This is a genomic window from Psychrobacter sp. DWR1-2-3 (assembly GCF_049896465.1).
GTDB lineage: Bacteria > Pseudomonadota > Gammaproteobacteria > Pseudomonadales > Moraxellaceae > Psychrobacter > Psychrobacter maritimus.
On the sequence record NZ_JAFCUJ010000001.1, the window covers coordinates 325,857 to 383,527 of the forward strand.

Consider the following 57,671-nt stretch of genomic DNA (forward strand, 5'->3'; position numbering starts at 1 on the left):
AGCCATCAGCGACCCATTCTTACTGCATTTATCGCGTCTATGCTTGATGGTAGGCGATCATAACTACTCTAGCCTTAAACAAAGTGACTCTCGCTGTATAACAGTCGATAGTAGCTTTAAAAATCTAGCCGCTAATACGGACCGAAGCGCTCACACACCGACTGTCAAACAATCTCTTGAAGAACATTTACTAGGTGTAGGAGCTTTTACGGCACATTTTTGTCGTGCGCTTCCTATCATTGCTAGCGAAATGCCAACTCTACGCAACCATGATCCCTTAGCTAAACCCACTGGTATTGAGCGCTTCAAGTGGCAAAACCAAGCTTTTAAAATGAGTCATGGTTTGCAAGAAGCCACGCGTGAGCATGGGTTTTTTGGCGTCAATATGGCATCCACAGGGGCGGGTAAAACTATTGGTAATGCTCGTATCATGTATGCTTTAGCTGATCCTAAAAAGGGTGCTCGTTTTACTATTGCGTTAGGCTTACGCATTCTAACCTTGCAAACAGGCTTAAGTTTTCGAAAAAACCTAAAGTTGGAAGGCGATCAATTAGCCATACTGGTCGGCGGTAGCGCCAACAAAAAACTGTTTGAAATGGCATATGATAATAAAAATGAAGAATTTACCGATATCATTGGTGAGTATAAAAAAGATGATAAACCCGATAATGAGTCTAAAAGTTTTGGCAGTGAATCTAGCGAGGATTTGTTAGATGAGTTTGTCGATAGTGACATTGATTACCAAGACTATGAAGCGCTGAACCTCGATACCGTTATTGCTAGTCCTAAAGCCCGCGACTTAATCTTTGCGCCTATCGTGACCTGCACTGTTGACCATATTATCCAAGCCAGCGAATGTAAACGCGGTGGTAAATATATTGCCCCTATGCTTCGACTATTAAGTAGTGACTTGATACTTGATGAACCTGATGACTTTGATCAAGCGGACTTGCCTGCGCTGACGCGTTTAGTGCATCTAGCAGGACTTTTTGGTACGCGAGTGCTTCTCTCATCGGCAACCTTGACTCCTGATCTAGTAACAGGATTGTTTGAAGCCTATATGGAGGGGCGAAAACTATTTAATCAAAGCCAAAATAAACCAGTGCCAAAAGTAGTGTGCGCATGGTTCGATGAAAATGAGAAATCAATCACTTCAGCGCAGTGTGGCGATACTACTGGTTTTTATGAGTCTCATAACACTTTTAGTAAACAGCGAGCCACTTATTTAGCCAAACAACCTATACGCCGCAAAGCAGAGATTCTACCCCTTAGCTTAATGAGCTATAACAAAAATCAAGACCATGAGTTTTATAGCAAGCTAGCACAAACACTGGTTGATGGTGCAATCAAACTACACCAAAATCATGCTCTCACACATCAGATGACAGATCAAAAAGTGAGTATTGGGCTCATACGTGTCGCTAACGTCAATAATATTACCAGTATCGCCCAACAGCTTTTTACGCCTGATAATGTACAGCTGCCCACAGACACTGTCATTCATGTTGCTTGCTATCACGCCAAGCAGCTTCTACTACTACGCAACGCATTAGAGAATAAGTTGGATAGAGTTTTAGACCGTAGCGACCCAAAAATAAGCATTTTTGCTCATCCCGAAATCGAGCAAGTTATTACTAATGACCCTACCAAAAACCATATATTTATGGTACTTGCCACACCTGTTGCCGAGGTCGGACGTGACCATGATTATGACTGGTCAATAGTAGAACCCTCCTCTATGCGTTCCATCATTCAGTTAGCTGGACGCGTTTGGCGTCACCGTCCCGACAGAGTTGCTGATGAGCCAAATATCTTATTGTTGCAATACAACATTCGCTATTTTAAGAAACGTCACGCAAAAGCGCCTATTTTTACTCATCCTGGGTTTGAGACTATCACTATCAAGCCAAAAAGTTATGACTTAGCTGAATTGATTACTGCAGAGCAATTGGCGCATATCGACGCTCGACCAAGAATCATTAGCTCTATAAGTAACGACGAGCGTAAGCACAAAAAAGCAGAAACCTTGAGTGAGCTTGAACATCAAGTCATGCATGAACTATTAAACAGCAGCAAGCTAAATTATGTGAATGCTTATTGGCACGCTGATGCTACGGCAAACCGTGCCCATACTCATTTGCAGCAGATAACGCCCTTTCGAGCAGGCACGCCGCAAGACGATTGGTTATTGATCCCTAAAATAGTCAATGACGATGAAAGCACCGACACGCCATCACAAGGTTTTGATGCTTATTACAGCGAGGATGTGTTTGAGAAAGGCTTAACTCGCGCAGTCCCGCATAATCAAGAGCTGCAAGTATTAAATTTTGAATTTACGCACCCTTATATTAAACCTTGGCTACTGACAACGACTCAAGCAGCGCTTAAAGATATACAGCGCAAACAACCTGATAAAAGCCTGCGCTCGCTTGCTATTACTTATTCGTCTGTATCACTTGATCGAATAACGCTGAATAACAATAGAGGCTGGAGGTTTCATGAGTTTTTTGGCTTTATGCGCGAGTAAGCTGAGTTTAAGTGTGACAGGCATAAAAAAGCACGGTGTTAACCGCGCTTTGCGATAAGCCACCTATGCGGTGGTAAAAAAAGTTTTTTACTGTAACAGCATTTTCTAAGTCACCTATGTGGTGATATTGCATTATATCAGTTTTAAACCACTCTCTTAAATTAGACTAAGAAAGATGTTTACTATTTATCTTGTTAGTTCTATAGTAATAGAAAGCTTATATTTATAAGTATTTAATTGTAATAGCATGGATAAAAAGGGATTTAATAATGTCAGATATAAACCAAAAACTGGCAAGTGGCGCTATCAAAGCGTTTCTTGCTAGCCAATACGAGAAAAAGACTGAAACCGAGCAAAAGCAGCTCGTTAAAGCCGTTGAGAGTAGCGACTACGAAAAGGTTACAGAGCTAAAAGAGACTTTATTAGATGTTAATGAAAAGTATAGCGTCGCTAATTGGATTCCTGACGCAGCAACTCGTATGGCAAAGCAGCTGAATTTTGGCACTCATATCTCAAAAGGCGTGCATCCTGACGCCAAAGGCGATAATGTCAGTTTTAAATCAATTAATGATTTACCGGAAACCATCGTAGGTACGCATTCAATAGATAGCAACTATATTGATGCTAACGGCAATGCAGCTGCTCTGCCACTTGCTGCTTTTTTTGATTTCGAAATAGGTGAAGGCAATAAAATTCGTGACCTTATCTTAGCTGAGAATACAGATTTCATAGCTTCTCTTGCTAGTGACCAAAAAATAGCAAAGACTTATCAGCAAGCTTTCAAGTCTGCAATCCAAAACCCTATCACTGAACCTGCCACCCATGAGCGTAATAAACAGACGTTATGGGTTACTAACAATTATCAGGGCGAAAGTCTTGAGCAGCTCGATTATATCAATATCGTTCCGCTCTATCCTTCTGTCCTTACTCATGAGGTCTATCAGCGCATAAACCATCTTAAATTTTCTGAGGAAAATAAGACAGCACGCGATAACCGCTTTAGTAAAACATTAGAACAGCAACCCTATGTGAGCTTAAATAACTTAGCAACCGTTCAGCTCGGTGGCACTAAACCACAAAACGTTAGCTTACTAATGAGCAAGCAGGGTGGACGCAACTATCTCCTTCCCTCTCTACCTCCAATATTAAATCTAGCAGATAGCACTTTTAAGCCTTCTAAGTTTGCTAACACTATCTTTGCCAAGTCTTTAGCTAATAAGATCAATCCTATCATTCAAGATATCTTTTATGTGATAAAAAGTGCCAAGAACAATGTCGAGATTCGCGATGCACGTAAAGAGGCGATGGATGAAATTTTGAAGAGCATTTTTGAGTTTGCCAATTATATGCGTAACGATCTGCCTGCTGGCTGGACAAAGGACTCTGAGCTGGATGAGTGTGAGCAGTTTTGGTTAGACCCCAAGCGTGCCGAATTGCCTGACGAAGAGGAATGGAGTACTCGTCGCGTGCAGACAGAGTGGCACAAAGAAATTGTTCATCGCTTTTCTCGTTGGATGAACACTTTATTACAAGAGAAGTTTAAAGATATTCGTACTGATATTGCTGATCCTGAGCACCACCAATGGGAGCAGGAGATTGACGCTATGAAGCGCTTGTATGAACGAGCAGGTAAAGGAGTATTTTTATGAGTGAGTCAGTTATCGGTTATTTACTGTTCAAAAAAGTAGTTATTGAGGGTGCTAATGCTATCTCTAGCCCCCTAACCTATGGTTTCCCTGCTATCACTGGATTTTTGGGTAGCTTTCATGCGATGTCACGTAGACTGGCGGCTCTTAAAGAGTTAGATGATTTGTCTCTAGGCGGTGTATTGCTCGCTTGTCACGAGTGCCATCCACAGATATACCGAGACAAAAGCTATAGCAACTATACGTTCAATCAAACGCGAAATCCAATCAAAAAAGATGGCAAAACCGCTTCTATTATTGAGGAGGGTAAATGCCGATTGGTCATGAGTTTTGCGGTTGAAGTATTAGGCAGTAATAAACCTGATGAAGCGAAAACTGAAATCCTGGTGACCAAAACTAAACAATGGATTCAGCAACAACGCATGGCTGGCGGTAGCGTGCAGGGAATTGATCGTTTCAATCCTGTGCAGTTTATTAGTTATGATGATGTCGATGCTATCACAGCTCATCTATTACCTGCCTTTGTACTAATCGACGCGCAAGAGGAGTTTGCTGAGATTATTGATGAAGTACAAGCCGACAATCCAGACGCTACACCGCTCGATGCATTGATAGAGGTTTGTGTGTTACATCATATCCCTGAAATTCAAAAAAACGGCGATACGAAATGGGCAGCGACTTCTCGTAAAACAGGGCGCGGCTGGTTAGTACCGATGCCGATAGGTTATCAAGGTATCTCTGAGCTTTATGATGCGGGCGTCATGCAAAATGTGCGCAATCCTGAATACCCTAGCCAGTATGTCGAAACCATTTATAGCCTTGGAAAGTGGGTGTATCCACAGCGCTTAGGCGGAGTATATAGCGAATATGATATCGCCAATGCGTTTTGGCGTTACCATTATGATAATGAACAGAATCTGTACCTAGTAACTCAAGAACCTGAATTTTAATAACCCTTTTTATCACACTTCTTTACCTAAATTTTAAACCACTGGAGCACTACTATGAGTAATTTAAAAACTGCTAGCGTATTGGCTTTTGAGCGTAACCTTGATATCTCTGACGCTTTTTTTGCTCAAAAAAACAGTCAAAATAAAGACAGCAAAGCGCAGCCTGTCACTATTAAAGAAAAATCAGTGCGCGGTACTATTAGTAACCGTCTAAAAAACCCTGAAAAAATTGACCCTGCTAAACTAGATGCTGAAATCGAAAAAGCTAACTTACAACGTGTAGATTCTGCCGCGTTAGACGAGGACTGCGATACCTTAGTAGTGACTTGGAGTTGCAAGGTACTACCCTTTTCAGGTAAGCCTAGCGTTTGTAACGATCAAGCTTATCAACAAGCTTTAGTTTCGACTGTACAGAATTATTTAGAAAACCAAGGCGTCAGTGAGTTGGCACGCCGCTACGCTACTAATATCGCTAATGCACGCTGGTTATGGCGTAACCGCGTAGGCGCTGAAAGTATTCAAGTTAATGTTAGTTGTACCGTTGATGGTAATGCGCATAGCTTTGACTTTGATGCTAAATCGATCTCGTTACGTGGCTTCGATGAGGAAGCGACAAAAAACGACGATATCAAGCAACTTGCCAGTCTTATTGAGAAGGGATTAAACGATGACGCCTTTATTATTTTATATATTAGAGCTGCTGCCGTCATGGGCTACGGTCAAGAAGTGTATCCTTCGCAAGAACTAGTACTTGATACTGGCAAAACGAAATCTAAAGAACTCTACCAAATCAATGGTAAAGCAGGCATGCACTCACAAAAAGTCAGTAATGCTATCCGTACTATCGATGACTGGTATCCTGATGCCGAGTTCCCTATCGCGGTTGAGCCATATGGCGCGGTGACCACACTAGGTACGGCGTTTCGTCAGCCTAAAGCTAAGATGGACTTTTATACTCTATTTGACAATTGGGTATTAAAAGGCGATGCACCAGATATTGAGCAACAACATTACGTGATGGGTGTACTTATCCGTGGCGGCGTGTTTGGTGCCAGTGGCAAGGAGTAAGCTATGACTGACTCAACCAACCTGAACTATTTCCAAGAAATAACCATCATCCCTGATCCTGAGATTGCGCCCTACTTTATTTGGAGTAAGCTGTTTACCCAACTGCATATTGCATTAGCGGAGATGAAAAATGAGCACGGCATCAAGTCCATCGGTGTCAGCTTCCCTGATTATCATTATGATGAGAAGGGTAAATCATCCAAGCTTGGTCTAAAGATTCGCGTCTTTGCACCTAGCCAAAAGGATTTGGAAACTTTAAACCTTGATAAGTGGTTAGATAGATTGACTGACTATGTGCATGTTAAAGGCATCAAAAAAGTGCCGACGGATAAAGTAACGAGCTATTTCAGCGTACATCGTTACCGCTTTAAACCTCTAGACGTGCAAGCGCAAACCTTGTCAGATAAGTTGAATATTAGTTATGACGAGGCAATGGCAACAGTCGCCAAACGCAAATCCGAGATGCCATTGCCTTTCATCCAAATGCACAGCCAAACCAATAACAGCAATTACGTATTGAAGGTTCTGCAGCAACCTTGTAGTGAGGCGACCGCAGGTAGCTTTAACAGTTATGGTATGAATGGCATGCGTGATACGGTTACTGTGCCACATTGGTAAGCGAATTAAATGGTAATGATGAATTACCCGAAGATTGGGAGTAAAAACCCTTTTTTGAGCTATTTAAAAACATGCAATGAAATCAAACAGTTACGATAGGGCAAAAAATGGAGGGTAAAATAGGGTATTTTGCCTTCTACGCCTTGTCGTAACTGATTTTTTAGAGGTACAATTCCTCTTCACCACCGCATAGGTGGCTTAGAAAAAGGAGCACAGAGAGCTACTAGCGACCGCTAGCTTCACCACCGCATAGGTGGCTTAGAAACTTCACCGTTTTCAGTATTAGAAATCATCTTGCTTCACCACCGCATAGGTGGCTTAGAAAGCCACGGTCGGGGTGGTGCTTCATGATAAGCGCTTCACCACCGCATAGGTGGCTTAGAAAATATTGACGGTAAGCGCATAAACCAAACCGCCCTTCACCACCGCATAGGTGGCTTAGAAACTATAACGAGCTGTACCGTCTTTAGTTTTACGCTTCACCACCGCATAGGTGGCTTAGAAAATTCGATGCAAATTCTTCCAGTTTTTCTATAGCTTCACCACCGCATAGGTGGCTTAGAAACTCACGGTCAATACGAATGACCGCCCTATAACCTTCACCACCGCATAGGTGGCTTAGAAATTAATTAACAGTTATTTAGGTGAGCTATTAGCCTTCACCACCGCATAGGTGGCTTAGAAAGTCATTAATGCTCATGCGGTCAGCGCCTCACCCTTCACCACCGCATAGGTGGCTTAGAAATGCCTAAATTTTGGACAGCCATTAATTATATGCTTCACCACCGCATAGGTGGCTTAGAAATGCGCCCTCACCTCCTTGTTTGATTAGGGTTACTTCACCACCGCATAGGTGGCTTAGAAATCACCGATGTTTCTATCATCGGCAAAGACCGCCTTCACCACCGCATAGGTGGCTTAGAAATGTGCTTGACTGGTACAACCAAACGCTGACAACTTCACCACCGCATAGGTGGCTTAGAAAGTCATGGCATCAAGCTCACTTGGCACATTAACCTTCACCACCGCATAGGTGGCTTAGAAATTTATGCAGATTTTGCATAGTGCTAATAAACGCTTCACCACCGCATAGGTGGCTTAGAAATTTGACCATGCAGGGTGTGAAATCTCAACACACTTCACCACCGCATAGGTGGCTTAGAAAATGTGCGAACTAACCAACGAGCAAGTCTTTAGCTTCACCACCGCATAGGTGGCTTAGAAAAGTTTTAAATGCTCAGTCTTATTCAATGGCGTCTTCACCACCGCATAGGTGGCTTAGAAAATTGGCATGCCTTTTTTCGTATTGCTGTAGTTCTTCACCACCGCATAGGTGGCTTAGAAATCACGCCTGCCTTTATCACGTTCAAAAGCCTGCTTCACCACCGCATAGGTGGCTTAGAAAAAACGGCGGCATCATTCAAAGCCTTGCTGATACTTCACCACCGCATAGGTGGCTTAGAAAGTGCTGAACCTTGCTGAACGTGTCGTCTTTATCTTCACCACCGCATAGGTGGCTTAGAAACCATGTTGATGTTGTTCTTGCGAGCAAACTTACTTCACCACCGCATAGGTGGCTTAGAAATGATAGATTCTATGCAGAAAAACATTGACCCTCTTCACCACCGCATAGGTGGCTTAGAAAATTAATAGATATATTCTGCTGACCTCCCTCACCTTCACCACCGCATAGGTGGCTTAGAAAATTTGCTCTAAGTCGATATCCGCAGTGCTTAGCTTCACCACCGCATAGGTGGCTTAGAAAACTATGCGGTAAGGTACTGATACGCTGAGCAGCTTCACCACCGCATAGGTGGCTTAGAAAGACAAAACATCAACCTATTAAGCGTAGGCGATCTTCACCACCGCATAGGTGGCTTAGAAACGTGATCAGTAAAGACCAAATCTACACAAACACTTCACCACCGCATAGGTGGCTTAGAAATACTTACCCACAGATTAGGGATATCTTTTACCCTTCACCACCGCATAGGTGGCTTAGAAAGCCGACAGAATGAAAGCACTTGATAACGTGGCCTTCACCACCGCATAGGTGGCTTAGAAAATAGCGCCGCCGCCGACGTTCGTTTTTGCGTCCTTCACCACCGCATAGGTGGCTTAGAAAAATGACGAAACTTCTTAGCCTCAGTGGTGCGACTTCACCACCGCATAGGTGGCTTAGAAATTTGATATTCGAGCCGATAGATTCAGTATATCCTTCACCACCGCATAGGTGGCTTAGAAATACACCGTTAAGGACAACGACAATGAAATCAACTTCACCACCGCATAGGTGGCTTAGAAAATTGACTAGCGACGGTTATATCGATGACTACGCTTCACCACCGCATAGGTGGCTTAGAAAGTGCTATCAGTGCGTTTGATGTGCAGTCTAACCTTCACCACCGCATAGGTGGCTTAGAAAGTCTAATGGTGTTTTAAAGTTAATGTTATCTACTTCACCACCGCATAGGTGGCTTAGAAAGACACGCTTGCCAGCATTGGCAGTGATAATGCCTTCACCACCGCATAGGTGGCTTAGAAAAGTACGCAGTCAGGAGCACCGCGAGCAGTTATCTTCACCACCGCATAGGTGGCTTAGAAAACGACCCAGTATCACGTACTACATAAGATAAACTTCACCACCGCATAGGTGGCTTAGAAAACTTCACTAGATAACCAACAAAAAAGGCTGCCCTTCACCACCGCATAGGTGGCTTAGAAAAACCATGCAAACAACCAATCAGCTAACAGCCACTTCACCACCGCATAGGTGGCTTAGAAAAATGAGTTTATGCGCGGTGTGACCGATGAAGGCTTCACCACCGCATAGGTGGCTTAGAAACAAACGTGTTCAGCCTCAGCACTTGTAAATGGCTTCACCACCGCATAGGTGGCTTAGAAACGTACGTGGTAGCTTAATCCATGTGCCGTCATCTTCACCACCGCATAGGTGGCTTAGAAAGTGCTATCAGTGCGTTTGATGTGCAGTCTAACCTTCACCACCGCATAGGTGGCTTAGAAAGTCTAATGGTGTTTTAAAGTTAATGTTATCTACTTCACCACCGCATAGGTGGCTTAGAAAGACACGCTTGCCAGCATTGGCAGTGATAATGCCTTCACCACCGCATAGGTGGCTTAGAAAAGTACGCAGTCAGGAGCACCGCGAGCAGTTATCTTCACCACCGCATAGGTGGCTTAGAAAACGACCCAGTATCACGTACTACATAAGATAAACTTCACCACCGCATAGGTGGCTTAGAAAACTTCACTAGATAACCAACAAAAAAGGCTGCCCTTCACCACCGCATAGGTGGCTTAGAAAAACCATGCAAACAACCAATCAGCTAACAGCCACTTCACCACCGCATAGGTGGCTTAGAAATGCACGATGTAATCATAAACATCAAGCGGCTGCTTCACCACCGCATAGGTGGCTTAGAAATTGTACGTGATTGATGACCTTGCTGATAAGCTCTTCACCACCGCATAGGTGGCTTAGAAATCTATTGTTGTTAATTCTTTTCCATTGTTGAACTTCACCACCGCATAGGTGGCTTAGAAACATTTCAGCGCCAACCAATCGGCTAAACTTCTCTTCACCACCGCATAGGTGGCTTAGAAAGGTATCAACGCCGTTAATAATGTCGCAAAGCGCTTCACCACCGCATAGGTGGCTTAGAAAAATAATAATTACCTTGTTTACGCCTCTCATAACTTCACCACCGCATAGGTGGCTTAGAAAACCTACACCATCAGGTTCAGTACCTAACTTTATCTTCACCACCGCATAGGTGGCTTAGAAATGACTTTAATCATGATGCTTCTAAACTGCTAACTTCACCACCGCATAGGTGGCTTAGAAAATTTATTAACGATAAAGATGAAGTGGGTATAGCTTCACCACCGCATAGGTGGCTTAGAAATATGTCATAGCGCACATATTGACTTGGGTGTACTTCACCACCGCATAGGTGGCTTAGAAATGAAAATGGCTGGGGTGATGTTGACGGATTGACTTCACCACCGCATAGGTGGCTTAGAAAGTCTGCGCTGATGCCTAATACATCAAAATCCACTTCACCACCGCATAGGTGGCTTAGAAATAGAATACACCTAGGGGATAAAATAGAAAATCCTTCACCACCGCATAGGTGGCTTAGAAAGCGAGCAGGATAACGTTGAGTTTTTATGCACCCTTCACCACCGCATAGGTGGCTTAGAAAAAACTACGGAGAATGAGCATGAGCAACCTAGACTTCACCACCGCATAGGTGGCTTAGAAAATAACGGACGCTTAGAGCTTGCACAGCAACACCTTCACCACCGCATAGGTGGCTTAGAAAATTGACCGTGCCCTGCTTTACATTTAGAGCCTCTTCACCACCGCATAGGTGGCTTAGAAAACCCAAACATTGCGCCAAAAGCGTTCGTTCAACTTCATCACCGCATAGGTGACTTAGAAAATTGGCAAGCTAAGGTCAGACAGATTTTACAACTTCACCACCGCATAGGTGGCTTAGAAAACGTTATTGCACAGCATTGCTAACAGTAACGGCTTCACCACCGCATAGGTGGCTTAGAAAGCCTGATGGACACCCCGGTCAAGCCATTCAGTCTTCACCACCGCATAGGTGGCTTAGAAATTAGATATGCCAGTCAAGGGTTGGACTGAATTCTTCACCACCGCATAGGTGGCTTAGAAATGAGCATTCAAGTTATGCGCGTGTCAGCAAAGCTTCACCACCGCATAGGTGACTTAGAAAACCTCTGCGTGTTGTTCTGCATCTAGTGCAAACTTCATCACCGCATAAGTGACTTAGAAATGACTGATAGCCGATAAGCTCAATATCATCAACTTCATCACCGCATAGGTGACTTAGAAAAGATACCTAGATAGGTCGTGCATGGTCAATATCTTCATCACCGCATAGGTGACTTAGAAAAATCCTCGGTAAAATCAGCCCTATTCGCTGCCCTTCATCACCGCATAGGTGACTTAGAAAACTCTTGCGGTTCAAGTTCTGGCATTGCATTGCTTCATCACCGCATAGGTGACTTAGAAAAGATACCTAGATAGGTCGTGCATGGTCAATATCTTCATCACCGCATAGGTGGCTTAGAAAATTAGCGCCTAAGTAAACACTGCAAGGCTCGTCTTCATCACCGCATAGGTGACTTAGAAATTATACATTCTGCTATTTTCACCTGCAAAACCCTTCACCACCGCATAGGTGCTTAGAAAGACTGGCTCGGTCTCCACCTTGGCGACCTTATCTTCACCACCGCATAGGTGGCTTATAATTCTTGAAAATAGACTGATTAAGCACTACGCTTTTTACATAGAAGAAAATAATCAACATAAAAAAAACCAGACAGCCTAGGCCATCTGGTTATCAAATACTCTTAAATATCTATCTACTAACCGTAAGCTGTCCCCCAGAAAAACTGATGCATCCATCACAAAACCAAGATTTATGTTGTCTTGCATGGGGAATATCTGCTGGCACATCTAGTTGATAGGGACGACCGCAATACTCGCAATGTATGTCATCTAAATAAACCTGGCATTTTGCAAGCGTAGCAAACAACTCCTCAGACCTTATATTGTAATCGTAGCAAAGTATCTTTAGGTGATTGATATAGTCATTGGGTGATAAATACGACCAATATTCATAGCACAAACGCTTTGCTACATCATCTAGGCTTGAGTTGAACACAAAGTTAACACTCATGATATTCTCCTCGTTAGTAGCCATAACCAGACAGTGGTAGTAGCTCGTAAAGCTCGCTCTGTAGCTGAATACACATATCTTCAACCACATATCCAAGACTCACATCCAAGCGCTTCTGTACCCATATACGCATCGCCATATGATTGTCAAAGCAAGGCTTAACTCCTAAAAAGCGCGCTAGATTAGAGCCAGATTGAATACATAGATCATAAATCAGCATATTGGCGATAGTATTTGCATCCTCACTGACATAGCCATTAGGTTTAAACTCGGCAAATAGCTTGTTGTAATCAATAATTTTCATTTTGACGTCTCCTTGTCAGTAGATGCTTGAGTAATCTGGCTTCGATTTACGAGCGCCTCAAAAGCACTACCATCTTGGCGTGTCATATTTGGTACATAGCGACTATAAGTATTAAATAACATCTTAGTCGTCGAATGGCCCATTTGACTGGCTATCCACTCAGGACTCTCACCTGCCGCCAACCATAAAGTCGCTGCAGTATGGCGTGTTTGATAGGCGTTGCGCTTCTTCAACCGTAAAACTTTAAGTGTAGGATGCCAAATACGCTTATTCACATTGTTATAATCCAATGGCTCACCCGTATGTGAGCAAAACACATAATCCGAACGCCTATAAGAGATTTCTTGTTGCTCTTTCAGCGCCTCATAAACCCATGGAGACATTTGAATGGCGCGATAAGACTCCTGTGTTTTAGGAGGGACAATCTTGCCTTTGACTAACGCCTGCTTAATGACAATCTCACGACGATTGAAATCAACGTTATCCCATGTCAGCCCATCAATCTCACTGGTACGCATACCTGTAAAAAACCGCACCAGATAATAATGGCGATAATCCTCCCTCACGCCATTAATAAACGTCCAAACCTCCTCCAATGTGAGAGGCTGAATATCAGTTTTAGGCTGTTTGAGTGCCTTGATATCATAATAAGGATTATCAAACTTATAGCGTTTAGCGGCTTCTTTTAGTATCATACCCAGAGGTACCATTATCGAATTGATGCGTGCCGCTGACAGATGTTTGTTAGCTTTTCCGTACGTTACTTTGGCGAGCGATGAACGGAAGGCTAATACATCTGTCTTTTTTATGACATGAATGGCTTTAGTACCAAACTCAGGAAGCAAATACATATCAATAATCTCCTGTATTTTGCGCTTGTAAGTATCGCGCCACTCAATTTCCTTTTCAGAAAACCACAGTGTTGCGAACTGCTTGAAGGAAGGAACGTTGGTATTAATGCATTCCTTACGATCGTTCAAAGCCACCATTTCTGCAGCCTTATCACTTTTCGGAAAGTATTTAGCATAATTAAAAATACCTAACCTAATTTCGGCTTCCATATTCAAAATAATACTTTCAAGCTTTTTACGATTTGCCGGAGTATCTATCAGGTTTGTCGTCTCCCGACAGCGTTTGCCCATATAATAAAAATCAACAAATAGCATGTTGCTACCTTTACGTGCTCTAATGCTAGCCATCATATTTCTCCTTATTGCAGTGCCATGGCATTGATGCTACCGGTGATACCAGTGCGCATGTCTTTTTCAATTTCTTCCCAAACGTATAAAATCTTGCGACCACCAAAAGGACGTATGTAATGAATGCCCTCAATAAGTACGCTATCCTTAAGCTCATTACGGATCGTGCGCGGATTGTATTTGATACGCTCAGAAAGCTCTTGGGTTGTCAGGTAAGTGTGTGACATAATACATTCCTTATATAAAGTTTAATTATAATGGTACTTTTGAATACCATAGTTGTAATTTAACATATTTTTATAACTATGCAAGTACTTTTTACAACTAAGATTGGAGTTTCGATGTGATAGTTAATCATTTACCGACTTTGTTAGCCGAAAGAAGACTAAAGGTAGCGGATGCCGTACGCGCGACAGGAATCAGCAAAACGACGTTACATAAAATATATAACGACCAATCATCAAGAATTGATTTTGATACTATTGATAAGCTGTGTGAGTTCTTAGAAGTTGAGGTTGGAGATATCTTTGAATATGTTGCTAGCTCCGATGCGGAGAATGTACAAGCGCTAGACTCTAAGAAAAATTAGTCATAAGCTTAGGCTGTATAGTTAACTGCAGATTTAGATACGATTTGGCATATGTGTTAGACATTAAAAAGCCCAAATCACGTGATGATTTGGGCTTTCGCTAATATGGGCTTTTGAAGCATGTAAACTGCAAACATTGATAGTATTTAAGGTTGAGGTCAAAAAGCTCCATTATTTAACGAGCCGAAAATACGTTAGGCACGCCTTGGGCACATTTTAGGCACACAGAATTTTTAATAGAGTTTACTTGCGTATAGAAAAACAGAATTTTTAACTGATGTATAATTTCGATTTGCGCTACAGCCTTTATAAAACGGGCATAAAAAAAGCCCCAATCATAAAGATTGGGGCTTTCGAATCTGGTAGGCGTAACTAGATTCGAACTAGCGACCTCTACCATGTCAAGGTAGCGCTCTAACCAACTGAGCTATACGCCTATTTAGGTCATGCATTTTAGCAAGTTTTTAAAACTTTGCAAGCCTTTTCTATCACAATATTGACTTATTATGAGAATACCTAATTTTAAGCTTTATAATGAAGCACTTAAGAAAATACGGCGTTTCTAAATAGTTTCCGCTATCTAAGATAGCTCATACCTTGTAGACTTTTAATATCATAAAAACATAACTTCCTAATAGAGGCCATCACATGACTTTACGCATTCATGCCTTATTTCATACAGATTACGAAGACCTCAGCTTTATTAAGCACTGGGCAGTTAATCATCAGCACACCATTACCTACACCCGCTCTTATAATAAAGACGCCTTGCCAGTGCTCACCAGTTTTGATTGGTTAATCATAATGGGCGGGCCGATGAGCGTCCATTATGAGGACGACCATCCTTGGTTAAAAGAGGAAAAACGTCTGATTAAGCAAAGTATGGATAGCGGAAAAACAGTAATCGGTGTGTGTTTGGGTGCCCAGCTTATTGCGCATTGTTTGGGGGCGAGCGTAGAGCCAGCGGGCGTAAAAGAAATCGGTTGGCTACCTATTCAGTTAACCACAGACGCTCAAGCGCATCCTTTATTACAAGAATTGCCAAAACAGCCCTTTACCGTTTTTCATTGGCATGGCGATGGGTTTGAATATCCACAAGGAGCGATTCCGTTAGCGACATCAGCAGCATGGCCCAATCAAGGCTTCCTTTATCAAACGCCGCAGCATAAAGCGCTCGGTACTTGGGTAATGGCTTGGCAGTGTCATTTTGAAGTGACCGAAGAAAGTATCGTTAAAATGGTAGCAAATGGCAACCATGCTATTCAAAAAGGGCGGGTCGACTATCCTAAAACGGTACAATCAGCGGCTGAAATAATAGCGCTTGGCGATAAATATATCGCCGATAACAACGCGCGCTTAGCAGCCATGCTCAATCGCATAGCAAAGACTACTGACATTTAAACCTAACCTTTCAATCCTAAAAAAACTTAAAGGTTTAGCTGCTTTTTGCGCTTTTTAGCCGCAAGTTCACTTTGCTCAATCTCTAGCGGCGTTAAACCATTTTTCTTAGCTTTAAGATAACTAAGATAAGCGGGAATATGGGTCTTGCCCAAGTATTTATCCAAGTAAGGTAAAAACCCTGCATAATTGCCTTTAAATTTGGCATGATGAAAGTCATGATAGACAGGGCCTTCGTACACCGGTAATAAATGCGCGGGATTCCACGGGATATCGTAGCCGATATGCCCATCCGCGCCTTCGATTTGACGTAGAATTACCCACATCCATACCACATAAATGTGCGCCCCTAGAATGATTGGGCCTACTAACGTCAGCGACGCCGTCAATGAATACTCGACCCAGTGCATATAATTGCCATTGATACCGCAGGTATTACGAATGCGGTGGTGCACACTATGGATATTTCTTAGCAGCCACTTATTTTCGTACATATAACGGTGCATACAATAGTATAAAAAGTCATCAAGCAGCACGAAAAAAATCAACTGGGCGATGATAATATACCAAACTGGCATCTCACCATTATGCACGCCGGTCAGCTTTAACAGCGGCCAAGCCAGCACCAATAGCGCAGCTAAAATAATATTATTAATAATGATGCGGCCGATAGACGGTAATAAAAACTGTTTCATCTCAAACGGTTTTTGTTGAATTTTATATTTACGCAAGGATACCGGATCGCGCCAAGCAACTATCGTCCATGGAATGGCAACTGCCAGAAAGGCGGCCGTACTAATAGCAAGGGTCGCCATGGGGAACTGCCAAAACCAAGGGTCGTTATAAAACCCTTGCCAATACGAAAACACATCCATATGTCACCTATTGAACATTACGTTTGCAGATAAAAAACTTTGAAAGCAAATAAAGATATTAAGAACCTTTATAAGCGCTTAATAATACCAACATAAGTTAATTAATATATCACTATCTTATCCCTTATCTGGTATAGATGTCGCCATTTTTACCCCGCCATAGGTCACTAAGACGACACCCAGCGCTATCAATGACGCACCTAAAAACAGCCCTTCTGGCGGACTTTCCCCCTGTAAAAATATAGCGACAGGCACACCGACGACCGCCCCGACCGAGCCTAATAAGCTTAGTAATACTGGGCCGCCCGTTTTTTGTAGTAAAAATAACAGTAAAAACTGACCAGCGAAAACGAACGCCTGCACCACAATCAATCCTAACGGCAATATCTCTGTCATCGGCACCGCTAGTGAAAAGTGCGGCATAAGACTGACTAAACCAAGTAACACAGAGGCTGCTATCAGCATACCGGGTACAAGTGCGCTTGGAGACAGATTATCTGGCCAGTATAAGCTGCGATAAATATTGCCAATTGCTAATAACACCGGCCCGCAAAGCGCAAGCCCAATCCAAAACACACTGGCATCGGGTGCGGCAAATTTACGGGCGGCGAGCACCCCTGCTCCGGCAAGTGCAGCGACCACGCCAAGTGCACGCAGCTTAGTGAAGCGCTCTATTTTTAAGATGATTGCGGCCAGATAAGTTAGGAGCGGCGGCAGAGAGATAATTAATGCGACAAAACCTGCACCGACATGCGGAATAGCAGAGAAGAAAATGAGATTGGAGCCTGCCACACTCACTAACGCAGCCACTAGATAATAGCTCAAGGTTGGTTTGCTTAACGGCGGCAGTTCATGGCGAAAAAGCGCATAACTGAATAGAATTAACGCCGCGCCAGTGATAGACCAAAACAGAAATGCCAGCGGCGTCAGACCGACCTCGCCTGCAAATTTCGCCAAATTGGTCGAAATACCGGTTAATCCACCACCAACGATAAGACACAGCACAGGAATGAGCCACGCTTTTTTACCTTTAGCCATACCTTGCTGCGTTGACCCACTCATAAACTACCTTAATGTTAAAACGGCTATTATATTAGGTCCAGTTTTACTTATGAAGTTTAACCTTATTAGGCTTTGTTGATGCGCTCTAGAAAATTTTAATTTGAGGTAAGGACTGTTAAACCGGAGCCTTGTGGTCCACAAAAAGTATCGAATAAAGCAAAGAATACATCGGGATCAATGATTTCTTCTGGCGCAAAGACACCGCTTTGCTTTAAATGACCTTGATGTAGCAGCGGTAAAAATAGCGCTTGCGGGATTCCAGTGACCGTTGCCATTCCACCTGTGGGCGTATTGCGAATAAAAGCGCCAGCGCTGGCAGGTTGACCATTTTTGCGGCCTTGCGCATAGGCTACTAAGCCTGGAATCTCTTTTTCCTCGCTTTCGGCTAAATGGGTTTGGCGTGCTTTGCGACTATCTTTATCAGTCAATAACCGTGCTGCATCCTCAACAGCCATTTGCCCCGCCGCTACTGCCGACGCAATTTGGCGCAAATTATCAACGATATCATCGATACCAAGCATACCGTTATAGCAGTTTTTTAGCCGTGGAAAGCGCCTATTTAAAGTGACCGCTTCAGGATGCCCAAGTGACCACACATCAAGCTGACCAAGCCTTGGGAAGTCGATTTTTGAATGGGCTAATGGTTTCTTATCGACCATCTTTCCAGCTGCTAACACGCGGATATCTTCAGATAAGCAATGTATAAGATGTACCGCCGCTGCGTCAACTTGACCCTCATTGGCCGGTCTACTAAATCCATCATCGGCATTCACAGCGCCCGATAGCTTCCATGCCGACACGATAGTATCCACTTCATCCAACGCCGTTGCCGCTTTCACACACAGTAAATTAGAAATACCGGGGCTCGCGCCTAAACCAATAACGGCGGTGACATTATTTTGTTTTGCACGCGCACTTAATTTAAGCATCTCGACGGTCGGTTGCCAATCATCGCAAATGTCACAGTAGTGCTTACCTTCCTCTATGGCCGCCGTTAAAATCGGTACACCAAAGCGAAAAAAAGGCCCTGCTGAATTGAGTACCACATCGACGTCGCGAATCGCTTGGCGTAGGCTATTGTTATCTGTTACGTCCAAGTAAAGCGCGCGGACAGGTTTTTTAAGAGCTTCTGTATTTCCTCTATTTAGCGATTTGCTATTTAACTCGGCAACAAAACGCTCCGCCAGTTCACTGTCAATACCAGCGACGATAATCTCGCTAACAAAATCAAAGCTCATCGCCGCACGCACCGCAGCACGCCCCATGCCGCCACTACCACCTATGGCCAATACTTTCATAAAAACGTCCTTGTTCAGTTTTACATTTACTAAAAGTCGGCTTAAAAAAATTCAGCTAACTATTGCTTAGCACCAAGATAGATTAGCGCTCACGCCAATGCAACCACAAACGGGTATCGAGCTCATACTGATGATAATCCGGTTCCATATGGCAGCAGAGCTGATAAAAAGCCTTGTTATGCTCTTGCTCCTTAAAATGTGCCAGCTCATGCACCACAATCATACGCAAAAACTCAGGCGGCGCTTCCTTAAATAGGCTTGCCACCGTGATGCTATTATGTGATTTCAGCTTACTGCCTTGCACGCGCGATTGATACGTATGAATGCCAAGCGCCTGTTTTAGCACGGCAAGTTTACTATTATAAGTCACTTGCGACAGCGGGCTGCTTTTGCGCATATACTGATTTTTGATGTCATTGATATATTGATATAAGGCTTTATCGCTTTGTATTTGGTGGCGATTGGGGTAATTTTTATCCAAATAATCGCCCAATCTGCCCGTGCTAATCAGCGTCGCCGCTTGACTTTGAATCTGCTCAGAATAATGAGCGATATACTTTAATGTGGTCAATATGGTCACCGTTTTTATCTTTGACGTTTTATCTTTAGCGTTGTGCGATAGACATTTTTTATTCTAAATTTGCTCTAAATATACTTTATATTAGCCATGCACCTTCTACCAATATATCAATGTAACGCTTCATGGCTAAAAACTCATAATTGCTGGTATATGATTAATAGTTGCTTAATGCGCCACTGAGTTAGACAGCAAGTTCATCACCACGACACCGCCAACAATCATCGCAATACCAATCACAGCAGCAGTATCAAGCGTTTGCTTAAAGAAGAACAGCCCTACCAAAGAAGTCAGCACGATACCAAGCCCGCCCCATAGTGCATAAGCAATACCGATAGGGATGGTTTTTATGGTTTGGGTTAATAAGTAGAACGAAATCGCATAAAGCACCGCCATAATTAGCGTGGGTATAAAGCGTGTAAACTGCTCTGATTTGACTAAAAAGGTAGTGCCAATCACTTCACAAACAATAGCGATGGCAAGGTAACCGTAAGCAATCATGGTTGGACTCATATTTTAGGCACCTGTATTGGGTAGAACGTGGTTTTTTAGGAAGTGAGTGGTTAGAAAATAGCTTGTTAGAAAATGATTGTTTAGAAAGTGCTTGGTTAAAACGTGTCGCATGGTCGCGGATAAAGTTAAAAAGCTTTAAAGTAAAGCAAATTACAGCCAAAACGCTAAAGAAACGCTCGGGTGGCTATTTTATAGGTTTATAGCAGCGCTTGAAATAGAGATTTGAAGGTTTACAGTAATGCAGGCTTTTACTTTACTTTCAAATAGATAGTCTGATTAATCTGACTAATAAAGTGAAATTTATAACCTTTCTTGCAAGTCAGTTTTATATATAGGTTCGATAGACTGTATCAGGGTCACTTATTAAAACAGTCAATAATTCAGCCACTTTAAAAGCAAAAAAGCTCAATTTCATACGGATTGCAATTATATTTATAATTAATCGCCTAATAAGGTTGACAGCCCATAACTACTTGGCTAAAATGTGCCCCACATAACGCAAACAAGATAAGCAATCGCACCTACCAAAGCCTTTGTAAAACTTGTGATAGTAACCGTTATAAACAACTTATTCTCCAATAGCTCAGTTGGTAGAGCAACGGACTGTTAATCCGTGTGTCCCTGGTTCGAGCCCAGGTTGGAGAGCCATATTTGAAAAAACCTTCATCACTTATTTGATGGAGGTTTTTTTATGCTCGCCGATTTTAGCTGCTAATCGCATCGGCATAAGCCCACACAATATTAATACAGCGACAGTGTTCTTTTAGCAACTTTTGTTGTATGGTAAGGTTAGCAGTGACTGAGTCAGTTTTTGTCTGAGTGCTTTACTCCTACTCATTAAAAGTAATGGTTTATTATGATACCTGTACGTGTAAAAAATAAATTCTCTGACTATCCGCAAAAAATCATGCGCCCGGTCAGTATTCGTTTGTCTGAAGAGATGATTTCGCTATTAGAAGCCACATCAAAAGAGTTGGGCTTTAAGCGCATTCAAGGACTTATTCGTCTTTATATTCGCCAAGGTCTTGATCGCGATCATCAAGATTACACCCTAGCCCATGATGAAGTTTTTATCGAAAGTTTGCGTAAGCGCGGCGTCAGCCAACGCATCATTGATGAGGCGATTGTGGTGACTCATAATAACAATATCACCCATCCGCTGTCTGAGCTGCAAGATAAAGATAAAAAATAACGCCAGCCGTGAGCTAGTAATACATACAAAATGAGAAGACTAAGTTTGCTTAATAGCGCTTAGTCTTTTTTTTATCACTTAATTTGTCACTTAACTTGTCAATTAAAACAAGCCCTCCTCGATAAATCTAATAACGTCAAATGGCTATTAGCGATAAATAAACATACAAAATTATCATAGGCGCTATATTAGTATAAGAGTCATTACCATTTATATGGGTTGAGAAGGAGGCATAAGATGATTGGTTCATATAAACCTGTAAGCAGTGCACGCCATGTAGGCCATGCAAGCTATGTAAGAAAGGCCATGTTATTGGCATTTACCTTGGCGATGCTGCCTGTTATTAATGGCTGTTCACAGCCGCCCGCCGATCCCAGTAAGCAGACCATACCGACCAACTCTGACCAGTGGCAAAAAAAGCTGGGCGACACCTTTGAGCGTTTGCCTGAAGGTGATAGGCAGCTGCTAAGCCGCTATATGCTGCGTATGAAGCTCAGTGGTGCTTATGAATCTGGGGCGATGCCTCGTATCACCATTAAGCAAGCACTCGTCCAACAGCGTGAATATGAGCGCCTGCATCCAAATAACCCAACCGGTAAGAAAAGCCCGATTGTGACCAGTCCGCAAGTCGGTACTGCCAAAGCGCAAAACTACCCTGTTGCCTTACTGCCAGTTAAGACCAGTGATAGCGATAGCTTAAACCAAGTGAAGCTACAGTTTATGCTCTCAAACCACGGCAAGGTGGCGATTAAAAGCTTTAAAGGTAAGCTCACCATGAAAGAGAAGCATTTAACCAAAAGTAAAACCTTTAATGTGCCGTTAACGCAGTTCAAACCACCAATCGAGCCGGAGCAATCTGGCAAAATAATTATTGAAAGCAGCATTGAAGACATCAATGTCATGCGGGCGATTAAAAATAATACAGGGATAAGCATCGAAATTAGCAAAGGTAAGCTGGTGTTAGTGGATGGACAGGAAATTGAGTTTGATGAATTGCTAGAAAAATAAGACGATATTTATAAAACTTGTAAAAATATCACATAAAAAAAGCCCCAATCAGTAATTGATTGGGGCTTTTTTCGAATTTGGCGGAGACGGAGAGATTCGAACTCTCGAAGGGCTATGAACCCTTGTCGGTTTTCAAGACCGGTGCATTCAACCGCTCTGCCACGTCTCCATTGGTGCATCATTATATAGATATCATTAGATAATGCAAGCGGTTCATATTAAAAAAATGAAATTAATTTGCAGCTGGTTTTAAATCAATGACTTACCGTTTGCTCGCAACTATTTATTCAGCTCTTTAGCTTAAACTATTTACTTTAAGCTATTTTATTTACTTGAAGCTAAGTGCAAGCACATATCAAGCAACCTGTTGGCATAGCCCCATTCGTTATCATACCACGCAAAAACCTTATACTGGTCGCCTACGTGCATAAGCTGTTGCCCATCAATAATCAGTGACTCCGTTTGATGAATAAAGTCACTTGAGACCAATGGCTCATCGGTATAGGCCATGATATCAAGTAAGCAACCTATGCTAGCGGTTTTAAGCACATCACGAATCGCGTCTATATTGACATCTGGGGTATCAAAGACAAAGGTGACATCAATAGCGGCAACATCAATGGTTGGCACTCTGATTGAATGGCCGTTTATTTTGCCGACCATCGCTGGCAACACACGCTCAGTGGCCGCGATACTGCTGGAGGTCGTAGGAATAATATTGTGGCCAGATGCCCGAGCCCGCCTTGGGTCACGATGCGCTTGATCGAGCACGGTCTGATCAGCAGTGACGGCATGTATCTCAGTCATCATCGCTGACTTGACGCCAAACACTTTATCAAGGGTAGCAATCAGCGGCACCAATGCCTGCGTGGTACAAGAAACGCTCGATATAATCGGCAGCTCACGCGTGAGCTCATCGGTATTGACGCCCATAACGATACAGGCATCGACATCATCAAAGGGTGCGGCACCGATGATGACTTGCTGAGCGCCCGCTGCTATATGCAATTGCGCTTGCTCATAAGAGCGAAAGTGCCCCGTACACTCTAGCACCACATCGACGCCCAGTTCCTGCCATGGTAGGTTTTTTGGGTCGGGCTCTGAGAGCATCTTAATACAATAGGTTAAATTGTTTTTAGTTAGACACAGCTGAGTGTCTGTATTAACAGTCGTATCACTATCACCTTTACCAGCATCGACGTCACTCATTACAATATCAGCGCTGACACCCAGTCGAGTTAAGCGTCCGTGGGTACTGTCAAATTTTAGCAAATGCAGCAGAATGTCAGCCGGTGCCAAATCATTAATCGCCACCACATGAATGGCACGACCTAACACCTCAAAGCGCTCTAACAAGGCGCGCAATACATTGCGCCCTATGCGACCAAAGCCATTAATAGCGACTCTCAGAGGCTGTGTGTGCTCGCCAGTGGTAGGATATGCGACTACCGCTGGGTCAGACGTCAATTGATAAGTGGCGCTAGAAAAATCAGGCATAACATCAGACATAAAAAGGTATCGCTATAAAGGGATATAAAAAATTGAGCGCTGCAAGCTCAAGGCTCTCATGAAAAAACCAACATGCTACTATGACCGACTTCTTATCTTTGGCTTTTATACAAATGGTTTTTATACAAATAGCTTAACCATTGGCAGTTGGCTCAGTTGGCTTACTAAGGCGTGATAAAGATCAAAGCCAAACGAATAGTGTTGTAATCGATGCTTTGCTTAAGATGGTCAAAGATTGGGCGCAGCTTAATACTACCATCATCATTAAAGTCATTTGGATTGTTGGCGACTTTAATCGCCACATAAGCGTTACCCACTGCCGTCATCACTTCATCGTCTGGGCGCAAATGATCACAAGCAAGGCTTGGGTCTTGAGATTTTAGCTCGCCAATATGACGCATAATGGTCGATTGTGATAGCTGACGCGCTTGCGAAATCTCCGCAATAGATAAGCTTTCTTCTAATAGTATTCGGGTGGCGAGCAAGGTACTGTCCGACTTATCAGATACTTGATTGCCCAGTTTCTGTTTTTTGTCTATTTGCGCCTGCTGTTGCTCGCGGCGTTTTTTCTGCAAATTGGCATAAGCATCAATCACTGATTTGTTAAGCGTTCCACCTGACTTTAAGATAAACTTCTCATGTGCCTGCGTCATACTTTCTTCATCGAGCATCGCATAATTGGCATCAGCCTCATCAGACAATGCTAAAAAGCGTTTATCCGCGCCGCGTGCCAGCGGATCAAGCTGCAAGCTCATGTCATTCATACCAAGCAGTTGTAAACCTGCCAATGACTTTAGCCGTGATAATGCCACATAACCTTGCCCTAGCTCAAAGGTGCGCGATAAATCAATCTCTGCTGCATCAAGGGTCATACCTTGTGATTTATGAATGGTAATCGCCCACGCCAGACATAAGGGTACTTGCTCGTAGCTTGCCAGCACATCGCCGGTCTCATCTTCGATAATCCATTCTTCCGGCTCAGCGATGACTTCACGACCAGAATTCAGCCGAACCACGGGCATTTTTTGCGTCGTTGGTTTTTTAACTTTTGGTTTATTTTTATCCTTGGTGGCCTTTTTACCTTTGCCTTTTATACTCTTATCAGTATCACTTTCAATGCTTTCACTATCGTCTTCTATCAAATCATCATTATTGTCTTTATCATCGTTAATTTTTACCGCGGCAAAGCCTATCAGCTCACCCATGGTGCCGTTAGAGACGCCAAGCTCGGTATTGTTTTTAATAAACATCACCTTAGCCCCGACTTTTAATACCAAATCATCTTGGGTACGGACGGTCTTTTTAAGGGTCTCAACCAGTTTACTATCACCCGTAGAGGTGGCGGTAAAACGCATCATCTCGCCATCTAATGCGGCAAGTTCTTTATCATTGATACTATTAACGTTGAGATTATGGGTATACAGACGGGTACGTTTGATATCGACGTTTTGATCAAAGGTGGCCTCTAAAGCAGCAATCGCCTCAAAGGTCACTTCTTGACGGCGAATTTGATTGAGGATATCGTCCAAATCAAGTCCGCCATTCGCCGCTTCGCTCACCTGACGATGTTGCTCAGACAAGTAGCAAATATGGAACTTAGCATCAAGCCATGCTTCCGACATAAAGGCAAACTTTTCACGGTTGGTCTCGCCCTTACTACCAATCGGCGGCAGCTGGAAAAAGTCGCCTGCAACGACGACTTGAATACCACCAAACGCTGCATCATTTTTGCGTACATGCTTAAGCACTTGGCTGACCAAATTAATCTGCTTGGCGTGCAGCATCGATATCTCATCGATAATCAATACCGCAGTATCTTTTAATCTATCTGCCAAGAACTGCTTACGTGATAAATTGGTTAGATCACGATCAGTCAGCTCATCCTTGATACCAATGCCCGACCAACTATGAATGGTCGTACCGTTCATGTGCGTGGCGGCAATACCCGTACTCGCGGTCACAGCCACAGGGACACGGCGCGCGCGCAGATAGTCAATATATTGGTTGAGAGTATAAGTCTTACCTGAACCTGCTGAGCCCGTCAAAAATACATTTTGACCCGTTTTTAAGATATCAAGAGCAGAAGATTGACGCATATATCTAAACCAATTTAGTTAATAGTAATAAGAAAAAGAGCTTAAGAACAAATCATGAGGGACAAGCTGCCCACAATTATAACAGCTACGCCAGTTTTGCGAACTACTTTAACCCGTCAAGCTTACATAACCTAAAGTTATATGATACGAAATATATCATTATAAAAAGTCATTATCGCTCAAAGCCAAAGCTCAGTACGATAGAGTCATAGCTTGGTCAGGAAGGCCAGGTATGTTTATCTATATAACCATAGTACACAACAAGGAATCGTTCATGTTATACGCCTATCCCAATACTGAAAAAAGCCCCGTTCAATTCCGCAAAAAATATGACAACTTTATCAATGGTGAGTGGGTCGCGCCAGTCGATGGCGAATACTTTGATAACTCAAGTCCAATCGACGGTAAAGTTTTTTGTCAGGTCGCACGCTCAAAAGAAGCCGATGTTGAAGTGGCGCTAGATGCCGCTCATGCTGCAAAAGAGGCATGGGGCAAAACCAGTGTCACTGAACGCTCTAATATGTTGCTCAAACTTGCCGACGGTATCGAAGCCAATTTAGAGGCAATCGCTATCGCCGAAAGTTATGAAAACGGTAAACCCGTACGTGAAACCCTCGCTGCTGATATTCCAATCGCCATCGACCATTTGCGTTACTTCGCTGGCGTTATTCGTGCACAAGAAGGCGGCATTAGCCAAATTGATGAAGACACGGTCGCCTATCATTTCCATGAGCCGCTTGGCGTCGTCGGTCAAATCATTCCTTGGAACTTCCCTATTCTAATGGCGATTTGGAAAATTGCCCCAGCCCTTGCCGCTGGTAACTGTATCGTCCTCAAGCCTGCCGAGCAAACCCCAGCTTCTGTTTTGTACATGCTTGACGTCATAGGCGCGGCGGACATTTTACCGAAAGGCGTACTAAACGTCATTAATGGCTTTGGCGTTGAAGCTGGTAAGCCAATCGCTTCTAACCCCCGTATTGATAAAGTGTCCTTTACGGGTGAAACCACCACTGGTCGCTTAATCATGCAATACGCCAGTGAAAACATCATTCCAGTCACGCTAGAGCTGGGTGGCAAAAGCCCAAACATCTTCTTTGCCGATATCATGGATGAAGACGATGACTTCTTAGACAAAGCGGTTGAAGGCTTGGTCATGTTTGCGCTCAATCAAGGTGAGGTCTGTACTTGCCCTTCACGCGCATTGGTACATGAGAGCATCTATGATGAATTTATGAAACGCTGTGTCGCCCGCGTTAAAGCGATCAAAATGGGCAACCCACTTGATACCGATACCATGATTGGCGCGCAAGCCAGCTCAGATCAGTTAGAAAAAATTCTGTCTTATCTCGATATTGGTAAAAAAGAAGGCGCAAAAGTCTTGGTCGGCGGCGAACTCGCCAAACACGATGGCGACATGGCAAACGGTTATTATGTACAGCCAACCATCTTTGAGGGCACCAATGATATGCGCGTGTTCCAAGAAGAAATCTTTGGTCCTGTGCTAGCTGTCACCACCTTTAAAGACGATGAAGAAGCGCTGGCGCTTGCCAATGATACCTTGTACGGTCTTGGTGCTGGCGTCTGGACACGTAATGGTACGCGCGCTTATCGTTTCGGTCGCGGCATTAAAGCTGGTCGCGTTTGGACCAATTGCTATCACCTTTATCCTGCGCATTCAGCGTTTGGCGGTTACAAACAATCTGGTATCGGCCGCGAAAACCATTTAATGATGCTCGATCACTATCAGCAAACCAAAAACATGCTGGTATCTTATAGTCCTAAAGCGATGGGCTTCTTTTAAATCAGTCTTTCAATTCAGTTTTTTAAAGGCACTTTATAAATAATTATAAAGTGCCTAGTTGGTGCTCTCTGAGCATATCGACTTAAAAGGCAGTAATAAGGAGAAAGTAACGTGACTAATAAGATGAAAGCAGCCGTTTTACATGAATTCGGACAACCATTACAGATTGAAGAAGTAGATATTCCGACCCCCGGTGCTGGTCAGATTGTGGTTAAAATGCAGGCTTCAGGTGTTTGTCATACTGACCTGCACGCTGTCGAAGGTGATTGGCCTGTAAAACCAAGCCCACCATTTATCCCGGGACACGAAGGCGTAGGTCTTATTACTGCTGTGGGTGACAACGTTCATCATGTCAAAGAGGGCGATAGAGTTGGTGTGCCTTGGCTCTACTCTGCCTGTGGTCACTGTACCCATTGTTTAGGTGGCTGGGAAACCTTGTGCCTAAGTCAAAAGAACTCTGGCTACTCAGTAAATGGTAGTTTTGCAGAATACGTCCTAGCAGATGCAAACTATGTCGGCATTATCCCTGAGAACGTTGACTCTGTTGAGATTGCACCAGTTTTATGTGCAGGAGTCACTGTTTATAAAGGTCTGAAAATGACTGACACCAAACCAGGTGATTGGGTCGTTATTTCAGGAATCGGCGGACTTGGTCACATGGCGGTACAGTACGCTATTGCTATGGGACTGAACGTTGCTGCTGTTGATATAGATGATGAAAAGCTCGATTTTGCTAAAAGACTGGGCGCAAAAGTCACGGTCAACGCAAAAAACACCGACCCTGCCGAATATCTACAAACAGAAATCGGCGGTGCTCATGGTGCGCTCGTGACAGCAGTATCGTCTAAAGCATTTGACCAAGCCTTAGGCATGTTACGACGCGGTGGTACTTTGGTCTGTAATGGTCTACCAACGGGTGACTTCCCTGTCTCTATCTTTGATACCGTTCTAAACGGTATTACCATTCGTGGCTCAATCGTTGGTACCCGTCTCGACTTACAAGAATCACTCGACATGGCAGCTGCAGGTCAAGTAAAAGCGACTGTCGCCGCTGAGCCACTTGAAAACATCAATGACATTCTTGATCGTATGCGTGATGGTAAGATTGAGGGTCGCATCGTCATTGATTACTCTATGTAGACATGTCAATTATTTGAGACATTTTTATTTTTTAGAAATTATCTCGATAATTACGACGTTTGGTCACAAATAACAGGTCGTATCGTTTTCAGCCACATGCTATTAATGATGTGAGTGATGATGATGCGGCCTTTTATATTCGCCCTCAGCTTATATTCGTAATCAGCATGACAGTAATTCCGTGATAATTTTGAAGATAAGGAGCATGACATGAAACTTGAAGCGACAGAGTCCTGCAAAGCATTAATCGAATTACTTAAGTCTAAACATGGCGAATTGATGTTTCATCAATCAGGCGGCTGCTGCGATGGTAGCTCACCGATGTGTTATCCATTGGGCGAGTTTAAAGTGGGCGGCCAAGACGTGCTCATCGGCGAGCTCGCTGGCTGTCCTTTTTATATGGGTAAAGCGCAGCATAAACTTTGGCAACATACCGATTTGACCATCGATGTGGTCGATGGACGCGGGGCCAGTTTTTCATTAGAGATACCTGAAGGTAAGCGCTTTATTGTGCGCTCAGAAGTATGTGCGCTATAAAATGCGATGTTATTCACAATAAGCTATAAGTCTCATATCAGCGCATTTTATGTCTTATCGGATGCTAATTTTTTCATAACACTGTGAGCAATACAACTTTGCCAAATACCACTTGGTCATTTTTATTGCATTATTTGAGCAAAATAATAGATACTGTAAGGCGGAAGCGATTTTAGAGACTCGCTTTAATGAGCGCGTTTTAATAAGCATGGATGCTATAAGGAAGATAACATGGAAGTTGATCCAAAGTTTGATTACGTCATCGTGGGTGGCGGTTCTGCAGGCTGCGTGCTTGCCAGCCGGCTGACAGAAAATCCAGACCTCAGTGTCTGCTTATTAGAATACGGCGGTGAAGGCAAAGACCTTGCAGTTCGTGTCCCTGCAGGTTTGATTCTCCTAGTTCCAGGCAAGCCGCTGAAATTGAACAATTGGTGCTTTCATACTACCCCGCAAGCGCATCTGAATAACCGGCGCGGCTTCCAACCACGTGGTCAATGCTTGGGTGGTTCATCAGCAATTAATGCTATGATTTATACTCGTGGCAGTGCCTTAGACTATGAGCGCTGGGTTGAGCAAGGCTGCGAAGGTTGGGGGTTTGACGATGTACTGCCCTACTTTATTAAAGCAGAAAATAATATCCATGGCGCAGATGAACTGCATGGCGATAGTGGACCTTTGCATGTCAGTGATTTATTAAGCCCGCGTGATATCTCAAAAGCATTTGTAGAAGCTGCCGTTGCCAATGGTTTAGATCAAAATGATGACTTTAATGGCAAGAAACAAGACGGCGCTGGGCTATATCAAGTCACCCATTTTCATGGCGAAAAACAAGGTCAACGCTGCTCTGCGGCGGCCGCTTATTTGCATCCAGTTCAAAGCCGACCCAATCTGACCGTCATTACCCACGCCCAAGCCAACCGAGTTATTTTTGAAGACAAACGAGCCGTTGGCGTCGCTTATGAAAAAGATGGCGTCGAGCATACGGTGCTGGCAAACCATGAAGTGATTTTATCTGGTGGCGCTTTTGGCTCACCCAAAGTCCTGATGTTATCGGGTATTGGTCCTGCTGAGCATTTGCAGTCACATGATATCGAAGTCTTAGTCGATGCGCCCGAGGTTGGCGGTAACCTGCAAGACCATTTAGACGTCGTCTTTGATTATAAGGTTAATACCACTGATGTCATCGGTATTGGCATGGCAAGCATTTCAACCTTAACCAAAAGCATTCGCCAGTGGAGAAAGGATGGCACGGGCCTCTTGTCTACCAACTATGCTGAAGCGGGCGCGTTTTTTAGTGTCGGTGATGACCCAAAAGACTGGCCAAATACCCAACTGCATTTTGTCATATCGCGCGTGATTGAGCATGGTCGTGATCTTAGACGCGGCTTTGCCGTCTCTTGTCATAGCTGCTATCTGCGCCCTGAAAGCCGCGGCACCGTCAGGCTTGATTCAGCTGACCCATCAGCTGCGGTATTGATTGATCCAAACTATCTCTCGCATCCCAAAGATGTAGAGTATATGGTGGCCGGTGCTGAGCGTACGCGCGCTATTATGCAAGAATCGCCCATCGCCAAATATATCACCGAAGATTACCCTGCTCCTTATATTGAAAAAGACGGTATGCTCGGCTATATCCGCAATAAGTCAGATACCATCTATCATCCGGTCGGCACTTGTCGTATGGGTTCAGATGACAAATCCGTGGTCGACTTAGAATTAAAAGTACGCGGCGTCAGCGGATTACGGGTTATTGATGCGTCCGTAATGCCGACATTAATTAGCGCCAATACCAATGCGCCAACGATTATGATTGCTGAAAAATTGGCTGATCTTATTAAAGCCAACCATCATCATATTGAGCTAGCCGCGTCATAAAATACGTTAGGATGGAATGGGATAAGCAGCTTATTGTGGCTGTTTTTCTTTAACAAGCTTATCTATTCAAAACTTGATATTCAATAAAATGAGAATAAGCTAATGGTATAAAAATATGGCTCATATTTTTTCGTTGCTATCTTTAGAACTTATTTAGGCAATTTTATATTAGCAGTCTATGTTCTGGTTTTTAGAATACCGAAAAAATCGATAAGCTGTACTAACTTACTGAACTCAATGGCAAATAATAAATTCGGCAATAAAGATATTAAAACGAAACGTTTTCTATCGAAATTAGTTTATAGATGCCTTGCATTAGCAGTGTTTAACAGAGTATATTTAAACGACTTATTTATATCAGTATTCTTTGCAAACCTGACTGACGGTTTATAGAACCTGACGCATTTTTTATTTACTTATCAACAATACGATATAAACAATTGCTTTAAAGGGAATTAAAAGGACGTCAAGCATATTTATGGTTCGCAAACGAACTTATAAAGATGTTTGGCAACTAATTATAATTACATAGGATGTAATAATGCAAAAATCACTTTTCAAATTGACCCTGTTGGCGACGGTTATCTTAGGTATCAGCGCCTGTAGCGGCGACAACAAAACCACTGACGGAACTGCTGCCAGCTCAGACGCCAAAGCCGCGAAAACCCTACTTTATTGCTCAGAAGGCAGCCCTGCTGGCTTCGATCCCGCACAGTATACGGCAGGTACGGATTTCGATGCGAGCGCCTATCCTATCTACAACGGCTTGGTAGAATTCAAAAGAGATGGCACTGAGATTCAGCCAGCCTTAGCCGAAAGCTGGGTTATTAGCGAAGACGGCAAAACCTATACCTTTAATCTACGTAAAGGTGTCAAATTTGGTAAAACCGATTACTTTACCCCAACCCGCGATTTTAATGCGGACGACGTAGTCTTTACGCTAGAACGTATCACCAATCCTGATTTTGAATTCAATAAAGCTTATCCTGCTGAGTTCCCGTATTCAGTCGGGATGGGGCTACCTGATCTTATCTCTACTATCGAAAAAGTCGATGAAAATACCGTAAAAATCACCCTAAGTGAAACTAACGCGCCGTTTTTACAAAACCTAGCGATGGCCTTTGCTTACATCGATTCTGCTGAATATGCAGACAAGTTAATGGCTGCTGGTAATGCTGCTGATATCAACACCAAACCAGTTGGTACCGGGCCTTTCGTCTTTACCTCCTACCAAAAAGACGCGCAAATTCGTTATACCAAAAATCCAGATTATTGGAACAAAGACGATATTCATATCGATAATCTTGTATTTGTTATCACTAAAGACTCGGCGGTTCGTGCGCAAAAAGTGCAGGCTGGCGAATGTCATGTATCTGCTTATCCAAAACCTGCCGAAATTGAGTCTGTTAAAAAATCGGGTAAGGCCACTGTGCTTGACCAACCCGGCTTCAACATCGGTTATGTCGGCTACAACGTTGAAAAGCCAAAGCTTAGCGACCTTAAAGTTCGTCAAGCATTAGATATGGCCATCAATAAAGACGCTATTATCAACGCCGTTTATCAGAGCGAAGGGCTTAAAGCGACTAATCCTATGCCACCAACGCAATGGGGTTACGATAAATCGATTAAAGATGCGCCTTATGATGTGGAAAAAGCCAAAGCGCTTATGAAAGACGCAGGTGCGGAAAAACTTGCCATCAATCTCTGGTATATGCCAGTTCAGCGCCCCTACAACCCGAATGCCAAGCTCATGGCTGAAATGTTGCAAGCAGATTGGGCGAAGATTGGTGTTAATACCAAGCTGGTCACTTATGAGTGGGGCGAGTATCTAAAACGCGCCGCTAAAGGTGAACCTGATGTTATCTTAGCAGGTTGGACGGGTGACAATGGCGATCCAGATAACTGGCTTGGTTCGCTATTATCTTGTGATGCGGTCGGTGGCAATAACTACTCACGCTGGTGTAATAAAGACTTTGACAGTTTAGTAACCAACGCCCGTCAGATTACCAATCAAGAAGATCGCGTCAATGACTATGTAAAAGCTCAGCAGATATTTAAAGAGCAACTGCCATGGACCACGATGGCGCATTCGGTGGTAACGGTATTCACCGCACCAAACGTCGTCGATTATAAAATCAGTCCACTTGGCTCAATACGCTTCGATGGTGTCAAGGTTGAATAATCTTAACTGATGAAGTCCGGTAAAACATGCATGATTGTTTAATTGCTATTCGGCTGGGTCAGATACTCTGCTCCAGCCGTATTTATATGAATTAAGCAGCCTGTTAAGCAAGCGCTTTGTTAAGCATTCTGTCACCGATATTCTCATCATTATCAACATTCTAGTCATCAACTTAGAATTATTAAACCACAACTATTGAACCATAACTATTGAGCAGCCCATGCTACTTTATATTTTGCGTCGTATTGCCATTCTCATTCCTGTCTATCTTGGCTTAACGCTATCGACATTTACCCTGATTCGGCTCGTCCCTGGAGATGCCGTCGAGATTATGATGGGTGAGCGTATGGTCGATCCAGAGCTCCATGCTCGTGCCTTAGAAAGACTAGGATTAGACAAACCTCTCGTTATCCAATATTGGGATTATTTAACCGGTATATTGACTGGAGATTTTGGGGTGTCTTTTCGTACCCGTACCCCCGTATTACCAGACTTCTTTGCCCATTTTGTACCAACCTTAGAGCTAGCTGTGTGCGCCATTGTCATTGCCAGTATCATTGGGGTGAGCTTAGGTATTTTTGCCGCGCTGCGCCGTGGTACATGGATTGATTACACCTTGATGTCAGGGGCGCTGGCTGGCTACTCTATGCCCATTTATTTATTAGGACCTATCTTAACCGGTATATTTGCCCATTATCTAGGCCTATTACCCGTCGCCGGTGTGATATCTGTCGCGCAGTTTTTAGACGTCAAACCTTTATATGGCTCATGGTTATTAGGTTCCTTGACCTCAGGTGAACCGGGCGCATTTTGGGATGTGGTAAAACACTTTATCTTACCTTCTATTGCTTTATCGACCATACCACTCGCGATGATTGCACGCATGACGCGCTCGGCGATGCTGGAGGTATTGGATGAAGACTATGTGCGTACCGCGCGCGCCAAAGGTTTATCGCCGCGCCGCGTGATATTGGTACACGTCATGCGCAATGCCTTGATTACTGTAGTGACGGTGATTGGCTTACAAATGGCAACCTTGCTTGCTGGCGCTATTATCACTGAGACTATCTTTAGTTGGCCGGGTGTTGGTAATTGGCTACTCGATGGCTTCTTTACCCGTGATTATCCTATTGTGCAAAACGGTATCTTATTGGTCGCCACCGCCTTGATTTTGGTTAGCTTATTTATTGATATTTTGTATGGTCTGATCAATCCGCGCATCAGACATACTTCTTAATTTAACATTGATAAATACTCATATTATAAATAGTGGCTATTGGTGTTTGCATGGTTTTGAGTGATTTTTTAGCAAATGCTTAATACTTATTAAGGCTAAAACTCTAAAAATTTAAATATTAGCAAAGCACTAGCCACTGTAGGAAATGCTCATGAAGCCTTCTGTTCTTCCCTCTGATCTTAAGCTGATGGCAGCGACACCGCCGTCATCTTGGCAGCTATTTTTATCGACATTTTGCCGCAATAAAGGCGCGGTGCTTGGTTTTATTGTATTGGCCTTGATGGTGATTATCGCCATACTTGCGCCCGCCCTTGCGCCGCATGACCCTTATGAATTATTTACCGGTCAAGAGCAATTACCGCCCGCCTTTTTAAGTGGCGGCGATACGATGTTTTGGCTTGGGACTGATGATGCCGGTCGAGATACCTTATCTCGGGTGATGTATGGCGCACGTTACTCGTTGTTTATCGGTCTAAGTGCGACGACCCTTGCTATGTTGGTTGGCGTCTCGTTAGGGCTTAGCGCCGCGTTTTGGCCAAAGGTTTGGGGCAAAGCGGTGATGCTGGTCAATGATATTTTGATGTCTTATCCAAGCTTACTATTGGCGATTATTATTGCGGCTATCCTAGGGCCGTCTATGACCAACACCATTATTACCATTGCCTTGGTTTGTACGCCGCCTTTTATTCGTCTGACACGCGCTACCGCCATGGTAGAGCTACAACGTGAGTACTTTGTTGCTTCGCAAGTCATGGGGGCTGGCGTGCTACGCTTGTTGTTTATCACCATTTTACCTAACTGTATGGCACCGCTCATCGTCCAAGCGACAATGATTTTTTCCTCTGCTATTTTAGAAGCAGGTGCGATTGGTTTCTTAGGCTTTGGCGTGCAACCACCAGATGCAGAATGGGGCGCGATGCTAGGAACAGCACGGCAATATATTCAAAGTAATGTTTGGCTCGCTATTTGGCCGGGTGTCGCCATCTTCTTAGCTGCCTTGTCGATTAACCTGACGGGTGATGGCTTACGCGATGCGCTAGATCCCAAATTAAAGCAGGTGACCTAAGATGACTGATACCTTAGATAAAACAACGCTTACCAATACTTCTATGAATGGCTCGTTAATAAAAGAAGCGCCACTGTTGTTAGATATTGAAAATCTTTCGGTCACTTTTGGTCAAGGTGCGCGTGCTTTTCGCGCCGTCGATGATGTGTCATTAAAAATCACCCAAGGCGAAGTCATCGCCGTCGTCGGTGAATCAGGCTCAGGTAAGTCGGTCACTATGATGGCGCTCATGGGACTATTGCCGCCCTCTGCGACAGTTCGTGCCAAGCGGGTGATGTTTGATAATAAAGATATGCTGAGTATGTCAGCCAAAGAAAAACGCGGCATCATTGGCAAAGACATTTCTATGATTTTTCAAAATGCCATGTCTTGCCTAAATCCAAGCTTCACCATTGAGATGCAATTGGGTGAAGTACTACGTAAGCATCTTGGACTGCGCGGTGCAGCAGTACAGGCGCGTATCTTAGAGCTGCTCGAACTGGTTGAGATGCCGGATGCCAAAAATCGACTTAAGGTTTATCCGCATCAATTATCAGGCGGTATGAGTCAGCGGGTCATGATTGCGATGGCGATTGCTTGCGAGCCAAAACTGCTTATTGCCGATGAGCCAACCACGGCGCTTGACGTCACGGTGCAAGCGCAGATTATGGATTTGCTCGGGCGCTTACAACGCGAAAAACAAATGGCAATGGTATTAATTACCCATGACTTGGGTTTGGTCGCGCAAAACTCACGCGATGTCGCCGTCATGTATGCCGGACAAGTGGTTGAAACCAGTACAGTGCCGGAGATTTTTCAACATCCTGCCCATCCTTATACCGAAGCGTTGCTACAAGCCATCCCTGAGCTGGCAATCGGTCAAGACAGGCTCAATAGTTTGCCGGGTGTCGTACCCAGTCAATATGATCGCCCAAGCGGTTGCTTATTATCTCCCCGCTGTCCGTATAAAGAACCTGCTTGCGAAGTGCCGCCGCCCATTTTAGATACGCCCAATGGCAAAGTGCGCTGTATTCACTCTGAATTGCCTAATCTACCTTCTCGCACCTCCACCCCTCACCCTGCTACTTTGGAGTCACAGCATGAGTCATAAAGTGGTCTTAAAAGCAGACAACCTACACAAGCATTACCCGGTATCACAAGGATTGGGCAAGCCTAAAGCTTATGTTAAAGCACTAAATGGCATCTCGTTTGAGCTTGAAGCGGGCAAAACGCTAGCGGTCGTTGGTGAGTCAGGCTGCGGTAAATCGACGCTCGCCCGCCAGTTAACCCTCATTGAAGAGCCCACTGACGGCGAGCTGTTTATCAACGATGAGGCAACGACCGGTTATAGTAGAAAAGCATTAAAAGAGTTGCGTACCGAAATTCAGATGGTATTCCAAAACCCTTATGGCAGCCTAAACCCGCGTCATACGATTGGCTATCAACTGACTGAACCATTAGATATTCATACCAAACTATCTAAAGAAGAAAAGCGTGACAAAATAAACGAGATGATGAGGCATGTCGGTCTACGTCCCGAACATGCGGGCCGTTATCCACATATGTTTTCGGGTGGTCAGCGCCAACGCATTGCTCTTGCCCGCGCGATGATGCTCAACCCAAAGATTGTGGTCGCTGATGAACCTACCTCAGCGCTCGATGTCTCGATTCAAGCGCAAGTGTTAAACTTGTTTATGGATTTACAGGACGAATATCACACTGCTTATGTCTTTATCTCTCACAATCTATCAGTAGTGCGCCATGTTGCTGATGATGTGATGGTGATGTACTTAGGTCAAGCCGTCGAGCATGGGTCTAAAGAAGCGATTTATAATGCGCCAAAGCACCCTTATACCATTGCTCTATTGGCGGCGGCACCGACTGTAACTGGCCATAAAAATGATTTAACCCTACATGGTGAGCTGCCAAGTCCGCTTAATCCGCCAAGTGGCTGCGCCCTGCACAAACGCTGTCCTTATGCCAAACAACAATGCAGTGAAATAGAGCCAAAACTGCGAGAGTGGGACGGTCGATTGGTTGCGTGTTTACGTTTGGAGGAAATATATGGATAAGCGACATTTTGTGTTTAGCGGTACATTAGCTTGTGCTGTGCTGATAGCGATGACTGCTGCCCAAGCCAATGACTCTACCGGCTATGTCGGTGCAGGCGGTGTTGAGTATATTAAAAATAAAGATATCAGCATGCATAGCGAAGATTTATACATCTCAAAAGATGAAGTGCGCGTCAATTATGAGTTTAAAAACCTAAGCAATAAAGACATTACCGAGACGGTTCTTTTTCCTATGCCAGCTGTGCCCAGTTTTACAGACTCAGATTACGCTGATACTAGTGCCACTTATAATAATTTTAAACTTTGGGTCAATGGTAAGCCTATCATTCCTGATCAGCATGTCCGTACTTTTATGCGTCCAATTGTTGTCAAAGATGGCGATAGAACCTATGCAGACATCTCTCTTGATACGACTGAAATATTCAAGTCGTGTGGTCTTAACGAGGCTGATATGATGGGACCTTGGACGTATCAAGTTGATACTGACTACGTCAATCAACAGCTTTTAGATTGTAATAATAAAGCATTAGATAAATTCATATATGATAGAGAAAGTCTTTATATGACTTGGGATTCGCAGGTGATTTATAGTTGGGAGCAAACTTTTAAAGCCAATACTATCACCAAGGTCAAACACACGTATAAACCGTTAGTAGGTGGCTCAGTTCATTTAGGCGAGGAAGAATTTCCAAATTTTTGCGTAGATGCTTCAACTCAGAGAGGATTTCACAAGAGTGGTGGTCGTCCCTATCACGCCTTAAGCTATATCCTAACTACGGGAGCAAACTGGGCCAAACCGATTCCTCATTTCAAACTGACCGTCAAACGCGACCTTAACGAACTAGTCTCGTTCTGCTGGAAAGGTAAAGGTAAAATCAAAAAGATTGGACCAACGACGTTTGAGATAAAAGAAAGTAATTTTGTGCCAACCCATGATTTTGACGTCGCTTTTATTATGAAGTAGCCGTTATTTTTTAGAGTACGTCTAGCGCGTCGATAAAACTTGATTCGACAGTCGTCTTGTATCTAGGTTTTAGTGAACAAAAACAAGCAAGAAAATAAAATTATTAGCCTCAGCATCCAATGCTTTAAAATTGGGAAAATATGCGAGGCATGGGACGGTTTGCTTTACTAACTGTACTCGGCCTATACCTGCTAATAGCTAATCAACATTCACCACACCGCGACACTTAGGAAATTGACGACAACCAAAAAAGGTCTGACCTTGGCGAGCGCCTTTTTTGGCAACGCGTTTAATCATCTCACTATTGCACTTAGGGCAATTAGGTATTTGAGCTAAAATAGTTGTTTGGTTTATTGGCTCAATGGCCACCGTTTTATTTGTTTTTGGCTCTGACTCTATAACCTCAAACGGGGTGATAAAAAACTCATCATTATTAAGCAGTTTATTGTTAGTCTGTTCATCGATAAGCTGAGTATTGATAGACGGCGTAATAGCGATATCAGCAGCCTGCCCCACTTCCGTTTGACCAGACCATCGCAGCACCTCTCTACTTTGAAGAGTGGTCTTTTTAGGAGATTCTTTTACTATTGGCTCAGACGCAGGATGATTAGCTGATTTAGTCACTGCTTTAGCATTTGGCTTATCACTAGCTTGCTTATTTGAAGAGCTATGCTTGTCTTTTAGATAGGCTTTATGCTGTCTATTGGTTTTCCAGGATTTACTAAATCTGTTGCTTTCAATCTGCTTAACGATAGCTTTAACTTCATCTTCGCTCAATAACTTATCTTGTTTTTTCTTCACATAAGATGCCATGCCGCTCGTTAATACATGCTCTGGTAACTCATCACGAGTTTTAAGCTCACACTCGCCAATGAACGCAATCATCGAATGAAAATAATTCAAATCCAGCGCTAACAAATCTGCTAATGTCTTGATATGTAGATAATTCTGCCTGAGCGGGTTTTGAAATTTATACTTACGACCCATGATGACCTGCGTCCACTGCCTTTGCGCCTCATTACCGAATATCCAACCTTTATAGTTTTTGGTTTCGATGACAAAGACGCCATACACAGAAACGATGACATGGTCGATTTGGGTACTGCCACCGTTGGCTAATGGCAAAGTGATATTATTCAGGCGATGATAGACGTCTTTTTCAAGTTTGAGCCACATGGCAATGTTGATGACGGTTTCGCCTAAAACACCTTTAAAGCTGGACATTAGCGACATGATTGTTTCTACTATATAGAGAAATAAATTACTTATTTTAAGCGATACGCCCTTACTAATGCTTACTTTTATAACAACCCATAACTTTAATAATACATTGAAACAGCACAGTTGTAGTACGCTATCGCATTATTATTTAAGCTATAAAGCTCAGTACTACTTTAAAACCACTTTAAAAGTACTTTCAATACTGACGACTTTATTATTACCCTTTGGATCATACGTATGAATACACGCGCCGCTTCTTGGCTTAAAATCACGTTAAGCACCTCTTTATTATTCTCCTTACCGGTAATGGGACTGGCCGCTAATACGATGCCACAAAAGTGGAAGCTGGACGTACCTAAGACCAGCGCAGATTTTGAGGTCAAATACTTAGGCAAGGCGACCACTGACGGTAAGTTTCGTAAGGTAAATGGGGCGATCAATTATGACGTCAAAAAGCCTGAGAGTACGACCATTAATTTTACCGTGCATACCAATAGTATCGATACCGAGCGCAGGCTACGTGACTCTTTTTTACGCCGTAAGGAGCTGCTCAACACACAGCAATATCCGACGATGACGTTTGTCTCAAAAAAAATCAAGATGATTACGCCTAAAGAAGCCAATGTCACGGGCGACTTTACCGCTTTAGGTCAAACCAAACCATTGACAGTAAGAGTGACTTTATCTGATGTAGAGATTGACCCTGTCACCGCACAACCGACATTAAAGTTTCGCGCGACGGGCATGGTAGATCGCTATAACTATGGAGTGACGGCTTTCCCGAAAATTATTAGCAATATCATCCCGCTTGAGATATCAGGAAAGCTGATTGCTGCTAATTAATTGAGTGACAAAAAAACCCAACTTAAAAGTTCTAAGTTGGGTAGATAACACAATAGATTTTAAGATACTCTTTACAGAAACACCCCATTATTTAGAAAAACTATGACCTGAAAAATCACTCGAAAATCGATTAAATTTTAAAACCATATTTTCTAAAGTTTTTAATACTGCCATATTTGGTCTTCTGCTATGCCAGCTTTGTCTATTTTATTTCTTCTTTTCTGAATTTTGGTATCTATCTTTTCTTGCTTTTTCATCGCCTTTTGGTTGATATCGTCTATCATTCTTTGAATCTTCTTATCTACTTTGTCTTGTTCTTTTTTACGCTGCTTATCTAACTTGGCAAGCTCTTTTTGACGTACCTTGTCTATTTTATCTTGCTCTTTTTGACGCTGCAGATTCAGCTTACTTAGCTTTTTTTGAACCTTTTTACTTAACGTAATCTCATCTTTCGCTTGTTTTTTAACAGATTTATTCGACATGATAACTCTCCTGAATCATATTATATAAAACACTTAGATACTTGATGGTAAGTCAATCCTCATGTCTAATCAATGTGCCAGTACAAAACAGGTACACGTCCTTAAACACCCTTTAGATTAGCAAACTAGATATAACACTAATAACGGCTCAATATATAGTCAGTTCAAAATAAAAGCGATACGTTATAGCTATGTGCGACTGGTATAAATTTTCCTTGCTTGCTGTTATCACAGAGGCTACGAAAAATTCATCCCAGTCGCACTGTATCGATTTTAAAGTAATTCTACTATAGAACATTACATTAAGCTTGGTTAAAACCGAGAAGTAGTTAATATCAATTATTTCGGAATTGAAAGTATATTTATAATTAGATTCGCGTGGGGTCATTCGCGTAAATAAATACATTAATTTTATTTTTTCATATTTATGCGTTGGTGCGCGGGTCGCACCCTACGTTAAAATTTAACAATTCATTGCGTATCGTGCCTCGACACTAAACGAACCATCAATCCATTTAGAATGATTCAAAAGCAAAAATAAAACCATAAAAAAGAGCTGCCAGATTACTCTAGCAGCTCTTATATAAACTCAAAAACTCAGTCTAAGCTTTGATGAATCAGACCAAACTATTCACCGCATCAACCACTGCTTCAGCGGTGATACCAAACTCTTTATAGAGCTGATCTGCTGGCGCTGATTCACCATACGTCGTCATGCCGATGACTTTGCCATCAAGACCGACGAACTTATACCAGTAATCTACATGCGCGGCTTCTACGGCGACGCGTGCACGGATATTAGCTGGCAATACCGCTTCACGGTAGCTGGCGTCTTGCTCCATAAAGATTTCAGCACATGGCATAGAGACCACACGGACGCCAACGCCATTTTCGCTAAGCGTCTCGTACGCTTCCATCGCTAAGCCAACTTCTGAACCCGTTGCAATGATGATGGCTTTTAGCTCGCCCTGCTCTTGCGCTAGCACATAGCCGCCTTTAGTGATATTAGCGACTTGCTCACTATCACGTGCTTGATGCGGTAAGCTTTGACGGCTGAAAATCAATGCAGATGGATTGTTTTCTGATTTAATCGCTTCGACCCAAGCAGTAGCTGATTCAGTCGCATCACACGGACGCCATGTACGTAGGTTTGGCGTGGTACGTAGGCTGGTCAATTGCTCAACAGGCTGATGCGTTGGGCCATCTTCACCCAGACCAATAGAGTCATGTGTATAAACGTGGATGATACGTTGCTTCATCAATGCGCCCATACGCACCGCATTACGCGCGTATTCCATAAACATTAGGAAGGTTGCCACGTAAGGGATAAAGCCGCCATGCAACGCGATACCATTGGCAATCGCCGTCATACCAAACTCGCGCACGCCATAATAGATATAGTTGCCATCAGCATCTTTCTCGATGCCTTTGGCGCCTTTAAATAGCGTGAGGTTCGAGCCTGCTAGATCCGCTGAACCGCCTAACAGCTCTGGCAATAATGGCTGCAAAGTATTGATGGCATTTTGACTGGCTTTACGACTGGCGACATCGCCGCCCTGCTCTTGGGTTTGCTGAATATAGGCTTGTGCTTGGCTATCAAAGTCAGCAGGCAATTCGCCATTTAAACGGCGTAGTAACTCAGCGGCTAGTTCTGGGTAAGCCTTTTTATAAGCTTCAAAGTCCGCATCCCAGTTCTTTTGTTGTACATCGCCTTTGGCTTTGCCGTCCCACGCTTCATAGATTTCGTCATCTAATTCAAATGGTGCATGCTTCCAAGATAGCGCATCGCGGGTTAAGACAATTTCGTCATCACCAAGTGGCGCACCATGACTGGCTGCTAAGCCTTGCTTGTTTGGACTACCCGCGCCAATCGTGGTTTTACAGATGATTAAGCTTGGCTTAGTGGTCTCAGCAATCGCTTGCTCAGTGGCTTGGGTAATTTCATCGGTATCATGACCGTCAACTTTAATCACTTGCCAGCCATAGGCTTCGAAACGCGCTTGCGTATCGTCAGTAAACCAGCCTTCGACATTACCATCAATTGAGATGCCATTGTCATCATAAAAGAATACCAACTTGCCAAGACCTAATGTGCCAGCCAATGAGCAAACTTCATGACTAATACCTTCCATCAAGCAGCCATCACCCAAGAACGCATAAGTATGATGGTCGACGATGTTATGACCGTCACGGTTGAACTGTGCGGCAAGCGTCTTTTCTGCAATCGCAAAACCAACGGCGTTCGCGATACCCTGACCTAGTGGACCCGTCGTGGTTTCAATACCTGGGGTATAGCCAAGCTCAGGATGACCTGGGGTTTTTGAATGCAGCTGACGGAAGCCTTTTAGGTCGTCAACGCTGACATCATAACCCGTTAAATGCAGCAATGAGTAAATAAGCATCGAGCCATGACCGTTTGATAATACAAAGCGGTCACGGTTATGCCATTCTGGGTCAGCTGGGTTGTGCTTTAAAAACTTACGCCACAAAACTTCAGCAATATCAGCCATGCCCATCGGCGCGCCCGGATGTCCAGAGTTGGCTTTTTGAACCGCATCAAACGACAACACACGGATGGCATTGGCTAATTTACGTTCGCTAATTGGAGCTGGCATAGAGTGTCCTAATATTCAAATGAGAAGTATGGATGACAAGCAAAAAATCGGTGGAACAATAGACATGAAACAATAGAATAAGAGTGCGATAAACGCTCTTAAGAATTAGGTGTCTAATTAAACGACAATATTAAATGACAATTTTAACATATTTGCCATAAGCCAAACTAAAAATGCGCTGATAGAAGCGTTTGCATTTAGCAATCACTCCTATCAGTTTTGTTAAACGATAAACAATATTAGATTCCTAACCACAAACTGCGGTCAATGTAGCCACTCGATAGCCACTCGCAGCTCATAACCATTCATAACAACATTGAATTACTTAAGCTGATATGGTTTCAACACCGCCCATAAAGGGACGCAACACTTCTGGAATGGTGATGCTACCATCGGCGTTTTGGTGATTTTCCATCACTGCCAATAAGGTACGACCAACAGCCAAACCTGAACCATTTAGCGTATGCGCTAGGCTCGTCTGCTTGCCGTCTTTAACGCGCGTGCCCATACGGCGTGCTTGGAAATCACCGCAGTTTGAGCAGCTTGAGATTTCACGATAGGTATCTTGGCTCGGTAGCCAAACTTCGATATCATAAGTTTTTTGTGCGGCAAAGCCCATATCACCGGTACATAATTTGACCACGCGGTACGGCAGATTAAGCTGCTGTAAGATGTATTCGGCTTGTCCCGTCATTGCCTCAAGTAAGTCATCTGATTGCTCGCTAGTGGCGATATTAACCATCTCAACTTTCTCAAACTGATGCTGACGAATCAGACCACGGGTATCACGGCCATGCGAGCCGGCTTCACTACGGAAACAGGGTGTATGGGCAGTGAATTTTAATGGCAACTCTTTGATATCCAAACGCTCACCACGTACCAAGTTGGTCATGGGTACTTCAGCCGTTGGAATCAGATAAAAGTCAGTACCTTCGTTATTGGTATGATTGGTCAATTTAAACAAATCATCTTCAAACTTCGGCAATTGACCCGTACCTTTTAGACTTTCAGAGTTCACAATATAAGGCACATAGGTTTCAGTATAGCCGTACTTGATGGTATGGGTATTGAGCATAAACTGAATCAAAGCGCGATGCATCTGCGCAAGCTGACCTTTTAACACATTAAAACGGCTACCTGTTAATTTTGCAGCGGCTTCAAAGTCGAGCATACCCAGCGTTTCGCCAATATAAGTATGGTCTTGAATCTCAAAATCAAACGCGCGCGGCGTACCCCATTTGCGTACTTCGACGTTATCATCTTCTGACGTACCAACTGGCACATCGGCTGCTGGAATATTTGGAATTTGCATGGCTGCTTGGCTAATGCGCTCTTGCAAGGTACGCAGCTCGTCTTCAGCGGTCTTAATCTCACCGCTGACACTTTGCATTTCTGCTAATAATTCGCTGGCATCTTCGCCCGATTTTTTTAGCGCACCCACTTGTTTAGCGCCCGCATTACGGCGCGATTGCAGCTCTTCCGTTTTGACTTGTAAAGACTTACGTTCGTTTTCAATATTTTGCCAAAACGCCATATCAAGCGTATAACCACGCGTGGCCAGCTGCTGTTGTAAATCCGTTAAATCACCGCGTAAGAGTTTTGGGTCAATCATAATAGTTGCCTGTAGCGCTAAAAGTGAGTAAGAAATTAAAAGGGGAAATAGTAGTTAAGTATAAGTAGCCAAGTAATGGGGTAATGAGGTAAAACAAAAAATGGCGCGCAGAGCCTTATAATATCGTTATAAAGCTTCGCAATGACGCCATGTCAATCATAAGAATAAATGATAGCCACTATCATACCAAGACCCAGCAGATTTGACCATATTTTGGCTATATTTTGCCACAATCTAGCCTGTTTTTTTGCGCCAGCTTTACGGAGTAAATAAGCAATAATATGAGCCGCACAATTCTCTTATGAATCAACTTCTATCATTGACGCTATTATAAATAACGATGCTATCTGAGAAATAACCGGGCTATCCATGAACATAGCCGCTTATATGTTTCATTTAAGAGCAGTTTTCGGTAAGATAAGCGCATATCTTTATTCTACTTCCAGCCAAGCCCAGCCAAGCATAGTATTACAGCTTCGCTTTGGCGCTTTTCATCCCACGCTTTTAACATACGTATCTGAGAAACCTTTATGGCCCTGTACCCCTACACGCTACAACCTGTCGCCTTAAACTTAACCGAGGCTGAATTTCACCAAGCACAGTATGAGCTATTTGCCAGTGCCAGCCCATCTTTTGGTCTGTCGAGCATTAAGATGAAAGAGTGGATTATTATGGCAGTGGTTGTCATTTTAGCCCTTGCTGGTTTGGTTTTTTTGACCGGTTACTCGACCATCATTTTTTGGCTCATGCTAGCGTCTGTGGTTATTTATCTATTGGTGCGTACCCTTGGCTTTAAATGGTATGTCAAAAGAGAGTTTGAAAAACAAGTCGCTGACCAAGAGATGCCCGATGAGATGCGTCAGATGAAATTGGGCGTACAAAAGCACGGTCTTGTGATGGCAATGCCAGTCAATCAACCTGACATGTTTAATAGCAATCAGATGCGCGGCATGCAAATGCGTCCCGGTAGCACTCAGCAAGCAGTTATCCCTTGGACGTCGATTAAAAGTTGGGATGAGACCGATGACTATATCTTTATGATGTTTGAGATGAAAGGTCAGCAAGGCAGCCAAATCGTTCCGAAGCGCTTACAAGCACAGAAGTTTCCAATCGATACGGTACGTCAGCATTTATTAGAAGTCATTCCTGCTAAAGGCTTAAATCCTGAAAACTTGCAACCACCTGCAAAAGTATAAATCAGCTGCTAGGTGGTTGGCATGAAGTATTAGCCTTATAGAATAGAATAGATTGGATAGCTTAAATTGTATAATGTAGACTTAATAGCAAAGACTAAATAGTAAAGACACCGTGGTTTAGGTAAATCAATTACAGACTTCGATTAATTGAATTTAACTTGTCATGGTTTCTTTGCTATTATAATAAGCATCAACAGACAAGGTGTAGAAGAGATAAAAATATAGCAGACATATAACGAGCATAGCAATGCAGGAGATGACTTGCTACACTCTTAGGCTTCTATATTTAACTTAGTGCTCCTATACTCACATGAGTATGTCGAATACTAAGTCTATAACAATAACCAATCTATTAAATCAACACTCAAACTATAAGGATAATATTATGAGTAATACTAATAATGCGACCAACCAAATCGGTCTAGAAAAATCAGATATGAGCGAAGTGATTGCTAAGCTTAACAGCCTACTATCAAGCTACCATATGTTTTATATTAACGTGCGTGGTTATCATTGGAACGTAAAAGGTGAGCACTTCTTCACATTGCATCCAAAATTTGAAGAGTTATATACCAGCTTACAAATAGAAATCGATGAAATCGCTGAGCGTATTTTAACCTTAGGTGGCACGCCGTTACATGCATATAGCGACTTTAGCCAACATACCAGCATTCAAGAAGATAAAAACGTGAAAGATGGTAATGCTTGCGTGAAAGGTGTGGTGACTGGTCTACAATCGCTTATCGCTGAGCAGCGTGAGGTTTCAGCACTGGCAGTAGAAAGCGAAGACCAAGGTACAGCAGACTTAGTAGATGATTATGTACAGCAGCAAGAAAAGCTTATTTGGATGTACAACGCTTTTTTAGGCTAATAACTACTGAAGAATAATTCATCACTAAACTAGCTATTCGTAAAACAGTTTATTATTAAAATAGTCAGTAAGAAAAAAGCACCTAATTAGATTAGGTGCTTTTTTTATGCTTTTTTACCAATCGCTACTTACTGCTCAATCATTTTACTTCTGAATCCACTGACGCATTTTTTCACGCTCTGCTGGAGTCGCTTGTAGCCAAATCTGCATAAACTGATCTAGAGTACTGGTAGATGAAGCAGCGCTTGTCGTTTGCTTAACGGTAGTAACTGCGCCTGTGCTGACATTGCTTTGAGTGCTGATAGCAGGCTTATCTAAAGCCGCAATCGCACGTTGGTTTTGTAGCTCGGCATCATCAGCACCACCAAACACGCCACCTAAGGCTTTGCCCAAACCTGATAGCAAACCACCTTGATTGCCGCCCAGACTCTGCTGGCTAGCTACTACTGTGTTGTTCTGCTGCACTGCCAGTGTTGGACGCTTAGCATACTCTTTCGCCGCTGCATATTTTTCTGGCTGATTTGGCATGGTAAGACGATAGGTTTGATTGTCCACCAGTTCTGCCGTCACACTCACGTTGCCCGAGCGCAAATAATCGTGCTCATCACGCGGTAAATTGTATAAGCGGTCATACTTAGCGGTAATCGCATGCTGACCTGGCTCTAAGGTAAAAGATTTCTTTAATGGCTGAAACGCACTTTGCTGGATTTCCTGCCCGTTAATAGCGGTTACTTTGATATGGTCATCAACCAGCAAGGTTACTGCCGCATGCGATAGCATAGAGACTGAGCCAGCAGTAATTAGTAATGTGCCCATCGTCAGTTTTTTTAGCAAAGAAGCGTTTGTTTTCATAAGTTATTCCATGAATAGTAAAGGTAATTTCTAAAATTTCTACAGAAAGATAGCGGTTTATGTTAAAAATCAAGCGGCATGGTATGTTGGTCTTGGTTGGCGACCTCATTATCTACTTGCGTCTCCTGCGCGATATCAGCAAGCTCTGCAGCAAGCGTCTGCTCATCAATCGTGCGCAGCGCATCGCTGATGACCGCCTTGGATATATTACTGCGGCCAAGATTGGAGAACATCGGCTGAATGTAGTTCAGCACCTCCATCATAGAGCCGATACGATGCGGCCCTTCGGTCAGTAGATGATTAATAATACGCTCATCAAACTGCCAACCACGCCGACGTAGGATAGACTGCAACAAAGCTTGACGGTCAGCCAAATCATGACCATTTGGCACTTTAAAGCTTGGCGATTGTGCCAAACGGGTGAGCAAGTCTGTTAGCTGAAACGGCAATTCGGTCGCCGGTTTATTGGAAGCAAACAACAGCTGACGCTGCCCTTCGCGGCTACGATTAATCAGATGAAATAGAGCCTCTTGCCATTGGCTGCTTTGTTCAAGCACCTCTAAATCATCAATCGCAATCAGGGAAAAGTTCTCTAAAGAGGATAGGACATTGACATCGGTATGAATCAGTTCATTCAATGATAGACAAATCGCTGATTTATCCATCTCAATAAATGACTCACAAACGGCGGATAATAAGTGCGACTTGCCCGTCTCTGGGCTGCCAAATAGGTACAGCTGGCCAATCAGGCCGACATGTAGCTGCCGCACTGCATCGATAATAGACATCCAACCCGGACCGGCAAAGTCGCTGAGACTCGCATCATGCTTAATGTCCAGATTGAGACTTAGCTGTGCTTCTGCCATGAATCATCAACTCGGTTTGCGTAGCGCAATCACTAAAAAGGCTAAACGACTAATATTCTTTAAACTGGCTTTGCTAACTTTTACATTTATCAAAGCCAACCTAGTAACGGTCAATACCGTTAATACTGCGCCTATATATAACATATTTGCAAAATGACTGACAAGTCTTTTACCCATTAAGCTCAATCAATCCCTATTTATCCACTTTATAAGTGAATACCGACTCCTAATCGCGCTATAAAATTATTAGGCAATTGATGTGACTAGAGCCATAAAATGCTTATTTCTCGCAAAGTTATTTTTTAACCTATTCTTTATCATTTTACTTTTTATCAAATAAGGCCAATTGTTTACGACCTTTATAAAAGTCAGTCGATTGGTAATAAGCATACAGATGGCGGAATAAAACGTTAAGGACAGCGGACACTGGCAGCGCAATAAGCATACCAACAAAGCCCAATAAGCTTGCCCCTGCCAATACCGCAAAGATAACCCATAACGGTGACAGACCAATTTTATCGCCTAGCAATAATGGCTGCAAGATATAGCCTTCAGCGGCCTGCCCGACTAAGAAAGCACCAACGATTAAAGACAAATACGTCCAGTTCAAGCCAAACTGAAACAGGCAAGCGATAATCGCCGCAATAAAGCCAATACCAAAGCCCAAGTACGGCACAAAGCTGGCAATACCGGCAACCATACCGATAATCAAGCCAAGCTCAAGCCCGATAAGCTGCAACTGTACTGCATAAATAGCGCCTAGCAGCACCATCACCAACAGCTGACCTTTGATAAAGGCCATCAGCGCCCGATCACACTCTTGAGCAATGCCGATTACTTTTTTGCAATAAGGGGCTGGAATCGCCATCTTCCAAGTTTGCAGGCGCTGATCCCAATTAAACAAGAAATAAAAGGTCAAAATCGGTACCAATACAATCAGCCCAGCGTTATTGATAAAATTCATACTAGACGTCAATATTTGGCTCATCATGCTGCTGGCATCAGCGAACTTATAATTGGTCTGCATATAATCGACCAAGGTATCAGAAAAACCTTTGGCTTCTAGTTCTGGCAGACGAATACGGCTGTTATTAATAAACCATTCACGCACCACTTGGTTATACCAGTTTAGCACCTTGGGCAAATATTCCCACGCTGCTTGCAGCTGATGCCATAAGGTCGGTATCAACCACCAAAGTAGTAACACCATGCCAAGCGTAATCGTCGAATAAACGATGATAATGGCTATCCAACGCTTGATATATTTTGATAAGCGCTTAACCAGCGGATTGAATAGATAAGCCAATACAAAAGCCACGACAAATGGCACGATGACCGGCGTCATCAAATACAATAAAAATACCGCCACAACAATAGCAACGACGATGAATAGGCGTCGAAAAAAGGGATCTATTGGTTGGTTTATCATGAAGGGTAACCCTACGATTAAGTCAATGTAAAATGCTGGCTTATGATGGTTTTTTAGCTGAAATAGGTAGCCGATAGCTTTATATTTATAATGATATTTATCATTGTCATGACAGTAAGTTTTGCCGACAACTTTGGCGTTCTATTATCGCAGAGTACAACAAAAAATCAGTCATTTTTTGTTTCTTAAATTTTTATTGCGCTCTATTTAGCCTTTATTACCACTCTTCGTTAAATATCGGCCAAATATTGGTAAGTTGCTTTGCGAGAGGGGGTCGTTTTTGGGTATAATGCGCGCACTATCTGCAAAATTAACACGACCGATCCGCTTTTCTACTGACAGACCTTCATTCCCTATAAAATTTGTGAGATGACCATGAGTAACAAGCCTTCTTTAAGCTACAAAGATGCTGGCGTTGATATTGATGCTGGCGATGCGTTGGTACAACGTATTAAATCAGTGGCAAAAGCCACCTCTCGTCCTGAGGTTGTGGGCGGACTTGGCGGTTTTGGGGCGCTTTGTCGTATTCCGACTGGTTACACCTCACCGTTATTGGTTTCGGGCACTGACGGTGTCGGCACCAAGCTTAAACTGGCATTACAACTAAACCGCCATGACACCATCGGTATCGACTTGGTTGCCATGTGCGTTAATGATTTATTGGTGTGCGGTGCTGAGCCATTATTTTTCTTAGACTATTATGCAACTGGAAAGCTTGATGTAGACGTAGCAGCGACTGTTGTTACTGGTATTGGCGAAGGCTGTAAACTGTCAAACTGTGCACTTATCGGCGGCGAAACGGCTGAGATGCCAGGCATGTATCAAGACGACGATTACGACCTAGCGGGATTCTGCGTCGGTGTGGTTGAAGAAGCGGAAGTCATCACTGGCGAAAACGTCGCTGAAGGCGATGTATTAATCGCTCTTGCTTCAAGTGGCGCGCATTCTAATGGTTACTCACTGGTGCGTAAAGTCATCGAAGTCAGCGGTATTGATGTGACTACTAGTGATGAGCAATTAGACGGTCAGCCTATTCAAGATGCGCTGATGGCACCTACCCGCATTTATGTTAAAGCCATTAAAGCGTTGCAAGATACCCTTGGTAGCTCAGCCTTACATGCGATGTCACATATCACTGGTGGCGGCTTAACAGATAACTTACCCCGCGTACTACCGGATAACTTGGCCGCTAGCATTGATACCAGCAGCTGGCAGTTCTCAGAGCTATTCACTTGGTTACAAACCCAAGGTAATATCGAGCAAAGTGAGATGTACCGCACCTTTAACTGCGGCGTTGGTTTTGTCATCGTGGTGCCTAAAGATAAAGCAGAAGCTGCTATCAAAACGTTAAATGATGCGGGCGAAAACGCTTGGAAATTGGGTGAAATGGTTAGCCGTGAAGCGGACGCCGTGGTGTACCGTTAATGCCAGATGACAATCTAAAAAGTATTGCAAAAAAATCAGCTAAGCCGTTACGCGTCGCTGTTTTGGTATCTGGTAGTGGTAGCAACCTGCAAGTTTTGATTAATGCCATGCAAGCTGGTGCGCTACCGATTGAGATTGTTGGCGTCATCAGTAACCGTGAAGATGCTTATGCCATCACACGTGCCAATGACGCCGCTATTCCCGTTGCTGTCTTATCTCACGTTGCTAGCGGCAAACGTATGGGTATCAAAACCTTTGAAACTCATGCCAGCGCGCAGCTGAGCGCTTGGCAGCCTGATTTGATTGTCTTAGCAGGATTTATGCGGGTTTTAAGTAGCGCATTTATCGATAATGCGCCTGCGCCAATGATTAACCTGCACCCTGCTCTACTGCCCGCTTATAAGGGCCTAGATACCCATCAGCGCGCCATACAAGCGGGTGAACGCCATCATGGCTGTAGTATCCATGTGGTTACTGCTGAGCTTGATGCGGGCGCTGTTTTGACCCAGGCGCTGCTTGAAGTCAATCAAAAAGACACTGCTGATAGCCTGCAAGCACGCGTACAAAAAGGTGAACATCAACTGCTACCGTGGACGATATTACTAATTGCTAACGGTATTATTGACTTAAATAATCCGCATGATGATGCTGAATTATCTTGCTTACCAGCTTTACCTTTAAAGCTATGGTTAAATGACTAAGGCTTGAAGTTTATTTATATATTTTAAAAAGCAGAATCCGTAATTGGTTCTGCTTTTTTTATGCGCTTAAATAACAAAGTATTTATAGCAAATTGCTAGCAAAAAAATGCCCCGTTACGGAATAACGAGGTATTTAGAAAACTAGGCTTTTAAAAAACTAAGCATTTAAAATTAGAAGCCTAAAACATTCTAATAATTAAACAGGTTTTTTACCAACCACATGAACTGCTTTGATATTCACAAACTCTTTGATACCAAAGCCACCATGTTCACGACCATAACCTGAATCCTTAACACCACCAAATGGCAAGCCTGGATTGACTAAGTTATAACCATTGATATAAACCATACCCGTGTCAAAATGCTGCTGGGCTAAATTAATCGCCTTCTCTTCATCTTTTGAGAAGATAGCACCGCCCAGTCCATAACGACTGTCATTGGCAATTCGGAACGCATCATCTTGGTCTTTGGCACGAATAAGCGCTGCCACAGGACCAAATAGCTCGTCTTTATAAGCAGGCTGGTCTGGTTTGATATTTTCCAGAATTGTTGGTGGATAAAAAGAACCCGGCTTATCAGGTACTTCACCGCCCAAGGTAATGGTTGCGCCTTTGCTGACACTTTCTTGCACTTGTTTATGCAACTCATCACGCTGCTTGCTGCTTGACATCGGACCTACGTCAGTCGATTCGTCCATTGGATCGCCGATTTTATAGCCTTTAAACTTCTCAATAACCAAATCACGGAATTTGTCATAAACACTATCGACGACCACAAAACGCTTAGCCGCGATGCAAGTCTCACCATTGTTATATAAACGTGCATGGGCACAAGTAGTAGCTGCTAAGTCTAAGTCGGCGTCTTCTAATACGATAAAGGCATCGTTTGAACCAAGTTCCATAACGGTCTTTTTCAGCACTTTTGCCGCTTGCTGCGCTACCACTCGACCAGCGACATCACTACCCGTTAAGGTGACACCACGTACTTTTTCGTGCTCGATGACTTTTTCGGACTGATCATGGTTAATGATGAGCGTACGGAATAAATCGTTTGGCAAATCAGACTCATGCATGATTTTTTCAATCAACAAACCTGAGCCTGTTACGTTTGAAGCATGCTTAAGCAAGATACTATTACCAGCCATTAAGTTGGCAATGGTATAGCGGAATACTTGATACGCGGGAAAGTTCCATGGCTGGATACCATAGATAATACCGATAGGATTGTAGCTGATTAAACCTTTTTTAATGCCTTCGATATCGCGCTCATCATCCGCTAGCGCGGCAATTCCTTCACCAGCGGTGAAATCACAAATCGCTTTACATAGATCTACTTCACCTAAGCTCGCCTCCAAGGTCTTACCGCGCTCCTCGGTCATCAATTTTGCCAATTCTTCTTTATATTTCATCAGCGTCTCGCCAATGGAGTTAATCACTTTGGCGCGCTCATCGGCACTGACCAAGCGCCATTCTGAAAAGGCTTTATGCGAAGCATCGATAATTTTATTGACTTCATCGCTGCTCATATAAGTATAGTTTTTAATGTCTTTACCCGTCGCTGGGTTCACAGTGGTAATATCTGCCATGATAATTATCCTTATTTATTTGATTATTATGTAATAAATGATTGATTAATAAAGATTCTTTTTAAGAAGCTTTTATCAATAAATGACTCAATATGATTACTGTATATAACTACTATCTAAGTCTTTATGCTAGATAAATAATAATATTGAGAGATGAGCAAGCCACTTCATATTGAGATAGCTGTATTAAGAGATTTATAGTTAAAGGCACTAACGATTAGCTACTATTCCTTAACAATGCTTGTGGCAATTGTCTTTTTACTTAATGTCCATCTAGCATAACAAAAGGATTTGACCATAGTTTTACAAGTTATAAAGAAGTGTGGATGAGATGTTAACAGTGTGTCATTGATGAATATCATGCAAACTTTGCTGTAAATAAATAGCTTGAATCAAATCAATAAAGCCTGAGTGTCTAATGGGCATAAAAAAACCAGCACATAAGAGATGGGCTGGTTTTATTCATTTATTAAATGCTCATTTTATTATTAGCGTATTAGAATAAATGGTTAATAATCGGTATTTCTTGCGGTGGATTGTCTTCTTCATCGACGATTTGACGGGCCACATGCATGATAAGTTGGCGTAACCAGCGATGGGCTGGATGATGTTGCAATAAGGGCGACCACGCCATGGTCAGCTCAAACTCAGGGATAAAAAATGGTGGCTCTTCCATTTTAATACTGTCATTATTGGCCTGCATTTTTGCCACCCGCGTCGGCAAAGTCGCAATCAGATCTTTATTGGCTGCGAGCATGGCGGGCATTTGATAATGACGGGTAAAAACACTGATTTGGCGCTTTTGACCTAAGCGTTGTAGCGCCTGATCGATAGAACCAAGTCCGCCAGATTTTTCTGGATTGACGCCAAAGCCCACACCCATACCCGTTTTAGATACCCAAACGTGCTGCGCTTTTAGATAATTTTTTAGGTTAAAGCGGTTGGCATAAGGGCTTTCTGACGACAATAAACAGCTAAAGGTATCGCGCCAAACCAAGACTTGATGGAAGCTTTGTGGAATCTCGTTAAAACGGTTAATCGCCAGATCAACCCGACCCTGTTCCATATCACGATATGAGACGTCAGATGGCGTCAAGAAATCCAAAATAACATTGGGCGCTTCAGAACGCAGCGCTTTAACCAGTTTTGGCACCAAAGTCGCCTCAGCATAGTCTGAGGTCATAATACGGAAAACGCGCGAGGTACTATAAGGACGAAACTCGGTACGCGGCTCGAGGACTTGGGTCAAATCTGCAAGTATCTCACGAATACGCGGCTGTAGCTCAAGTGCGCGCTCAGTTGGTGTCATGCCCTCTGAGGAACGTACCAACAATGGATCATTAAACAATTTGCGTAAGCGCCTTAGAATATTACTCATCGCAGGCTGGGTAATGCCAAGCTGCTCAGCAGCACGTGTGACGTTTTTTTCACGAAGCAGCACATCTAAATGCACCAATAAATTCAAATCAACCCGCTGCAAATTCATATGTTTTTCTCTTTGCCTTAGAATAAATACCACAATAAGCTTGAGCAAGCTTGGCATTTTTCGCGCTGTTATTTTAACTAAAGCTGCCATAACAGCATAATATAACTATATTTTTTATTAAACTTTTCTAGAATATGCTTATTATAACTCAATTTAACCAGCATAAGCCATTGTTTTATATATACTATAAGCACATAAAATACCCAAGATAACAATCATAAATTAGATAAATCTTGGTAAGGCAGTTATAGTGATTGCCGTAGACCAAATACAGTGAAGACCACAAAAATCCGCTCTGAGCGTTAAATGTAGTGAGTCTAACCGCTTAATAATAAAAGTATTTTGAAGATGAGTCGTGATAGTAGAATACGATTAAATGGGCAATGAGCCATCATAAATTATCGTGTCATCGCCTGTCTTAGAGACAGCATCGATTATTGTAACATCTCTTATCACCAAATATGACACTGCTAACCCATAATTGCTCAAACATTATATTGCTTAAACATCATATAGAAGCTTTTTAAGCATAGAATATTTTCAATTACTACCGCTATCATTTAGCCATCGTCACTTAACTATAATCATTTGATAGTCAGCACATATTTTTACCCACTAGCTTTTAACTGAATAATTTTTAACTGACAAGTTCAGCAATCGCCTTGTATTAATAGGCAGGTTTGTTTAGGGTAAGTAAGGCTGGCTGGATAATTAAGCGGCAACCCAGTTTTAACGATATTAAATTGGCTATATCACGCAAACTGTCATATTTGATGTCATACAAGCTTGATATAATGACGATAAGAATTAGGTTTAGGTTTTAGTAAAATACAAAGTTAGTAAGATACTTATTTATTAAGATAAAAAGTTAGTTGCCCCATCTTTAATTGTTTTGACAATTAAATTTTCGTTTTTTACACCCCACCAAGGAGACTATAGATGTCAACTGCATATAAATCAGCGATCGATTTAGTACGTGAATTAAAGCAAAAGCACGGTAACTGGCAGAACATTAGCGAGACTGATGCGGCACGTATGATGTCACAAAACCGTTTTAAAACCGGTTTGGATATCGCAAAATATACTGCAAAAATCATGCGTCAAGATATGGAAGACTATGACAATGATACGTCTCAGTACACGCAGTCTTTAGGTGCATGGCATGGTTTTGTTGCCCAGCAAACTATGTACGCTAAGAAAAAATACTTTGGTACGACGTCAAAAACTTACATCTACCTATCAGGTTGGATGGTTGCAGCCCTTCGTTCTGAGTTTGGTCCTCTTCCTGACCAATCTATGCACGAAAAAACCTCTGTACCTAAGCTAATCGAAGAAATCTACACCTTCTTACGTCAAGCTGATGCTAAAGTACTAAACGACTACTTCCGTGAGCTAAACGCTGCAGAAGAAGCCGGTCAAGACACTTCAGCTATCCTAGAAAAAATCGAAAACTTTGATTCACACGTTGTG

Annotated in this window: 44 protein-coding genes, 3 tRNA genes and 1 CRISPR repeat array (2 of these 48 cut by a window edge); of the genes, 26 read left to right on the forward strand and 21 right to left on the reverse strand. The window is 43.1% G+C overall.

Annotation, left to right across the window (positions count from 1 at the left end):
• The 5 genes from cas3f to cas6f form a co-directional block, all read left to right on the forward strand.
• Window positions 1–2,527: the 3' portion of a type I-F CRISPR-associated helicase Cas3f gene (cas3f, locus tag ACP7AA_RS01270; protein WP_068406871.1), read on the forward strand. 977 nt of this gene lie to the left of the window's left edge; 2,527 of the gene's 3,504 nt are visible here — the last part of the coding sequence; its start codon lies beyond the left edge, outside the window; its stop codon occupies window positions 2,525–2,527.
• 269 nt (window positions 2,528–2,796) lie between these two features.
• Entirely contained in the window at window positions 2,797–4,176 is a 1,380-nt protein-coding gene (csy1, locus tag ACP7AA_RS01275) for a type I-F CRISPR-associated protein Csy1 (RefSeq protein WP_426222406.1), read from the forward strand.
• Window positions 4,173–5,123 carry a type I-F CRISPR-associated protein Csy2 gene (gene csy2 / locus ACP7AA_RS01280; protein ID WP_426222407.1) on the forward strand — a complete coding sequence of 317 codons (951 nt, stop codon included), beginning with the start codon at window positions 4,173–4,175 and terminating at the stop codon, window positions 5,121–5,123. The genes csy1 and csy2 overlap by 4 nt, the downstream gene beginning before the upstream one ends.
• A gap of 54 nt (window positions 5,124–5,177) precedes the next feature.
• A complete protein-coding gene (gene csy3 / locus ACP7AA_RS01285; RefSeq protein WP_426222408.1) occupies window positions 5,178–6,191 on the forward strand; it encodes a type I-F CRISPR-associated protein Csy3 in 1,014 nt (337 codons plus the stop codon).
• Window positions 6,192–6,194: 3 nt separating this feature from the next.
• Window positions 6,195–6,809, forward strand: coding sequence for a type I-F CRISPR-associated endoribonuclease Cas6/Csy4 (cas6f, locus tag ACP7AA_RS01290; RefSeq protein WP_227514975.1), 615 nt, complete (start codon window positions 6,195–6,197; stop codon window positions 6,807–6,809).
• Window positions 6,810–6,986: 177 nt separating this feature from the next.
• Window positions 6,987–11,995: a CRISPR direct-repeat array (repeat unit 28 nt; unit sequence CTTCACCACCGCATAGGTGGCTTAGAAA).
• Between the two features lie 562 nt (window positions 11,996–12,557).
• On the opposite strand, the gene ACP7AA_RS01295 is transcribed toward cas6f, so the two are convergent.
• From ACP7AA_RS01295 to ACP7AA_RS01305, 3 genes are read right to left on the reverse strand one after another with little or no spacing between them, the layout of a single operon-like run.
• Window positions 12,558–12,848 carry a hypothetical protein gene (locus ACP7AA_RS01295; protein ID WP_426222409.1) on the reverse strand — a complete coding sequence of 97 codons (291 nt, stop codon included), beginning with the start codon at window positions 12,846–12,848 and terminating at the stop codon, window positions 12,558–12,560.
• Complete coding sequence (locus ACP7AA_RS01300; protein ID WP_289050843.1) at window positions 12,845–14,047, reverse strand: site-specific integrase; 1,203 nt, start codon at window positions 14,045–14,047, stop codon at window positions 12,845–12,847. Before ACP7AA_RS01300 ends, ACP7AA_RS01295 begins: the two co-directional genes overlap by 4 nt.
• A gap of 11 nt (window positions 14,048–14,058) precedes the next feature.
• The gene (locus tag ACP7AA_RS01305) at window positions 14,059–14,274 is read right to left on the reverse strand and encodes a hypothetical protein (RefSeq protein WP_011959964.1); all 216 of its coding nucleotides are present in this window, start codon (window positions 14,272–14,274) and stop codon (window positions 14,059–14,061) included.
• 116 nt (window positions 14,275–14,390) lie between these two features.
• Here ACP7AA_RS01305 and ACP7AA_RS01310 point away from each other — a divergent pair, with 116 nt between their 5' ends.
• A complete protein-coding gene (locus tag ACP7AA_RS01310; RefSeq protein ID WP_426222410.1) occupies window positions 14,391–14,636 on the forward strand; it encodes a helix-turn-helix domain-containing protein in 246 nt (81 codons plus the stop codon).
• Window positions 14,637–14,996: 360 nt separating this feature from the next.
• On the opposite strand, the gene ACP7AA_RS01315 is transcribed toward ACP7AA_RS01310, so the two are convergent.
• Window positions 14,997–15,073: transfer RNA gene (locus ACP7AA_RS01315), tRNA-Val, on the reverse strand.
• 211 nt (window positions 15,074–15,284) lie between these two features.
• On the opposite strand from ACP7AA_RS01315, the gene ACP7AA_RS01320 reads away from it, so the two are divergent.
• Window positions 15,285–16,037, forward strand: a complete 753-nt coding sequence (locus ACP7AA_RS01320; protein WP_426222411.1) for a type 1 glutamine amidotransferase — start codon at window positions 15,285–15,287, stop codon at window positions 16,035–16,037.
• Between the two features lie 26 nt (window positions 16,038–16,063).
• Here ACP7AA_RS01320 and ACP7AA_RS01325 read toward each other — a convergent pair whose 3' ends face one another.
• The 5 genes from ACP7AA_RS01325 to ACP7AA_RS01345 form a co-directional block, all read right to left on the reverse strand.
• A complete protein-coding gene (locus ACP7AA_RS01325) occupies window positions 16,064–16,909 on the reverse strand; it encodes a sterol desaturase family protein (RefSeq protein ID WP_426222412.1) in 846 nt (281 codons plus the stop codon).
• Between the two features lie 117 nt (window positions 16,910–17,026).
• Complete coding sequence (locus ACP7AA_RS01330) at window positions 17,027–17,971, reverse strand: DMT family transporter (protein ID WP_426222413.1); 945 nt, start codon at window positions 17,969–17,971, stop codon at window positions 17,027–17,029.
• A gap of 95 nt (window positions 17,972–18,066) precedes the next feature.
• Window positions 18,067–19,269 carry a saccharopine dehydrogenase family protein gene (locus ACP7AA_RS01335; protein ID WP_426222414.1) on the reverse strand — a complete coding sequence of 401 codons (1,203 nt, stop codon included), beginning with the start codon at window positions 19,267–19,269 and terminating at the stop codon, window positions 18,067–18,069.
• Window positions 19,270–19,351: 82 nt separating this feature from the next.
• Entirely contained in the window at window positions 19,352–19,849 is a 498-nt protein-coding gene (locus tag ACP7AA_RS01340; RefSeq protein WP_426222415.1) for a M48 family metallopeptidase, read from the reverse strand.
• Window positions 19,850–20,014: 165 nt separating this feature from the next.
• The gene (locus ACP7AA_RS01345) at window positions 20,015–20,359 is read right to left on the reverse strand and encodes a DMT family transporter (RefSeq protein ID WP_271134609.1); all 345 of its coding nucleotides are present in this window, start codon (window positions 20,357–20,359) and stop codon (window positions 20,015–20,017) included.
• 572 nt (window positions 20,360–20,931) lie between these two features.
• Between ACP7AA_RS01345 and ACP7AA_RS01350 the strand changes: the two genes are divergently transcribed.
• The 3 genes from ACP7AA_RS01350 to ACP7AA_RS01360 all read left to right on the forward strand — a co-directional run bounded on the left by ACP7AA_RS01350 (window position 20,932) and on the right by ACP7AA_RS01360 (window position 22,559).
• Window positions 20,932–21,007 (forward strand) — tRNA-Asn (locus tag ACP7AA_RS01350).
• Between the two features lie 208 nt (window positions 21,008–21,215).
• Window positions 21,216–21,551, forward strand: coding sequence for a CopG family transcriptional regulator (locus ACP7AA_RS01355; protein WP_201565211.1), 336 nt, complete (start codon window positions 21,216–21,218; stop codon window positions 21,549–21,551).
• 237 nt (window positions 21,552–21,788) lie between these two features.
• The gene (locus tag ACP7AA_RS01360) at window positions 21,789–22,559 is read left to right on the forward strand and encodes a hypothetical protein (protein ID WP_298909144.1); all 771 of its coding nucleotides are present in this window, start codon (window positions 21,789–21,791) and stop codon (window positions 22,557–22,559) included.
• A 78-nt stretch (window positions 22,560–22,637) separates the two neighbouring features.
• Here ACP7AA_RS01360 and ACP7AA_RS01365 read toward each other — a convergent pair.
• The 3 genes from ACP7AA_RS01365 to ACP7AA_RS01375 form a co-directional block, all read right to left on the reverse strand.
• Window positions 22,638–22,728, reverse strand: a tRNA-Ser gene (locus ACP7AA_RS01365).
• 155 nt (window positions 22,729–22,883) lie between these two features.
• Complete coding sequence (locus ACP7AA_RS01370) at window positions 22,884–24,056, reverse strand: type I glyceraldehyde-3-phosphate dehydrogenase (RefSeq protein WP_426222629.1); 1,173 nt, start codon at window positions 24,054–24,056, stop codon at window positions 22,884–22,886.
• 176 nt (window positions 24,057–24,232) lie between these two features.
• Window positions 24,233–26,164, reverse strand: coding sequence for an AAA family ATPase (locus ACP7AA_RS01375; protein ID WP_426222416.1), 1,932 nt, complete (start codon window positions 26,162–26,164; stop codon window positions 24,233–24,235).
• A 274-nt stretch (window positions 26,165–26,438) separates the two neighbouring features.
• Here ACP7AA_RS01375 and exaC point away from each other — a divergent pair, with 274 nt between their 5' ends.
• From exaC to ACP7AA_RS01425, 10 genes are all read left to right on the forward strand, one after another.
• Window positions 26,439–27,965, forward strand: coding sequence for an acetaldehyde dehydrogenase ExaC (exaC, locus tag ACP7AA_RS01380; protein ID WP_426222417.1), 1,527 nt, complete (start codon window positions 26,439–26,441; stop codon window positions 27,963–27,965).
• 111 nt (window positions 27,966–28,076) lie between these two features.
• Entirely contained in the window at window positions 28,077–29,105 is a 1,029-nt protein-coding gene (gene adhP, locus ACP7AA_RS01385; protein WP_265088955.1) for an alcohol dehydrogenase AdhP, read from the forward strand.
• 210 nt (window positions 29,106–29,315) lie between these two features.
• Complete coding sequence (locus ACP7AA_RS01390) at window positions 29,316–29,642, forward strand: DUF779 domain-containing protein (protein WP_296175816.1); 327 nt, start codon at window positions 29,316–29,318, stop codon at window positions 29,640–29,642.
• Window positions 29,643–29,873: 231 nt separating this feature from the next.
• The gene (locus tag ACP7AA_RS01395) at window positions 29,874–31,517 is read left to right on the forward strand and encodes a GMC family oxidoreductase (RefSeq protein ID WP_426222418.1); all 1,644 of its coding nucleotides are present in this window, start codon (window positions 29,874–29,876) and stop codon (window positions 31,515–31,517) included.
• Window positions 31,518–32,058: 541 nt separating this feature from the next.
• Complete coding sequence (locus tag ACP7AA_RS01400) at window positions 32,059–33,699, forward strand: ABC transporter substrate-binding protein (RefSeq protein ID WP_426222419.1); 1,641 nt, start codon at window positions 32,059–32,061, stop codon at window positions 33,697–33,699.
• Window positions 33,700–33,919: 220 nt separating this feature from the next.
• Window positions 33,920–34,936 (forward strand): ABC transporter permease, encoded by a 1,017-nt coding sequence (locus tag ACP7AA_RS01405; protein ID WP_201565218.1) that lies wholly within the window; start codon window positions 33,920–33,922, stop codon window positions 34,934–34,936.
• 151 nt (window positions 34,937–35,087) lie between these two features.
• Window positions 35,088–36,002: an ABC transporter permease gene (locus ACP7AA_RS01410; RefSeq protein ID WP_025650615.1), complete on the forward strand. Its 915-nt coding sequence runs from the start codon at window positions 35,088–35,090 to the stop codon at window positions 36,000–36,002.
• A gap of 1 nt (window position 36,003) precedes the next feature.
• Window positions 36,004–37,092 carry an ABC transporter ATP-binding protein gene (locus tag ACP7AA_RS01415; protein WP_426222420.1) on the forward strand — a complete coding sequence of 363 codons (1,089 nt, stop codon included), beginning with the start codon at window positions 36,004–36,006 and terminating at the stop codon, window positions 37,090–37,092.
• Window positions 37,082–38,053: a peptide ABC transporter ATP-binding protein gene (locus tag ACP7AA_RS01420; protein ID WP_298870485.1), complete on the forward strand. Its 972-nt coding sequence runs from the start codon at window positions 37,082–37,084 to the stop codon at window positions 38,051–38,053. The genes ACP7AA_RS01415 and ACP7AA_RS01420 overlap by 11 nt, the downstream gene beginning before the upstream one ends.
• Window positions 38,046–39,017, forward strand: coding sequence for a DUF4424 family protein (locus tag ACP7AA_RS01425; RefSeq protein WP_298909168.1), 972 nt, complete (start codon window positions 38,046–38,048; stop codon window positions 39,015–39,017). The genes ACP7AA_RS01420 and ACP7AA_RS01425 overlap by 8 nt, the downstream gene beginning before the upstream one ends.
• Window positions 39,018–39,215: 198 nt before the next feature.
• On the opposite strand, the gene ACP7AA_RS01430 is transcribed toward ACP7AA_RS01425, so the two are convergent.
• Window positions 39,216–40,250: an NERD domain-containing protein gene (locus tag ACP7AA_RS01430; protein ID WP_426222421.1), complete on the reverse strand. Its 1,035-nt coding sequence runs from the start codon at window positions 40,248–40,250 to the stop codon at window positions 39,216–39,218.
• Window positions 40,251–40,475: 225 nt separating this feature from the next.
• Between ACP7AA_RS01430 and ACP7AA_RS01435 the strand changes: the two genes are divergently transcribed.
• Window positions 40,476–41,081, forward strand: a complete 606-nt coding sequence (locus tag ACP7AA_RS01435) for a YceI family protein (protein WP_426222422.1) — start codon at window positions 40,476–40,478, stop codon at window positions 41,079–41,081.
• A 161-nt stretch (window positions 41,082–41,242) separates the two neighbouring features.
• Here ACP7AA_RS01435 and ACP7AA_RS01440 read toward each other — a convergent pair whose 3' ends face one another.
• The 3 genes from ACP7AA_RS01440 to serS form a co-directional block, all read right to left on the reverse strand.
• A complete protein-coding gene (locus tag ACP7AA_RS01440; protein ID WP_201625468.1) occupies window positions 41,243–41,563 on the reverse strand; it encodes a hypothetical protein in 321 nt (106 codons plus the stop codon).
• Window positions 41,564–42,180: 617 nt separating this feature from the next.
• Window positions 42,181–44,178 carry a transketolase gene (gene tkt / locus ACP7AA_RS01445; protein WP_426222423.1) on the reverse strand — a complete coding sequence of 666 codons (1,998 nt, stop codon included), beginning with the start codon at window positions 44,176–44,178 and terminating at the stop codon, window positions 42,181–42,183.
• A gap of 325 nt (window positions 44,179–44,503) precedes the next feature.
• The gene (serS, locus tag ACP7AA_RS01450) at window positions 44,504–45,790 is read right to left on the reverse strand and encodes a serine--tRNA ligase (RefSeq protein ID WP_201565227.1); all 1,287 of its coding nucleotides are present in this window, start codon (window positions 45,788–45,790) and stop codon (window positions 44,504–44,506) included.
• Window positions 45,791–46,320: 530 nt separating this feature from the next.
• On the opposite strand from serS, the gene ACP7AA_RS01455 reads away from it, so the two are divergent.
• Together ACP7AA_RS01455 and ACP7AA_RS01460 are read left to right on the forward strand one after the other, a co-directional pair.
• Window positions 46,321–46,986 (forward strand): YcxB family protein, encoded by a 666-nt coding sequence (locus tag ACP7AA_RS01455; protein ID WP_201565228.1) that lies wholly within the window; start codon window positions 46,321–46,323, stop codon window positions 46,984–46,986.
• Between the two features lie 385 nt (window positions 46,987–47,371).
• Window positions 47,372–47,857 (forward strand): Dps family protein, encoded by a 486-nt coding sequence (locus ACP7AA_RS01460; protein ID WP_201628109.1) that lies wholly within the window; start codon window positions 47,372–47,374, stop codon window positions 47,855–47,857.
• A gap of 144 nt (window positions 47,858–48,001) precedes the next feature.
• On the opposite strand, the gene ACP7AA_RS01465 is transcribed toward ACP7AA_RS01460, so the two are convergent.
• The 3 genes from ACP7AA_RS01465 to ACP7AA_RS01475 form a co-directional block, all read right to left on the reverse strand.
• Window positions 48,002–48,709 carry a DUF2057 family protein gene (locus ACP7AA_RS01465; protein ID WP_201628110.1) on the reverse strand — a complete coding sequence of 236 codons (708 nt, stop codon included), beginning with the start codon at window positions 48,707–48,709 and terminating at the stop codon, window positions 48,002–48,004.
• Between the two features lie 62 nt (window positions 48,710–48,771).
• Window positions 48,772–49,575, reverse strand: a complete 804-nt coding sequence (gene hda, locus ACP7AA_RS01470; RefSeq protein ID WP_201625464.1) for a DnaA regulatory inactivator Hda — start codon at window positions 49,573–49,575, stop codon at window positions 48,772–48,774.
• Between the two features lie 322 nt (window positions 49,576–49,897).
• Entirely contained in the window at window positions 49,898–51,004 is a 1,107-nt protein-coding gene (locus ACP7AA_RS01475) for an AI-2E family transporter (protein WP_426222424.1), read from the reverse strand.
• Between the two features lie 375 nt (window positions 51,005–51,379).
• Between ACP7AA_RS01475 and purM the strand changes: the two genes are divergently transcribed.
• Together purM and purN are read left to right on the forward strand one after the other, a co-directional pair.
• Window positions 51,380–52,429, forward strand: coding sequence for a phosphoribosylformylglycinamidine cyclo-ligase (gene purM, locus ACP7AA_RS01480; protein WP_426222425.1), 1,050 nt, complete (start codon window positions 51,380–51,382; stop codon window positions 52,427–52,429).
• The gene (gene purN / locus ACP7AA_RS01485) at window positions 52,429–53,130 is read left to right on the forward strand and encodes a phosphoribosylglycinamide formyltransferase (protein WP_426222426.1); all 702 of its coding nucleotides are present in this window, start codon (window positions 52,429–52,431) and stop codon (window positions 53,128–53,130) included. The genes purM and purN overlap by 1 nt, the downstream gene beginning before the upstream one ends.
• Window positions 53,131–53,326: 196 nt before the next feature.
• Here the strand turns inward: purN and ACP7AA_RS01490 are convergent, their stop codons facing one another.
• On the reverse strand, window positions 53,327–54,715 hold the full coding sequence (locus ACP7AA_RS01490; protein WP_426222427.1) for an NAD-dependent succinate-semialdehyde dehydrogenase: 1,389 nt from the start codon (window positions 54,713–54,715) through the stop codon (window positions 53,327–53,329).
• 496 nt (window positions 54,716–55,211) lie between these two features.
• Window positions 55,212–56,201, reverse strand: a complete 990-nt coding sequence (locus tag ACP7AA_RS01495; protein ID WP_201563060.1) for a LysR family transcriptional regulator — start codon at window positions 56,199–56,201, stop codon at window positions 55,212–55,214.
• 939 nt (window positions 56,202–57,140) lie between these two features.
• On the opposite strand from ACP7AA_RS01495, the gene ACP7AA_RS01500 reads away from it, so the two are divergent.
• A protein-coding gene (locus tag ACP7AA_RS01500; RefSeq protein WP_201544899.1) for an isocitrate lyase crosses the window boundary here: on the forward strand, window positions 57,141–57,671 show its 5' end (the start). Its footprint extends 1,056 nt past the window's final position; the window shows 531 of its 1,587 coding nt (coding positions 1–531); its start codon is at window positions 57,141–57,143; its stop codon lies off the right edge, out of view.

Bases quoted from the DNA above. Each gene is read 5' to 3' on its own strand.
- csy1 (WP_426222406.1), top strand. From the start codon at position 2,797: ATGTCAGATATAAACCAAAAACTGGCAAGTGGCGCTATCAAAGCGTTT.
- csy2 (WP_426222407.1), top strand. From the start codon at position 4,173: ATGAGTGAGTCAGTTATCGGTTATTTACTGTTCAAAAAAGTAGTTATT.
- csy3 (WP_426222408.1), top strand. From the start codon at position 5,178: ATGAGTAATTTAAAAACTGCTAGCGTATTGGCTTTTGAGCGTAACCTT.
- cas6f (WP_227514975.1), top strand. From the start codon at position 6,195: ATGACTGACTCAACCAACCTGAACTATTTCCAAGAAATAACCATCATC.
- ACP7AA_RS01295 (WP_426222409.1), bottom strand. From the start codon at position 12,848: ATGAAAATTATTGATTACAACAAGCTATTTGCCGAGTTTAAACCTAAT.
- ACP7AA_RS01300 (WP_289050843.1), bottom strand. From the start codon at position 14,047: ATGGCTAGCATTAGAGCACGTAAAGGTAGCAACATGCTATTTGTTGAT.
- ACP7AA_RS01305 (WP_011959964.1), bottom strand. From the start codon at position 14,274: ATGTCACACACTTACCTGACAACCCAAGAGCTTTCTGAGCGTATCAAA.
- ACP7AA_RS01320 (WP_426222411.1), top strand. From the start codon at position 15,285: ATGACTTTACGCATTCATGCCTTATTTCATACAGATTACGAAGACCTC.
- ACP7AA_RS01325 (WP_426222412.1), bottom strand. From the start codon at position 16,909: ATGGATGTGTTTTCGTATTGGCAAGGGTTTTATAACGACCCTTGGTTT.
- ACP7AA_RS01330 (WP_426222413.1), bottom strand. From the start codon at position 17,971: ATGAGTGGGTCAACGCAGCAAGGTATGGCTAAAGGTAAAAAAGCGTGG.
- ACP7AA_RS01335 (WP_426222414.1), bottom strand. From the start codon at position 19,269: ATGAAAGTATTGGCCATAGGTGGTAGTGGCGGCATGGGGCGTGCTGCG.
- ACP7AA_RS01345 (WP_271134609.1), bottom strand. From the start codon at position 20,359: ATGAGTCCAACCATGATTGCTTACGGTTACCTTGCCATCGCTATTGTT.
- ACP7AA_RS01355 (WP_201565211.1), top strand. From the start codon at position 21,216: ATGATACCTGTACGTGTAAAAAATAAATTCTCTGACTATCCGCAAAAA.
- ACP7AA_RS01360 (WP_298909144.1), top strand. From the start codon at position 21,789: ATGATTGGTTCATATAAACCTGTAAGCAGTGCACGCCATGTAGGCCAT.
- ACP7AA_RS01370 (WP_426222629.1), bottom strand. From the start codon at position 24,056: ATGCCTGATTTTTCTAGCGCCACTTATCAATTGACGTCTGACCCAGCG.
- ACP7AA_RS01375 (WP_426222416.1), bottom strand. From the start codon at position 26,164: ATGCGTCAATCTTCTGCTCTTGATATCTTAAAAACGGGTCAAAATGTA.
- exaC (WP_426222417.1), top strand. From the start codon at position 26,439: ATGTTATACGCCTATCCCAATACTGAAAAAAGCCCCGTTCAATTCCGC.
- ACP7AA_RS01390 (WP_296175816.1), top strand. From the start codon at position 29,316: ATGAAACTTGAAGCGACAGAGTCCTGCAAAGCATTAATCGAATTACTT.
- ACP7AA_RS01395 (WP_426222418.1), top strand. From the start codon at position 29,874: ATGGAAGTTGATCCAAAGTTTGATTACGTCATCGTGGGTGGCGGTTCT.
- ACP7AA_RS01400 (WP_426222419.1), top strand. From the start codon at position 32,059: ATGCAAAAATCACTTTTCAAATTGACCCTGTTGGCGACGGTTATCTTA.
- ACP7AA_RS01405 (WP_201565218.1), top strand. From the start codon at position 33,920: ATGCTACTTTATATTTTGCGTCGTATTGCCATTCTCATTCCTGTCTAT.
- ACP7AA_RS01410 (WP_025650615.1), top strand. From the start codon at position 35,088: ATGAAGCCTTCTGTTCTTCCCTCTGATCTTAAGCTGATGGCAGCGACA.
- ACP7AA_RS01415 (WP_426222420.1), top strand. From the start codon at position 36,004: ATGACTGATACCTTAGATAAAACAACGCTTACCAATACTTCTATGAAT.
- ACP7AA_RS01420 (WP_298870485.1), top strand. From the start codon at position 37,082: ATGAGTCATAAAGTGGTCTTAAAAGCAGACAACCTACACAAGCATTAC.
- ACP7AA_RS01425 (WP_298909168.1), top strand. From the start codon at position 38,046: ATGGATAAGCGACATTTTGTGTTTAGCGGTACATTAGCTTGTGCTGTG.
- ACP7AA_RS01430 (WP_426222421.1), bottom strand. From the start codon at position 40,250: ATGTCGCTAATGTCCAGCTTTAAAGGTGTTTTAGGCGAAACCGTCATC.
- ACP7AA_RS01435 (WP_426222422.1), top strand. From the start codon at position 40,476: ATGAATACACGCGCCGCTTCTTGGCTTAAAATCACGTTAAGCACCTCT.
- ACP7AA_RS01440 (WP_201625468.1), bottom strand. From the start codon at position 41,563: ATGTCGAATAAATCTGTTAAAAAACAAGCGAAAGATGAGATTACGTTA.
- tkt (WP_426222423.1), bottom strand. From the start codon at position 44,178: ATGCCAGCTCCAATTAGCGAACGTAAATTAGCCAATGCCATCCGTGTG.
- serS (WP_201565227.1), bottom strand. From the start codon at position 45,790: ATGATTGACCCAAAACTCTTACGCGGTGATTTAACGGATTTACAACAG.
- ACP7AA_RS01455 (WP_201565228.1), top strand. From the start codon at position 46,321: ATGGCCCTGTACCCCTACACGCTACAACCTGTCGCCTTAAACTTAACC.
- ACP7AA_RS01460 (WP_201628109.1), top strand. From the start codon at position 47,372: ATGAGTAATACTAATAATGCGACCAACCAAATCGGTCTAGAAAAATCA.
- ACP7AA_RS01465 (WP_201628110.1), bottom strand. From the start codon at position 48,709: ATGAAAACAAACGCTTCTTTGCTAAAAAAACTGACGATGGGCACATTA.
- hda (WP_201625464.1), bottom strand. From the start codon at position 49,575: ATGGCAGAAGCACAGCTAAGTCTCAATCTGGACATTAAGCATGATGCG.
- ACP7AA_RS01475 (WP_426222424.1), bottom strand. From the start codon at position 51,004: ATGATAAACCAACCAATAGATCCCTTTTTTCGACGCCTATTCATCGTC.
- purM (WP_426222425.1), top strand. From the start codon at position 51,380: ATGAGTAACAAGCCTTCTTTAAGCTACAAAGATGCTGGCGTTGATATT.
- purN (WP_426222426.1), top strand. From the start codon at position 52,429: ATGCCAGATGACAATCTAAAAAGTATTGCAAAAAAATCAGCTAAGCCG.
- ACP7AA_RS01490 (WP_426222427.1), bottom strand. From the start codon at position 54,715: ATGGCAGATATTACCACTGTGAACCCAGCGACGGGTAAAGACATTAAA.
- ACP7AA_RS01495 (WP_201563060.1), bottom strand. From the start codon at position 56,201: ATGAATTTGCAGCGGGTTGATTTGAATTTATTGGTGCATTTAGATGTG.